Below are 42,625 nucleotides of genomic sequence, written 5' to 3'. Positions count from 1 at the left end.
GTTTATTTTGTTCAGTTTTCAAAGAACTAGGTTGTCGTTTCAGCGACAAGATTTATCTTATCACAGAACCAAACATTAGCGCAAGAGTTTTTTTAAAAAATCTCAAGCAATTAAATTAAATGTGTTATCGCTCATCAGCGACAATTAATAATATATCACAATTTATTATTCTGCGCAATAATTTATTTTGATTTATTTTGATTTATTTTGATGACAGAAGTTCTTTTCAGTTTTACAACTCTACCATAAAAAAAGAGGTAAAACAATTATTTTTCAACTTAAATCTTAATAGATGAAATAGAAAAGAGACCTATCATAAATTTGAACACTTATGAGAGATCTCTGATCTTAATAAGTTATTTTACATTAATACACTGATTTGAACTAGCTTCTTTAACATTGGTCCATTGTTTGTTCGGAAAAGGATTGACTGTTTTGCTGAATTGGCATATTCATTTAATGAAAAGGCACCCTCTGATGTCTCTACTTGTGCATCGATTCGAATCGGAAGCTTACTAAATTCACTTACTAGTTTTCGGGCTAGTTCTTGCGAAAACCGTTGACCCGGTCGAATGATGATATCAATATCACTTGTTGATGTGACTGTTTCTTTTTGGCTCGCTAGTTCAAAGCCACAACTTCCAGCAGGTCCCCACGAAAGAGCAAAGTGATTCATTAGTTGATCAACTCGATCTAGTTGATGAAAAATCTCCCTATTTATTTTTTGCCATCCTTTTTGTCGGGAAAGCATTTCTGGAGTAATACAATTCACGATACGATCCACCGTTAAAAAAGCAGCAAAACGTTCATTTCTCATCGAACCTCGTACACCAACAGCAACATACCCTTTAGGAGCATCCGCTCTCCTTACGACGACAAAAGGAGCTTCAGTTAACGACTTATCTACCCAATGTGGTATAGCGGTATAACTGAACAAAGCAGCCGGGTCATTAATTTCCAATAAATCATGTGGATTTAATTCCATTGTTCATTCAACTTCTCTCTTACTATAACTGATGCTGTGCGCCCACCACTTTTTGCATTGGGAGACGATAATCGTACACTTAAATCTTTGGCATCACTCATACTCACATCGTAAATCGCTCTTTCAATTTCTTCATATATAATAGAACGGTCATTATCTTTTGGGACGTCTGCATTCACATTAGGTACTAATGAATACAACGCACCCAACTTATTAAATGACTCGATATCATAAGCCATTGCTGGTACTTTTTTCGTTGCTGCTTCTAGCTCTTCTAAGCTTCTTTGAGTAATTCGAGCTGCCGATTGTTTTGACATCACATGTACGTTCACTCCTGAATCATGGAGAGCAATCAAGCGGTTGGCCTGCATGCCATGTGATAAAAACGCACCTGAAATTGCATTTCCCGGAATAAATGAAATGACTGGGTGTCCTGCTAACCTTGCTGAAGCATAAGCATCCACAGCTGCGGCACAAGCCTGATGGATTCCCAGCAGTTCTTCGTGATAACCATACGCTTGACTAGGAACATCTACAATCGCAACAATCGCCCGCTTTTCTCCACCTTTGTCCTCTTCAATTGCCTGACGGATATGCTTAGCTATTGACCATCCTTCTTGTAAGCCAAATTCCCCCTTACGCGCCCGTGGGAAACGGTTGTTAGGATCGGGAACAACAGCGATATAACGCACTCGCGTTTCTCCAATGATACTATCAGCGACTCGGACTGAAGGAATATCTCCTATTTCAACCGCGTCATTTCGTAATACGTCAAACCACGTTTGCCCCCTGCCAGTCAATTTATCAGCTGGTATACTTTGATCTTCCTGTTTATCATCAGGCAATTCGTTTTCAGATTGTTTCCACAGCACTCTAACCGCTTCTGGAGATAAGCGCTTCGTTGTATCAACTGGCTGTAAGAACCTCTCATACCTACTAATCTGTTCTGCTCTAGCCGAGGTTACCCCACCATCGATAACCGAGGAAATTGCTATTTTTACAGCTTCAACATCATCCTCAATCAATTGATCTGCAAAGCCAGCTGCAGTACGCTGTTCACCGCCTATTGTACCCCAGATAAGCTGACGATTTTTCGAATCAAACTCACGAATACCCGCTTCTTGTTCAATGACTTCCGGTCCGTTTAACCCGAGTCTTCCTTCACGAGTCATAATCACAGAACTGCAAAGTCCAGCTGTAATCGACATTCCACCAAAAGCACCAACCTTTCCTGGAACAACCGCAATGACGGGTACATACCGGCGAAGGGCAACAAGCGCCGCACTTATTTCTGCGATCGAAAGTAAGCCATAATTCGCTTCTTGTAATCTTACTCCACCTGTATCGTATAATAAAATCGGAGTCGCTTTGATCCCTGCTTCACAATCCTTTAATGTTAATTCCAAGGCTCCGGCAATTTTTGCACCTGATACCTCGCCAATTCCACCACCTTGGAAGTTCCCTTCAATTGAGATCACCACTACTGGTTTTTGATTGATTGTCCCCTTTGCCACAATAACGCCGTCATCACTTTGCGGGACAATTCCCTGCGGCTCTATATGCGGTGATTCCATCCCATCAAATGGTCCAAGTAATTCTCTGTATGTCCCATAATCAAGTAAATTTTGTGCACGTTCACGACCATTGCATTCTACTAAACTATTTTTTAATGCTTTCATCATGACTGCTCACCTCCAATGCTTGTTCAAGGCGGATTGTTACAACGCCTGGTGTCGCTCCAAAGTCATTAATCTTTACATGTGCTGCAATTCCATGCTTTGTAAAAAATCGATGTAAAACAGCTTCCCATGTTTCTTTAAAGCCATTAATTCCTGTGCGAACAATTACTTCCGACTCTAAACAATTACTAGGCTCCATAATGATTTCTAAATCCCCTGATCCAACAACTCCTACATGTACTCTTTTATTAATCGCTTTTCTTGCTGGAAACGTATATGTCAGATTTTCCAACCGAAACACCTCCGCTTATTGGATATATTCAACTTCTTTTTGGAAATCGTTGAGCGTTTTTAACGTTTGTGTTTTATCTAGAAAGATTGTTGCTGCAAGGAGGTCAGCACTGCCTCCAGGTGATATATTTCTTTTCGTGAATTCTTCATCAAGGGTAGTGAGCCAGCCAAGATGACCCTCAGTTAGCATCATTTTTGCCTGGTCTTTAGCAAACATCAATGCTTGTGGTCCACCCCGATGTAAAATGCATGTATCATCTAGATTCAAAATCAATGAAAGCAGGGCATAGAGTTGTGCTTCCGAATCACTTGCTCCATTCATTCTCATTTGATTCAAGGTTGGCAGCGAATACTTCATAATGTGCGGGAAGCCTTGTTGTGCCTCTCCTCTTGCTCCAGGTACACCATATTTTGCGACGACACGTCCGCCATTTGTGACGGTGCTCTCAAAGAATCGGTCTGGAAAACGGGCAATCTCACCAGCTTTCGATACAATTTCTTCTATTAAATATGTTCCCTTTCCCATTGAATATGCTGAGACGAGTAGACCGATTGCCCAAATCGCACCTTTATGGGTATTTACACCACCAGTTGCCTTAAACATCTTTGCCTCTCCACGTCGGCCAATTTCAGCAATTGCTTCTCTAATCGATTGTGAAGGCTTCCGACCATAACTAATAAAAGCAATTTCTGCAAATGTCTCTTTAAGAGATTCTGCTGATTTTTTCATTAATTCAATTGTTAAATCATCATGGGCCCCAGTATTTTCCATATCTACAAGGCCTGGCTTTGGTGTTAACTCCACTTCTTCGATTAACGATGTCACAGCTGTTATTGCTGCAACGCAGCTAAAGGTGTACTTTTCATAAGCCATCTAATCCCTCCACTCTCGATTACCAACTTCTGAATTTTGCAGGTGGCTCATATAGCCCATCTGACCACTCAACAAGCTCCTCAACACTTTTTGCCGCAAGTAACGATCGTTTGGCATCTGTCCTACGAATCTTTAAATCTTCCGGCAGGGCAATTAAGCCTTCACGGCGCAGCTCGTCTGTTTTCTTTGAATCGTGTGTTAAACCTACTGGTGTTACTCCAGCAATTGCCGAGATCGCCTCTCTTCTTTTTTCCATACTGTCTGCTTTATACAAATAAGCAATCCCTTCTTCAGTAACAACATGTGTAACATCATCGCCGTAAATCATCACCGGGGCTGTGGCAAGGCCGGTATCTTTTTTGACATCAATCGCATCAAGTGACTCGACAAATACTGGCTTATTTCCTGCTTGAAACGTTTCCACAACTTGTACCACAAGCTTTTTCCCACGAGCTAACGGATCATCGGAAGTCATCATATTTAACCATGCTGGAGTTGAATGTCGTCTTCCGCCTGGATCATGGCCCATATTCGGTGCACCGCCATAGCCAGCCAGTCTTCCACGTGTAACTGTAGAAGAATTACCATTTTGGTCCATTTGCAGTGTTGACCCGATAAACAAATCAACTGCATATTGTCCAGCCATTTGCGAGAGTGTGCGGTTCGAGCGTAAACTTCCATCGCGACCCGTAAAAAAAACATCACGACGGGCAGCGACGTACTTCTCCATCCCTACTTCGCCTCCAAAACAATGGACACTATCAATCCAACCACTTTCAATTGCTGGTATGAGTGTTGGGTGTGGATTTAAGGCCCAGTGGTTACAAATTTTCCCCCTCAATCCGAGTGATTCCCCGTAAGTCGGGAGTAACAGTTCAATCGCAGCCGTATTATAGCCGATTCCGTGATTTAATGATTTTACTTCATGCTTCTCGTATATACCGCGGATAACCATCATCGCTTGCAAAATTTGAATATCAGTAATATGACGCGGGTCCCTTGTGAAAAGCGGTTCAAGCTCATATGGTTCATCAGCGACAACGACAAAGTCAATCCATGATCCAGGTATATCAACACGCGGCAATTCATCCGTCATTTCATTTACCTGCACAATGACTATCCCATCTCGAAACGCCGCCGCCTCAACTAACGTCGGAGTTTCCTCAGTGTTTGCCCCTGTATATAAATTTCCATATCGGTCAGCTTTATCAGCGGCGACTAAGGCTACAGAAGGAATCAAATCGATAAAGAGTCGCCCATATAACTCAATGTAAGTATGAATTTCACCCATCGTTAATTTTCCGTCTTCAAGCATTTGCGCCATTCTTAAACTTTGTGGCCCTGCATAGGCAAAGTCTACTTTCTTTGCAATCCCACGCTCAAACAAATCAAGATGCTCCGGTCTGGAAATACTAGACATGATCATATGTAAATCATGTAAATTGCTAGGATTCGTTTTTGATAGTGCGTCTGAGAGAAAAGATGCTTGCTTTTGGTTATTCCCTTCTAATACAACTCGATCCCCTGGTCGAATCAGCTTTTCTAAAGCTTCGACAATACGATTCGTCGGTATTATCATTCCATCCGTAATACCTTTGACACTCTCCAATCGCTCCTTCTTTGCGTCAAGACGTGTCGTCCAAGACATTTTTCTATTTTTGACTCCTTGTTTTGTTGCCTCCATATTAAAAACTCCTCTCATTCTTTTATTTGTATGAATTTGCTATGAAATGACAATCATCAAAACCATGGTCTGCAACAGAGTACACTCTAGCATCCGGGAATGCATTGGCAGCTAAACGAGAAAGTACATTTCCTGGCGGCATTTCAATAAAAAGTCTTACCCCTTTCTCATATAAAACAGTTGAGGCATCATGCCATTGAACAGCAGCAGACACACTTTCAGCTAAATCCAGTCGAATGTCGACCGGATCATATAAAAGACGAGCCCGCCGATTCCCTGCATAAGGAATAGAAGGACGATAGATTGGAATATCATGAAGTGCTTCAGCAAGTGCTTCTGACACTGGTGCTAGAAGAGGACAATGTGATGGTGTACTGACGTTTAACAAGGAGGCACAACGGGCACCATTCTGACTGGCATCGTCCAATATCTTTTGTATCCCGGGCAAGGACCCAGAAATTGTAATTTGATCAGGTGCATTTTGGTTTGACATAAAAACAGGGTATGTTTCATCATAGTGGTGGTTGATTAGTGCTTGTAATTTTCTTGGTTCCATACCAAGTACAACACCCATACCATAACCATTTGGATACGCTTGTTCCATTAATTCACCGCGTAAATTAACGACTTTGATTGCATCTTTGAAATCTATCACACCAGCAGCCACCGCTGCGCCAAAGGCACCAATCGAGTGCCCCGCTACAAAGTCAGGAGTGATTCCACTTTCTTCAAATGCTTTATATGTAGCGACTCCGGCTGTCAACAATGATAGTTGTACTGCCCTCGTCGAGGTAAGTGCTTCTTCTGAGTGAAAGGTATAGATGCTCTCATTAAGTGTCTTATTAACTTCAGTTACTACATTTTCTACGACGGTACTTGTCTGTAAGTCATGTAGAAACCCAGGTTTTTGCGAACCTTGGCCTGGAAACAAAAAAGCAAGTTTCACATTAGTCCACCTCCCTTTACTACTGCTCACTTAGATTTAAGCCTTTTTTGAATACTCGCAATTACATCTTCATTATGTTTTAACAATAGGGCTGATAATTCTGTCATGTTTTGTTCTGACAGAAGTTTGATCATCATCGCATGCTCAGCTATTGACTTTTCAATATTTCCTTCACTTTCAAATGAAAGAGTTTGAATTCTGAGTAATGGCCAACCTAGACGTAAATACATATCTTTAATCGTATTGCTTTTACTCATCTCGATGAAGCACATATGGAAAGAATGATTCAACTGTGTATATAAATGGACATTCTCTTCATTCTTCATTTCCTTTAGTAACTTTTTCATTCTTTCTAACAAAGTTAGATCTATCCCATACTTTTTAATACGTTCTAACGCCATTTTTTCTAGCATGTTGCGAATTTCTAGTAAGTCATAGATCTCATTTTCTGTATATTCTTTTACTACAGCCCCTTTCCGTGGAATCCTTTCTACAAGTCCTTCAATCGTTAACAAATAAATCGCCTCACGAACCGGAGCCCTGCTTGTTCCATATTCTTCAGCATATATATGTTCGACTAATTTTTGACCTGGCTCTAATTCTCCAGTAATAATTTGTTCTGTAATATGTTCAGCAATAGAATTTGATAAAGCATTATTTGAAAGTTTCATTGCAGACACGCCTAACCCCCCCTTTAAAAATTACCTATTTGGTCGACTGTCGATATCAGTATACAACTATTTTATCCAATTTTCAATATTTTTAGAAAATTTTAAAAAGTGTTTGCTTTTTTTGTTTTATGCTTGTATGATAATCCATAGAATACAGTCGACTGTATATTCAGAATATTCAGTTGACTAGAACAGGACAACTTAGTGCTTCCTACATAGTAAAAAAAAACAATAAATTGGAGAGGTGAATTGATGGTAATTTTTGGTGTAGCATTACTAGCGATTTGTTTGTTAATTGGTGTAGTTTTAGGAGAGCTCTTAGGCGTTTCCCTTGGAGTAAATGCAAATGTTGGTGGAGTTGGTTTGGCTATGATTATGCTCGTTCTCATTGTCGACTACTTAAAAAAGCGCAACAAACTTAGTAAACCGGCACAAGATGGACTTAGTTTCTGGAGTGCCATGTACATCCCTATTGTTATTGCGATGTCAGCTAATCAAAATGTGGCCGGTGCATTAGATGGCGGCCCGCTTGCGATCGCAGCTGGTGTTGCCGCAGTAATCATCAGTTGGTTGCTTGTACCCGTTTTAAGTAGAGGCGGCGGAAAACAAAATGAAGAGGATGAAGAAGAAAATACAGTTTTAGTAGGAGGCGAGTCAAATGTTAGAAACGTTAACTAGTACCTTTACAAGTAATGGATTGATCGTTTCCTTTGCGGTTGTTGGTATTACAATGTATTTTGCTTACTTTTTATCCGATAAGTTAACACGAGGACGAATTCACGGTTCAGCCATCGCAATTATTCTCGGCCTACTCCTCGCCTATATCGGCGGGGTTGTAACAGGTGGTACAAAAGGATTATCAGACATTAGCCTTTTTGCCGGAATCGGCTTAATGGGAGGCGGAATGCTCCGTGATTTTGCAATTGTTGCAACCGCTTTCGGTGCAAGCTTCTCTGAGATAAAAAAAGCTGGTATTACCGGTATCATTTCTCTCTTTCTCGGTGTTATTGTTTCGTTTATTGTCGGAGTCATGATTGCCCTGGCATTTGGCTACACTGACGCTGTTAGTCTTACTACAATTGGAGCTGGAACGGCTACTTATATTGTAGGTCCAGTAACAGGGGCTGCACTCGGCGCCAGCTCTGAAGTTATTACAATTAGTATCGCCGCTGGTCTTGTTAAATCAATCTTGACGATGATCGGTACCCCATTCATTGCTAAGTACATAGGCCTAAATAACCCTCGCTCAGCAATGGTATATGGTGGTCTAATTGGTTCAACAAGTGGGGTTGCTGGAGGCCTTGCTGCAACAGATCCGAAATTAGTACCATATGGCGCGGTCACAGCTACATTTTATACAGGACTTGGTTGTTTACTAGCACCATCGATCTTATTTTTAATTACAAATGCGATATTTGGATAGATAGCAAATTATATCACTTAAGTAGAAGGCTGACTCATAAGGTAGCATTAAGCTCCCGGTTGAGTCAGTCTTTTTTGTTTAATAGAAAAAACATCTCTCCTTTTATTGAAATGAATTATTATTATAATCTCTTAGTCTACTAGCCAAATTTTCTTTGGATTAGACAAGAGTGGTGTCTGCTTTTATTTCTTTACATAACTTAAAAATAAACGAGTCTTTTATACCAATAAGGAGATGATAAAGTTGCAACATGATTCTATGAATGCTAATGAAGAAATGCTAATTAACGAGATTAAGAAGATTGAGGTAACGAAACCTGAAGAGACAGGTATGCTCATTCAAAATCCAACAGACTTATCCATTATAAAGGAAGAAGAAAAGTTCATTATCGTTGCCATTAATAAAAAGCGATGTGCGATCTATTTTGAGAAAGAAGAAAAAGCCGAACTCGAGTTTGAAGCCCTGAAAATTGGAGCGAAACGAGGAATCACTCCAAAAGCACTTGCAAGAAAAGGAAATTATGTCATTATGAAAACGATTAAAGCACCAACAGTAGCTGAATACCTTGACGAAAATACTATAACAAAAGAGCTAACCGAAAAACTACTACACCTTCTTGATGAGTTCAAAGCTGCTGGATTTACCCGTCTTGATCAAAACCCATCCTATATCTATCTTCTGCCTACCGGAAACTTAAAAACGATCCATGTATACCGCAATACTAAATTGCCTATTAAAGAGTTTCCTAGACGGCTGATCAAAGGGATGGGGCATCAGGTTACTGATTTTCTGAAATATGTAGAAGAATTGAACCCTGACTTGTATGAAACTTGGAGACAACATCCAAAATTTGAATCAACTGTCGAAAAAGCAAAATCAGGCGATAGTAATTAGGAGTTGACACCAATATGAAAGTAGCAATGATCAGTTGGGAATACCCCCCGCAATTTTCTGGTGGATTAGGTGTCCATTGTGAAGGGATTACTCAAGAATTAACAAATATCGGAATAGAGATAGAATTCTACCTCCCTGCATTTAAGAAGTTCGAATTTATTGTCCCTGAAGGTATGACTTTACACCATGTGCAAATGAACAAAAAATTCTCAGATAACTCTTATTTAGGAAGTGTTATATGGGATTTTGTGCTCGATTTTAAGAGCCACCTCGAAGTAGCTTTTCAACCGGATGGGATTGACATTATCCATGCACACGATTGGATGGGGGTTTTTGCTGCATCAGGAATCTCTCAAAAATATAAGATCCCTCTCATCTGGACAGTTCATTCAACTGAATATGATCGAGCTGGAGGAAAATCACTTAACCCTGCAATCTATTCAATTGAACAAGAAGCTTTGGACACGGTAAAACATACAATCGCTGTTTCCAAAAGAACAAAACAAATTCTGATTGACCGCTACCAAGCTAAGCCCGATCGAATTACATCCATTTATAACGGCGTTCACATCTCCCCTTTTGAACAGATGGCAGTCCGTGATTACCAAGTGACAGATGGGCACATCTTATTTCTTGGTCGATTAACCGGACAAAAAGCACCAGATGACTTTTTACAAGCAGCAAGTTACGTTCTTGAAGAGCGTAATGACCTCAAATTTATGCTTGCTGGAGATGGAGACTTACTTAATAAGCTGCGTCTTAAAGCACGCCGGTTAAATATCCAGAACCGTGTAGAATTCACAGGGAGTGTTGTGGGTGAGAAATTACTAGATTGTTATAAAAATGCCTCTATGTTTGTTCTCCCAGCAAGATCAGAGCCATTTGGAATAACTGTACTAGAAGCCATGGCTGCCGGTCTTCCAACAATTATTTCTAATACCACAGGCGTCGGTGAAATTGTCAAGAATGTACTCGTTGTCGAGCCAAACCAACCGAAAGAATTGGCAAAGGCGATCCTTAAGCTCCTAAATGAACCTGCGTTAAGACAAACGTTAGGCCAACAAGGGGCACAAGAAGTACGTAAATTTTCTTGGAAGCAGGTCGCAAATGAAACTCATCAATTGTACCTTAAATCAATGGACACCAAATAAACGTTTAAACTTGCAAGAAAGGAGTTAATAGAATATGGAGAAAAAACAAGCACCATTACCTCCGATAGATACGATCATTTCGGCCTACGAGAGTAGCTCCCAGAATACCCGAAAAGTTATCGATGCTACTCTCGTTTCCTCTACCCCAAAAATCCGGAAAATGATTGTCGAATATCTTGTGAGATATCAAAATCAAGAGGGCGAGCTGAAAGAAGAATCTTTAATTGGAAAAGTATATTCAGATGAAGATAAAGGACTTGCAAGTTACCAATTCTTAAAGTATCTATGGGAAAATGGGTTTGATGTTAATCCCCAGCATACGATCGTTCGCCCGATTACTTATCTAAAGCAATGGAGAATGCTTCTTATGTCTAAGTCACCCGGAAAAACGATGGATGATTGGATCCATGACCCAAACGTGAACAGTAAGCAACTATCTTGTCTTGTTGCTGATTGGTTAACACAACTTCACTCAATCCCTCTTACAACAGTCAGAACAGCAGCACGAACTAGAGCTACTGCCGATATCAATCGTTTTTATGACGATCTAGTAGAGCGATTACCACAAGAGAAAGAAAGATTAATATCACTGTACCTGCAACTTGCTCAACAATCCAAACTGTTAAAAGCGAACGAAACGGTATTGCTCCATGGTGATTTTCATACAAAAAACTTATTCATATCCGGACAGCGGGTTATTGCGATTGATTTTGATCATCATTTTGCAGGTGATCCTGCTTGGGATATCGCATATTTGGCATGTCAGATACAAGTAAGCAGCTTTTTCAAGAAAGGCGATTTCGACTATTTAAAACCAATGGTCAAGTGTTTTATTGAACGGTATCTTGACTCTCACCCTACCTATAAGCGAAAGCACTTTCTTAATCGGCTCGCCATATACAGCGCTCGATCACTTTTTGAAAGCCTCCACTATGAATTATGCGTCTTAAATACAGGCAAATTCAGCATTGTAGATCCTTTTCTAACAAAGTGCGAACTGTATTTGAAAGGAATCGATGTAAATGAGTAATGTTTCCATTCCGATCGCTATTGTTCACCATGCAAATCAATACCTGATCACTAACGGCTACAACAACCGCCCAGGGATTAAGGACATTATCGGTCCTCCTGACGCTTCCACTGGTTTGCGAGCTGTACTTGATCTCCATTCACAATATAATATCCCTTTTCACCTTCACATTAGCGGTACATTTATTGAAGCATGTGCATGGTTTGATCCCCTCTTTCTGGAGGAAATCGTTGAATTGAGGGAATCAGGATTAGTGGAGATCATCGGATCGGCTTATGCCCAAAATATTATGCCGTTGTTTGATAGTGAACACAACCGTTGTCAAATCGAAGAAGAACTTCACCTAATCGAAAAGTGGTTAGGAGGTAATGTTTCTGAGGTTACTGGATTTTGGATTCCTGAACGTGTATGGAATACTAAGAAATTAGCCAATGTTCTTACGGATACAAGTCTAGCAAATGGCGGCTTTCAATATACTCTTTTGGATGATCGATTGTTCCTATCGAAAAATTCCCAGAAAAACTATGACAAAGATCCACGCTTCATGCCAGAATTATTTGAAGCTTATAGAACAAAAGACAGTCGTGAACTTATTGCACTTCCTATATCTACCGAAATGCGCCTTACTATCCCCCAAGAAACAGAGATGCATGAACAACGATTAAATACGCTAATGGCTTATGTGTATCAAGAGATTAAAAAAGGTCGAGATGTAATAGCCATTTATGGTGATGATATGGAGAAGGTTGCCGCAGTTCCACCTTGGAATCCTAAGGCTATACAGTACTATCGCCAGTTTCTTGAATGGCTAACAAATAAACCAAATGTTACACCCGTTCTCCTTCGATCTTGGATTACGAATCACAATATTCATCCTCCTAGAACGGTACAGACTGGTACGTACAGAGAGCTTGAAACTGAGTTCGGAGCCGGGGAAGATTATCTAAACTGGGCTCAATCAAAAGCTTGGGCTCCTTATCAACGTTACCTAATCGACACCTGGGAAAAGGTAAAGACGCTTTCCTCCACACCTGCCAAGCAGTCCCCATTATTTGACCTAGCTCGAAAACATCTGCTTGCTTGTGCTTATGAAACAGCTTGGCACGACGCTCCAAATAGCATTCACACCGATCCCAACAGCGATGCGGGAGAGGCCTTACCCGCTCCTTGGGCACGAGCAGTCGCCAGCCACGCTAGGGCTGCCGCACTCATAATGGAAGCAATTAAATGGGAGAAAGACCACAAGACCGCTGAGTTTGTACATTGTGATGTAACTGACTTAGACAATGACGGGCATAAAGAAATCATATTACGAAACAATACTTTGGCAGCAGTCATTTCACCACGCTTTGGCGGACGTATCGTTTATCTGTTTTCTTATGATGATAAAGGGAAATTGATTATTGGTAATCCAACAGACGACTGGAATTGGTTAGAAGAACTGAACGACTTTATGGACGTTCCTATGAATCACCCCGGCGCATTAGCAGACTATGGCTTTGAGCATGATACGTATGAAATTCTCTCTCTCTCGATCAAAGAGAACCAAGAAATTGAACTCGTACTTGTGAACAAAGAGCCTACCAGCTCTGCCAATGGATTAACAAAACGCTTTGTACTCAAAAAAGGGAGTAATGAGATTCATATTGATTACGAAAATATCCCTTCAAACATCCTGCCACTCTCACTAGATATTGGTTTATCACCAGACTACTTGCAATTGTTACGGAATGGCCGTTCAGAAATTATCCCTTACCAAAATAAAAATAAACGAGGCTTTCAAAATGGAAACATCATTTGCTGGATTGCACCTGTTTCCAATCACCTGATTTGGCGTATGCCACGCACCCCAATTTTCGGACATGGCTTTTGCCTAAGCCTTACAATGACAAAAACTTCGGGTTCTATCGCTCTTGGAGTGGAACAGACTGGATATAAAAAGGAGGATCAATGATCAATGAGCCAGGAACTGCAACCTGTTAAACTGATGGACACGATCTTAAAGGGGTATTCAAAACCTCAGCACGTTCTATTTTCTGATGGTCGTACGTATGTAGTGAAATTCAAAAACAATCCATCTGGAACGAGAATTTTAGTGAACGAATATATTGCTGGGAAATTAGGAGAGCTTCTCTCTTTGCCAGTGATTCCTTTTGAAGTGGTACAAATAGAAGATGATTTTTTAAAAAAGTTGCCAATTTATGCAAAATACAAACTGCAATCTGGTAACCAGTTTGCCAGTTTGTATATCGATAATTGCATCCAACTCCAAAGAGGTTCTAAGAACGAAGACATCAAAGTAAATAATCGTGAGCATCTTGCCGGTATGGTTGTCTTTGATCTTTGGATCGGCAACACAGATCGAAAAGAAAACAACGTTCTGCTCGAACCCGTAGAGAACGGGGAGCATTATCTCCATATGATTGATCATGGGCGTTGTTTTTCGAAAGCAGATTGGACAGTGAAAGCTCTTAAGAAAATGCCGAAAATGACCGTAAATTTAAACGTTCATAAGTGGTCTATTTCTTTAATGCAAAGTCAAGACGAGTTACAGGCAGCCATCGAAAAGACCATGTCCATACCAAAGGAAGCAATCTATGACATTATCAACTCAATCCCTGCCGACTGGGAAGTATCGGAAGCAGAACGAGAGGCACTTGTCACACATCTAGTGCAGGCTCAACAACTATTACCTAAAATAAGCGTAAAATCAAAAAAGAAAAAATAAGAAAGAGGGGGTCACATCTGACATTGTTGAGACCACCTCTTTCTTACTTGCTATAGGTTAATAAGAAGGGAAAAATCCCTAATTTGGAACTGCTCTCACTTTCAGTTTCAATTACAGGGATTTTTATTTTCTTACTTATTCACTCTTCAGGTACTTCTCCTCTTAATTTCATAATGAAATCTGGATAATCTGGATCATTAACCCATCTGTTATACCATTTCGGACTGATTTCTTGGACTATTTGGAGAAATTTTTCTGCATTTTCCCCTAAATCACTGATTAACTTCTCCGCCAAATAGACAGGCTCTGGTTTAATAATATGAACCACATCAATGATTTTCATTTTTTCATTAGGGACAACATAGATGTGTCGTGCGGAATGATCGAAGCGATTATATCCAGCTTCCTCAAAAGAATCCAGTAAATCTACAATTCTTGTTGCTAACTCTTTGTCTAGTGGGTTCTTGTCCAAATATTCAAAAAGTGTCGGATGAGTCATGTAGTCCATGACGATGTAATTTTCACCAGAATAATACACCTTAGGACAAATCCCAACTTTTCCACCTAGTTCCAACGCATGAAGCTCCCTCTCCAAATCAATTTTGCGGCAGTAAATTTTCACACAGCGATTCTCATCGATTTGAAAAACAGCCCCCTGGTGTCCTTTTCCAATCAACTTAAAACTTGTGGGATTAACTACCGCAACACTATTGGATGGTTTGGATATACTAATCTGATCGAGCTTATCTGCAAGCTTCTTTTTCAATTTCACTGTCAGCACTCCTTACTTTCTTCTATAAATCTATTTACTATAGGGTATGCTGATAATAGTCCTCTTGCGATAGACAGCTCTCACGCTGGATACATCAAATTTTATAGTATATTAAGAAAACTACTGAGTATTATGACTCAGTAGTTTCGAATTACAATTACTTCATTTCTTATACACCGGCGTACGACATAAAGCCACCATCAACCGGAATTGTTATACCAGTTACAAAACCAGACATATTTTCATCAGCTAGCCATAATAAAGTACCGAGTAAATCACTTGGCTCACCAAAACGTCTCATTGGTGTATGCGTAATAATCTTTTGAGCGCGATCTGTTAAGGATCCGTCTTCATTTGTTAGAAGTCTTCTATTTTGCTCTGTTAAAAAGAATCCTGGAGCAATCGCATTAACTCTAACACCTGATTCAGCCATATGAACTGCTAACCACTGAGTGAAATTATCAACTGCTGCTTTGGCTCCACTATAGGCAGGAACTTTTGTCATTGGTGATGGTGCACTCATAGATGACATGTTAATCACGATAGCACCCTTTTGGTTAATCATATCTTTTAAAAATACTTGCGTAGGAATAACCGTTCCTAGAATATTCAAATTAAAAACATGTTGAAATCCATTAGGTGTTAAATCAAAGAATGTTGTAACCTCATCATTTGTAAGGTCTTCCTTTTTAAAGATTTCATTTGTTGTAATGCCATCCGGATGGTTACCACCTGCACCGTTAATTAAAATATCACACGTTCCTAGTTCTTTTGTGATAAGCTCTTTTGCCTCTTTCACACTTTCCACATCAAGGACGTCACATGCGATAGCAAGTGCCTTACCACCAGCTGCTACAATCTCTTCCTCAACAAGCTTTCCCTTTTCGGCAGTACGATTTAAAATGGCAACCTTAACACCTTGTCTAGCTAGTTCCTTAGCCATTGCACTACATAGTACACCACTTCCACCTGTGATAACCGCAACTTTACCCTTTAAATTTTCATTGATTGTAAGCATACTATTCCTCCATTAACAACTATTTCTTTGCTCTTTCTAAGGAGTCCCAAATGCCCCATAAATACATAATGCCTAATGCTCTATCATATAATCCGTAGCCCGGTCTACATTTCTCATCCCAAATATGTCTTCCGTGATCTGGTCTTGCATACCCTTCAAAACCATTTTCATGATATGCCTTTACAATATCATAAATATCAACTGAGCCATCACTAGTACGATGTGATGTTTCAATGAAATCACCATTCTCATAAATTTTTACATTGCGAATGTGTGCAAATGGTATTCTATCAGCAAATTCTCTTACCATTTCAGCTACATTATTATTAGGATTAGAACCTAAAGAACCGCTACATAAGGTCAATCCGTTATATGGGCTATCATAAAGATCTAAAAATCTTTTCAGGTTATCTCTATTCGTAATTATTCTTGGTAAGCCAAAGATAGGCCAAGGTGGATCATCAGGATGAATCCCCATTTTAATATCACATTCTTCAGCCACTGGAATGACCTTTTCCAAGAAGTATTGCAGGTTATTCCATAAGTCCTCTTCACTTACATTGCGGTATGCTTCAAAAAGCTTTGTAAGGTGTGCTAAGCGCTCTGGCTCCCAGCCCGGCATCGTTAGATCTGAGTTTTCATTGATTTTATTCACCAGTTCAAAAGGATCGATATTCTCAATTTTTGAACCTTCATAAAATAATGCTGTAGAACCGTCCTCAAGCTCTTTAAAGAGATCTGTACGTAACCAATCAAATACCGGCATAAAGTTGTAACACACAACCTTAACCCCAACCTCTGATAGCTTCCTTAATGTATTTTGATAATTCTTAATGTACTCATCTCTTGTCGGTAAACCAAGCTTAATATCCTCATGTACATTTACACTCTCAACAACATCAATGTTTAAGCCATATGCCTCCGCTTGATTCTTCACCTCTAAAATTCTTTCCATTGGCCACTCATCCCCAGCTGGAATGTCATGTAATGACCATACAATTCCTTCTACACCAGGAATTTGGACAATGTTTTTTAAAGGAATACTGTCGTTACCTTCTCCAAACCATCTAAATACCATTCTCATACTAATCACACTCTCTATCTCTATTATAAATTACTTTTATATCTGCTTTCTGGCATCTCTAACAAGCTTACAGTACTCACTTGCTAGCCTCGTTATCTCTTCATAATCACCAACTAGTGCTGGTTTAGATAAATCACTCCCTACACCAATTGCAACAGCACCATTGCTAATCCATTCACTAACATTTTGAAGGTTTACACCACCAGTAGGCATTATCGATACTTGCGGTAGCGGACCTTTAAATGCCTTGATCATTCCCGGAGAAAAATGATTGCCTGGGAATAGCTTAACAATATCACTTCCATACTCTAAAGCTGTTTTCATTTCAGTTACAGTCATACAGCCTGGCATATAAGGAATTTGATATCTATTGCAAAGCTTTGCTGTTTGTTTATCAAAACTTGGGCTTACGATATACTCTGCTCCTGCTAAAATAGCAATTCTGGCTGTTTCGCTATCTAACACACTGCCTGCACCGATTATTAGATCCTTTAAATTTTCATTATCTTTCAGTGATTTAATAAGATCAGTCGCACCAGGTGAAGTGTATGTTACTTCAATGGCACTAATTCCTCCACTTACAGCAGCCATAGCTGTTTTCTCTGCTACCTCTGCACTTTCAGCCCGAATAACAGCAACGACACCTGAGTCAAGAATTCTATTTAAAATTTCTAGCTTTTGAATCATTTTTCAAAAACCCTCTTTCGTTATTTTTCCTTTTTTATTCTTCAAAGGAGATGACAACTTTTCTAATTTCATTAGGAGATTTTTCAATAAAATCGATTGCCTTTTGAATGTCTTCTAATTTAAATTCATGAGTTACCATTTCTTCAATGTTAATGCTTTTATCATTTAATAATTTAATAACTTCTGGAAATTGATTAGTTTGTAGTCTTGAACCCACTATTGTTACTTCTTTTTTCGTTATTGGGAGTTGAGAGATTTGTGAAGGACGAGTATCAAATCCTAAAACTACTACTCTTCCTGCAGGCGATACAACTTCAACTGCATCTTCAAAAGTCTTTTGAATACAAACGGCATCAATAACAACGTTTGCTCCTTCACCTTCAGTAATCTCAAACACAGCATCTTTAACATCTTTCTCTGAAACATTTACGATATAATCTGCTCCCCATGTTTTAGCAAAATCTAATCGCTCTTGTGATAAATCTGTGATAATACATTTTGCACCTTTAGCTTTTGCGATTTTTAAGCAGCAAAGTCCAATTGGCCCAGCACCCATAATTAAGACCATATCCCCTTCTCTAACATCACCGCGCCAGTTCGCTTGTGCTCCGATTGTAAAAGGCTCGACAAGGACAGCTTCCTTCCAGTCAAGTGAATCATTCACCTTGTGAACGATGTTCTCTGGCATGACAAGGTATTCTTGCATACCACCATCTTTGTGAACGCCGTACACCTCCAGGTTACTACAAACATTTCTTCTTCCAGATTGACAAGCATAGCAGCTTCCACATGACTCGATTGGCTCTACAACAACTTTATCTCCAACCACAACGTTTTTAACATCTTCACCAACTTCTATTACTTCTCCTGTTACTTCATGTCCAATTACCCGTGGCAGTGTAGCTAATGGATTCGTGCCGTGGTAAATATGAATATCCGAACCGCATATACCGACCATTTTTACTTTCACCAAAACTTCATTACCTTTTGAGATACTCGGCTTTTCTTTTTCTATAATCTCTAATTTTTTAGCACCAATTACTTGAACAGCCTTCATCAATTCTCAACTCCAATCATTAATCAAATAAACTTGGTAACCAAAGCGTTAATTCGGGAATAAATGCAACTAATAATAGAACTAAAATACTAGCAGTGATAAAAGGTATAAGAGCTATTGAGGTCTTCCCAATAGAAACTCTACCTATACTTGAGGCAACGAATAAACATACCCCCACCGGTGGAGTAGATAAGCCAATAATTAAACCTAGAACCATAACAACACCAAAATGAACTGGGTCCATTCCAACGCTCGTTGCTACAGGAAGTAAAACTGGGAACAAAATAACAAGAGCTGCGATTGTTTCCATAAATGTCCCAACGAATAACAACAAAACTACGATAAGTAAAATAACAATTACCTTACTATCTGAAATTCCTAAAATAAAGTCGGCAACCATTTGAGGAATTCTTTCACTTACAAGAATCCAACCAAATAAGTTAGCTAAACCTACTAATATCATTATTGAAGCAGTACTTTTCATTGAAGCTAGGAGAATTGAAGGAATTTCTCTTACCTTCAAGCCTCTATATACAAAAAGTCCAATGATTAACGCATAAACCACAGCTACGATCGAAGCTTCAGTTGGAGTGAATAATCCACCTAAAATTCCGTATAAAATAATAACTGTCATAAGTAATGCCCAAAACGCATCAATGAACGATTTTCCAATTTTTGATAAGGATTGTCTCTCCCCTTTAGGGTAGTTTCTTTTTACAGAAATAATATAAGTAACTATCATTAAACTTACACCTAACAGTAAGCCAGGAAGTGCACCAGCTAAAAATAAATCACCTATTGATACACTCGCTAATGTACCAACAATAATAAGTGGTAATGATGGAGGTATAATTGGACCTACTGTCGATGAGGATGATGTTACTGCTGCGGAAAAATCAGCGTCATATCCTTGCTTTTTCATTGCTGGAATTAAGACTGAACCAATACTTGCTGTATCCGCTAAAGCTGTACCTGAAATCCCAGCAAAGCCCATTGATGAACCAACATTGGCAAGACCTAACCCACCACGAATATGTCCAACAACATTATTGGCAAAATCAATAATTTTATCTGTAATTCCACCTGCATTCATTAAATTACCTGCCAAAATAAATCCTGGAATACATAACAATACAAAAGAATTTAAACCGCCAAACATACGCTGCGGTATAATACTTAATCCGATATCAGCTAATAGTAAATAAATGATCGATGAGATACCTAAACTAAATGCAATTGGTACTCCTAAAAAAATTAAAGCGATAAATGATAAGAATAGAACTAATGCTAACATTTGTTATCTCTCCTCCTTTGGAGGCCCTTTAAAGTAGTCAAACACATGAATAATAGCATACAAACAAATAAATACCATTGAAATTCCAATTGATGCGTGAATAACTGACATTTCAATCGCCATTGTTGCTGAAGTTTGTCCACGCCCAATTAACATAAAATGATACCCTTGAAATGCAATGATTGCTGAAACTGCAACAATCAGTAAGTAAACAATCCCCTCGTAAATATGTTTAATTTTATTAGGGATAAATTGCATAATTATATCAACACTTATAAATTCCTTATCCTTTAATGCTAGAGGTGCAGCAAAGCAAATAGCATAAAGGAATAGGAAACGTGTAAGTTCCTCTGTCCATACAGCCGAAACTGGGAGAAAACGTGAAGTTACTTGAAATAACACGACTGCAATAATGCCAATAAAGCAGAGAATAGTTCCAGCCTCTAATGTTCGATCAATAATTTTTGTACCCCTCACTTAACTCATCCCTTTATTAAAAATTAGGGCATATTACTTATCCTAGAATCTATTAAATTATATTCCGAATAAGTAATATGCCTTTAAAAACTATTCTACTTCCAAGATTCTCTCATACATTGCATATTGCTCTTCAGTTAATTGTGATTGAATAGCAGGAAGCATAGCTTCTCTGAACGCATCTTGGTCAACATCACTGTTAAATGTCATACCAGCTTCTGTTAAAAGAGTTCTGTACTCTGCAAAAGCTTCTTCATATAAATCACTGCCGTATACTTGTGCTTCTTCTGCTGCAGCAAATACAGCTTCTTTTAATTCATCAGATAATGCAGCTAACTGCTCGTTACCTACTAAAATATAAATCCAAGAATACACATGCTCTGTTTCGTTTACATAATCTTGAACTTCAGCAAATCCAGCACTGTGGATCAAATCAAGTGGGTTTTCTTGTCCATCAATTACTTTTTGCTGTAAACCTGTAAATACTTCATTAAAGTCCATTACTTGCGGTCTAGCACCTGCAGCTTCCCAAACACTTAAGAATAACGGAACGTTTGGAACACGCATGCTGAATCCACTTAAGTCATCTGGATGACTAATTGGCATATTTGATGTTAAATTACGAGGTGCACGAGTATGATAATAAAGTGGAGTTAACCCTACTTTTTCGACAATTTCCTCTTCAATTTCTTGACCAATATCACCTTCGATAACATTTACTAAGTGAGCTTGATCTCTAAATGCATATGGTACAGCCATTAAAGCTGCTTTTGGTGCCCAGTTTGCCATCGTCTCACCAGAGATTACCATGTCTACTGTTCCCGCTTTAATACTATTAATTGTATCTGTTTCTCCACCTAACTGGTTGTTAGGATAAATTTCAATTTGAATTTGCCCATCTGTTTTTTCACTTAATAATTCACCAAATTTTTCAGCTGTTTGATGCCAAATATGGTCTTCGTTTGCTAGATGGCCAAACTTCCAAGTAATTTTTTCTCCTGAAGCTGCCCCTTCACCATTCGCAGGTTCAGATTTGTCGCCACCGCCTCCACATGCAGTAAGAGCAAGTGTTGCAGCAAGAATCATAGAAAGCATTTTGAATTTTTTCACTTCAATTCCTCCTAAATATGTCAGTTTAATAGATTTATCACTTTTATTTTTTAATCCAATTATTCATTCTTTATAAAACCACCTCCCCTTAAAAATCAGGTATCATTAGTTTGAAACAAGATATTGATAAACAGTGTCTGTTACTGAAACTCCGCTTTTTAATGAAATTTCTTCTTTTAATTGCTCTGGCTCACCAGGTACCATGACCTTGTTAAAGCCGCTAGCTGGTTTAACACGATGAATCTCTTTAATCATTTGGTCCATTTGCTCTAAGAACATGTCTTTATCAGTGAAAGCAGAAGGATTGATCGCACATACATAATGCCCTAACTTACGCGGTTTATTGTAATCTCCGTACATTTTTGTAATATGTGGACCAAAAGCAGCACCCGCTAATAAGCCAGAGAAGATTTCAACAACAAGTCCCATTCCGTAGCCTTTCGGGCCAGCAAATGGAGATAGCGCTTCTACTTTATGAGGATCTGATGTACCTACTCCTTCTTTATCAACACCCCAGTCAGCTGGAATACTTGTCCCACTTTCTCTGGCGTGAAGGATTTTACCTAGTGCAACGTTACTTGTAGCCATATCAAGTATGATTGGTTTACTTTCTTTTGCAGGGAATCCATAAGCTACTGGATTGGTACCTAGGAAGGGCTCTGACCCTCCAAAAGGTACAACGATATTATCCGTATGAGTCATCGCGATCCCAATCAAACCTTTGTTTGCAGCCTGCTCTACAAAGTAGGATAAAGCGCCGCAATGGCTACTGTTCACGCAAGTTACCATTCCAATACCATTTGTTTCAGCTAGACTAATGGCATACTCCATCGCTTCTTTCATTACCACATGTCCCATTCCATCATCACCATCAAAGATAGCTGAACATGGACCTGTACTTTCAACTGAGAAATTGGGATTTAGATTTAATCCACCCTCATTCAGCCTTTTAACATAGTGTTCTGTACGTAGAACACCGTGAGAGCTAACTCCCCGTGCATCCGCATGGACTAAAACATCAGCAACTACCTTTGCATGATTCTCACTTAGTCCTACATTAGTTAATTTGTCTACTACTAAGCCTTTAAGTTCATCATGTTTCACAATCGTATTGGACATATTATCCTTCCTTTTTAATTATTCTAATTTTGTATAATTATTTCTCACTTCTTCATTTATAAGAGGAGACCGTATCAATGGTTTTCTTTAATAATTAATATGGTTAGCGTTCAATAAATTCTTTTTCCCCAAGCTGGACTAATACATCATCTAAATATGGCAGTCCTTCATTATCACCAGATACACTAACCACCATAGAACCTATCGTATTTGCAAAAGTTAGAATTTTTTCAAGAGGCCATTCTTGCATTACGCCATAAATAAATCCAGCATCAAAGCCATCTCCAGCACCAACAGTGTCGACTACCTTTTTTGGTACAACGGGAGCTGCTTCTATAATCTCACCATTATGATAGCCAATTGAACCTTTATCACCTTGCTTAAGAGCAACATACGAAATTCCTAACTCTTCACATTTATTAATAATTTCTTTAGGATCACTTGTACCAAGTAGTAAATCAGCTTCATCTACACCTGTTAAGAAAATATCCACTGAACTTAAAAACTGATTTAATGCTGCTTTGGCTGCTTCTTTATTCCATAATTTCAAGCGAATATTTGGATCAAAGGATATTTTCAGGTTATATTTTTTCGCTAATGCAATCGCTTTTTTTACAATTTCAATATTTTTTGGATCAATTGCTGGAAATACACCAGTAATATGCAATAACTTTGCATTTTTAAAAAGCGATTCGTTTAAGCTATCAGGACTTAATGTTAAAGTAGGAGATTGGTTACGATAATAAAAAGTACGTCCACTTCCATCCTCCATAATTTCTTTAAAGTTTAAAGACGTAGGATAACCAGGCACTAACTTCACCTCTGAAACATCTATTCCTTCCCCACGTACGAAATTATAGATAAAGCGTCCAAACTCATCATCACCAAGACGGCTAATCCAGCTAGTGTTTAAACCTAACCGTGAACTGCCAATTGCAAAATTTAATTCAGCTCCTCCAACCTTCCTTTCAAAAGATTGAACAAATCTCATTGGTCCAGACGATGCTGGATTAAAAGTAATCATCGCATCCCCAATTGTTATGATATCGGTCATTTGCATTTCACTACTTTCCTGCTTAGTTTAGAATTATTGTTGTAATCGGTTTCATTTCTTATAAAAAATTTTATTTACATAAAGTAATCGGGGTATTTTTTCATTAGTTCTTCTCTATCAATCGTAATAAGACTTAAGTGAGCTCTTACAACCTTTTCTGCACGTTCTGTATCCTTACTACGAATCGATTCGACGATCTCATGATGTTGAGATATAAGTAAGTCAATATTCAACTTTTCCGATAAACTAAGTAAACGCACTCGATTAAAGTTGATCTTCATCATATTGTTCATTACTGACCATATTCTTGACTTATTACAACCTTCAAATACGATAGAGTGAAAAGCATCATCTAAGTTGTAAAACTCATTGTAATTCTTATTAGCAATACATTTATTCTGAAGTTCTAAATTCTTTTCTAACTCCAGTAAGTATTCCTCACTTAACATTTCACAGGCTAGCTTTGCAGTAGCCACTTCAAGTTGTTCCCGCATAAATCTCGATTCTTCTAAATGATCTAAGTCAATTAGCGAGACAAAAGATCCTTTTTGTGGATATACGGTAACTAAATCTTCCTGTGAAAGTCTTAAAAATGCTTCTCTCACTGGGGTACGACTAACTTGAAGTCTCTCTGCCGTTTCATTTTCACTAATCGCTAACCCTGGCTTTAAAGTAAGATTACTTATTTCTTCTTTTAAAAATTCATAAACTCTCGTTCGAATCGAGGGATTTCTCGTATTATCAAACGTACTCAATTTCATTATTTGAAAACCTCCAAGTTTCCCAATTACAACCTACCATACTTGTATACTAGTATTAAATTAATTATAGCTTCTTAATCGAAACTACTATACTTGTATACTAGTATTAAATTGATGAAGTGTCAATGTATTTTTTATTGTTAAAATACTCTGACTTCCTCATTGGATATATGACCAACCTAACATATATCTACCTTCAACTGCTTGTATATAAGTTACTGGTATATTAACAGGCTTGCATTCTAAAAATAATATATCCAAAGTAAAAAACGATTCATGAGAATTCATGAATCGTTTTTTATTACCGTTCTTCTTTATCAACAGTTTACCGTTTCCTTGCATTTGCCTAAATAACAAGCTGTCGATACTTTCTCAACAGCCAGTTTTATGTCTAATTGACACCACTTTTTCAAGAAATTTAAATTATTCGTCTTAAAAATTCGGTTTTCTTATCTTTAATAGAATCGATTCCCCCATAAAGGAATACACTTTGTTGTTCTCTGTTTTAATTCGAAATTTATCTAATATTTCTTTTGAAGATCGTAACATAAAATCTGATAATTGCTCTTTCTCTTCTCCTGAGAAATTCATGAGCTTGCACCAATCATCAAAAATAAACGTTTTCGTAAATCGATAAGACTCCTCGATTTCAAAACCATTCTCCTCTAGTATCTTAATCCATTCTGATTTCTTATAAGCACGTTCGTGGCTATAGTCCCTGTCTTTTTCAACCTTATTATAAAATTGATCAAACTCTTCTCTTTCAGGTGAAACATTGTCTATTAATAAAAACGTACCATTTTTCTTTAACGTTCTAAACGATTCTTTGACAAAAGAAGAAATGTTAGAAAAATGATGCGCTGCAATACGACAGGTTATAATGTCAAAGGTTTCATCTGAAAATGGCAGACTTTCTGCATCACCTTTAACAAACTCGACATTGTTATTACCATTTCCCTCAATAAACTTTCTTGCAACATCTATTATTTGATCTGTTATATCCAGGGCAACCACTTTTCTTGATAATGGTGCAAGAGCATTAGCTGTATGACCTCCACCTGTTGCAATGTCCAAGACATATTCTTCACCTGTTAATTCAGCTATCTCTATTAATTTAGCTAAATCTTTACCCTTAGCGTGCCATTTACTAGTAACATAATTTTTAGCGTTTTTACCAAATTGTGATTTAACATTTTCTTTTATTTCTTTATCATCCATATTATTAACCACACCCTTACAATTATTAGTATAATTCACAGTTGTTGTCCTCTTCATTATGCCCATCACATTTTAGTAAATTATATTTTTGTTTATAGCGGTACATACATATCTTTATCATTACAGATAACTTTTTTCTATCCCTCTAATTATACAAAAAACTGTATACTTATTGAAATATTGATATTTGAACCGTCGTAGATCATTTGAAAAATAAAATAGTTTAGGAGATACTAGATTATAATAATTTTTATTTGAGGTGAAAATGTGAAGAATGTAAGTTCAGTTTTCTGGTACGCACTTTTTATTTGTGCGGTCCTTGTCGTTTGGGGGGCAATTGCTCCAGATCATTTACAAGCCGTATCTTCAAATGTAACGATGTATATTTCCGAATCATTTGGATGGTACTACTTATTAATTATCATGATATTCTTGGCTTTTTGTATTTACTTAATTTTTTCCCGGTTTGGTAACATTAAATTGGGGAAAGAAAACGATCATCCAGAGTTTAGTCTACCATCATGGTTTGCCATGTTATTTAGTGCAGGAATGGGGATGGGGTTGGTTTTTTGGACGACTAGTGAACCGATTTCCCACGCATTTAAGAGTCCTCCAGGGGCTGAAGCAGGATCTAATGAGGCCATTAGACAGTCGCTTCAATATTCTTTTTTTCATTGGGGGATTCATGCCTGGGCGGTATATGGGGTCGTGGCGCTCGTTTTAGCTTATTTTAAATTCAGCAAAGGTTATCCTGGATTAATCAGTGCCACCCTCATCCCGATTTTTGGAGAAAAAAGTATGCGAGGAATCGCAGGAAAATTAATTGATACACTGGCTGTCTTTGCAACAGTGGTAGGCGTTGCGTCAACACTAGGCTTTGGGTCTGCACAAATTAACGGTGGCTTAGCTTATCTTTTTAACACACCGAATAACTTCGGAATGCAATTATTGATATTAGCCATTGCCACCGCTTTATTCATTTTCTCAGCATGGTCTGGAATAGGAAAAGGAATTAAATATTTAAGTAATATCAATATGGGATTAGGATTTGTATTGTTACTGCTCCTATTTATCGTTGGGCCTACATTATTTATCTTAAACATGTTTACAGCTACGCTTGGAAGTTACATCGCTAACTTTTTTGATATGAGTTTCCGCATATCTCCATTAAATGAAACAAGTCGTACATGGATTGACAACTGGACAATCTTCTACTGGGCATGGTGGGTCTCCTGGGCTCCATTTGTAGGAATTTTTATCGCTAGAATATCGAAAGGCCGTACAATTAAAGAATTTATGCTAGGTGTGCTTTTTGTTCCGGCATTAGTTTGTTTTATCTTTTTCGCCGTTTTTGGTGTTTCCGCATTAAATATCGAAAAAAATGGAATTGATACAATTTCCAACTACTCTCTTGAAACGACAACGTTTGGTGTCCTTCAGAATTATCCATTAGGTGAATTCATGTCTCTACTAACCATCGTTGTTATTGCAATCTTCTTTATTACCTCAGCAGACTCAGCCACGTTTGTCCTTGGAATGCTAAGTACAGAAGGCTCTATCAATCCTGCTAACTCTGTTAAAATTGTTTGGGGTATTGCCATGTCAGCAATGGCAGCCATCATTGTCTATTTCGGAGGTACACAAGGGCTGCAGAATATGTTAATCATTGCAGCACTGCCATTTTCCATTGTCATATTGTTAATGGGATCCTCCTTTTACAAGGCAGCAAAACAAGATGTTGGAAAAAGAAAATCCCGAAAAGAAGAAGGATACCAACAAATTTCATAACTTAATAGATATGATGATTCCTGGAGCTATACTTATAAACTTACTGCCCTTACAAATACGTAAGGGTAGTTTTTTTGTGCTTCCCTCCGCTTTTCTATAATAAAAATAAAAATCAATCACTGGCCTTCACTGACCGTCACTGACCTTCACTGAGTTAACTAAACTCCACTCATCTCCTCTCACCGAGTTTGAGGAAATTCAACAGGTACTGGTATGATCTTTTTTATTAAATAATCATTTTTATTAAATAATCAATCTTGCAAACAATTAATTGGAGGAATGAACTTTGGCTAAGAACAGAATTCCATTAGTAGATACTGATATACACGAACGCGTTCAATACAAGGATATCCTTGTATATCTGGAGGAACCTTTTAGACACTATATTTCTAATTGTAATTGGATACAAGAAAAACATATGCCTTATACCCAACCCGCCGTTGCAGGTGTTGACCGGGCAGACGCGATTGTTCCAGACGGCCGCCCGGCTGGATCAGATTTAGCATTTATGCAAGAACAACTTTTAGATGACATTGGTCATGAATACGGCATTTTAACGAGCGCCCTAGACCCTTCCCCTTCGTCTATGCATGGCTGGTATGAAATGGCTACAGCTTTAGCAACAGCCTATAATGATTGGCAAATTGAAAATTGGTTAGAAAAAGATAAACGATTATATGGTTCCGTTCATATTGCTGCACAAGATATTGAAGGGGCAGTTAAAGAAATTGAAAGAGTTGGATCGCATCCTAAGATGGTCCAGGTTTTACTGCCGATTGATGACATTATGTGGGGAGATCCGTACTATCATCCAATTTTTGAAGCGGCCCAAAAACATAACTTAATGATCGGCATGCACCACAATGAACCTCCTGTCTATTACGGGAAATGGCCAAGATATTTCATTGAGTGGCACACATTAATTCCAACCGCTCATATGAAGCAAGTGACAAACATGATTTTTAATGGCGTTTTTGATAAATTTCCTAACCTTGGATTGATGATGATTGAGGGCGGATTCACTTGGATTCCGCATTTAATGTGGAAGATGGATCAGCAATACCGGGATTTACGACATGAAGTACCTTGGCTAAAAAGAAAGCCCAGCCAAATTTTTAAAGATCAAATTCGAGTGACAACTCAACCAGCGGAAGAATTAACGAAAAAAGAGTTTATGTCTCTTATTGAACAAATGGGTACCGATGAAATACTATGCTTCTCTACTGACTATCCACATTGGGACTACGATTCACCAACTCGTGCCCTGCCAAATATGGACCCCGAGCTAGAAAAGAAAATTTTCGCAGAGAACGCAAAAGCATTTTATCCGAAATTACCTAATTCATAAGGAGGATTAACCGTGACAGAACAAGTCGTATGTAAAAAGTCAGATCTTGAGCCAGGACAAATGATAGCGACCATTTTTGGAAAACAAAGCGTATTGGTTTGCCGAACATTAGACGGGGAATTTTATGCCTATCTCAACCAATGTACCCATCAGGGTGCTCCTCTCGATAAAGGAATAATTTGTGGGGCCACTACTGATAAGAGTACACCAGGAGATTATCATTACTGCCGGGAAGGCGAAATCGTCCGTTGTCCATGGCATGGCAGGGAATTTGATATTAAAAACGAAGGTAAATTGTTAGCCACTCCTAACAAAAAACTACCTAGCTTCAAAGTAAAAGTAGAAAATGAGGACATCATTGTCTATAAATAAAACCTTTCATTGTTTAAAGGAGGAAAGGGACTATATGGAAATCAAAAAAATGTTCATAAATGGAAAATGGGTTGATGCTATTAGCGGTCAAACACGTGATATTATTAATCCATTCAACCAAGAAGTTATTGCAACTGTTACAGAAGGCAATGCGTCAGATACAAAAGCAGCGATTGCCGCAGCACGAAAAGCATTTGATCAAGGTGATTGGGCAAATGCACCGGCAACGGAACGTGGTGCGATCGTTCGTAGAATTGCTGAACTCATTGAAAGAGACAAAGAAGAATTAGCTAATCTTGAATCATTGGATACTGGTAAAACAGTCGAAGAAAGCCGCGTTGACATGGATGATATTGCTGGGGTTTTTCGATATTATGCAGAATTAGCTGATAAGGATGGCGGGGAAATGATTGATTCCCCTATTCCAAACACTGTAAGTAAGGTTGTTCGTGAGCCTGTTGGTGTTTGCGGACAAATCACACCATGGAATTATCCATTGTTACAAGCTTCATGGAAGTTGGCACCAGCTTTAGCTACTGGTAACACGCTAATTATGAAGCCAAGTGAAATCACACCCCTTACGACAGTGAAAGTTTTTGAATTAATGGAAGAAGCCGGGGTACCTGCTGGAGTAGCTAACCTTGTTCTAGGTGCTGGTCACACAGTCGGTGCAGAACTCTCCGAAAATAAAAATGTGGAACTAATTTCCTTTACTGGTGGAATTGAAACTGGAAAGAAAATTATGCAAGCAGCTAGTGTGAATGTAAAAAAACTTGCCCTTGAGCTCGGCGGAAAAAATCCTAACATAGTCTTCGCTGATGCAGACTTCGAGACCGCCATTGACCAAGCCATGAACGCCGTATTCTTTCATGCAGGTCAAATTTGTTCAGCTGGAACTAGACTTATAATAGAAGAAAAAGTTCATGACAAATTTGTTGCTGCACTAGTTGAACGAGTGAAAAACATTAAACTTGGCAGTGGTTTTGATGAAGACACACAAATGGGGCCACTGATCTCAAGAGAGCATTTAGAAAAAGTTGAAAACTATGTTGAAACAGGTATACGAGAAGGGGCAACGCTTGTTGTTGGTGGTCAACGTCCAGAAGATCCAGCTCTTCAAAACGGATTCTTCTATTTACCTACTATTTTTACGGATTGTACATCCAGTATGAGTATTGTTCAGGATGAAGCATTTGGTCCAGTCATTACAGTTGAAAAGTTCACAACAGAGGAAGAAGCGATTAAACTCGCTAATGATTCCATCTATGGACTTGCTGGTGGTGTATGGACAAACGATATCGCCAAAGCAGAACGTTGTGTCGCTAAAATGCGGATGGGAACCGTTTGGATCAACGATTTCAACCTCTATTTCCCTCACGCACCATGGGGCGGTTTTAAACAGTCGGGTATTGGCCGTGAATTAGGGAAGCTTGGTTTAGAAGAGTACACAGAAACAAAACATATTTTACAAAATTTAAAGCCGGAACCTATTAATTGGTTTTAAAAACAGCTATTATGTAAAGGTCAAAAGCTTTTTCATAATGGATGAGGTTGTCTCATACATCGGATATAATAATGTAGAGACAGCCTTTTTATTATCTAAGGAAGGGATTCGTAATGAACAACAAAAGTAGGAAACTTCAAGACCAACTATCAAACCTTAATCAAAGAAATATCCAAAAAGATGTGATAGCTGGACTCACCATTTTTACCATCCTTGTTCCACAAGGGATGGCATATGCTATGCTGGCAGGTCTTCCTCCTCTTATGGGGTTATATGCTTCAACGGTCCCTCTATTTCTTTATGCTTTGTTTTCTTCTTCAAAGCATTTGTCGATCGGTCCTGTCGCAACGACTTCCTTACTTGTCTTTACAGGGGTTTCGATATATGCAGAACCGAATTCAGCGAATTATATCTCACTTGTATTAACTCTTACAATCATGGTAGGGGGAATCCAGCTTTTATTTGGTCTTTTTAAAGTAGGCTTTATTGTTAAATTTATTCCTCATTCTGTATTAAATGGGTATACGTCAGCTGCTGCTATTGTTATTGGAGCGAGCCAGATTAAGCATCTTCTAGGTGTAGATATTTCGAATCACTTACAAGTTCATCTTCAATTATTTGAATTCATTAAACATATTCATGAAATGAATCTCTATACTACCTTCATTGCAATAGGGAGTATTGTAATACTTCTCGGATTAAAAAGAATAAAAGGGATTCCCGATGCTTTTGTTATTGTTATTGTATCCATGGTACTTGTTTCATTTTTTCGCTTGGATGATAAAGGCGTTCAAATTGTTGGAGAAGTTGCGAGCGGATTTCCATCATTTTTTCTACCCAACCTTAGTCTAGTATCCATTCAGATGTTACTGCCTATGGCCTTTACCATTGCAATTGTTAGCTTTATGGAGTCGCTTGCAATTGCCAAAACGGTGGCACGTAAGGCAAAGTATAAGATTTATCCTAATCAGGAATTAAAGGCCTTAGGGCTTGCTAATATTGCCGGATCTTGTTTCCACTCTCTCCCCGTAAGCGGCAGCTTTTCTAGGACGGCTGTTAATAGGGAGTCTGGTGGTTTTAGCCAATTTACAACAGTAATTACAGGCATTTTTGTCTTGATAACGATCTTTTTCTTTACGTCATTCTTTTATTATTTACCTAATGCTGTACTTGCTGCGATTATCATTGTATCAGTATATAAATTAGTTGATATTAAAGAAATGAAACATCTATTTCAAGTCAATCCATTTGAGGGATGGACTTGGATCACGACTTTTATCATTACGTTATTTATAGGAATTCAGTGGGGCATCCTATTGGGCGCTATTTTTACTCTATTGCTTATCTTAATGAGAAGCACGCATCTCAATATTGTAGAGTTAGGTTATTTAGAAACGAAGAAGGCTTTTCGAAATTTAAATCGCTATCCAGAAGGAAATACGCTGGAAGACGTGTTATTACTTCGAATAGATTCTACCTTACACTTTGCCAATAGCTCAGTTTTAGATGAAAAAATAAAGGGATTTCTTCGACGTAAACCAAAAGCAAAATGGGTTTTAATTGATATGTCAGGGGTTAATGATATAGATACCATATCGGTTGAAACGCTAGGTGAAATCATTGAGTATTACCAGCAGGAAGATAACATCAAGTTCTTATTCGCTAATATGAAAGGGTCAATAAGAGATAAAGTAAATAAAGCTGTATGGAGAAGTAACTATACAGAGTCCATAAACTTATCACTAGAAAAGATGTTAAAAGAAAAAGGATTCAACTATAAGAAGTCACGAAAAATGACATCGGATGTATTAGATTTTCAAATATAATGAAGAGGCATAGAAAAAGAGGCATTTCATAAAAGTTTACTGAACTTTGAACTGCCCCCTGTCAATTAGACAGTGGAAATAATAAAAATGATCTAAGCGGCTTTAGCTCTATATTCCATAGGGCTAAGGCCGTTTAATCGTTTTTGGTATCTATCATGATTATAAAAATCGATATATTCATCTATCGCAAGAGAAAGTTCCTCAAATGTCCTATACTTATGTAAATAATACTTCTCACATTTCAGTGTTCCAAAAAAAGATTCCATTGGTCCATTATCAATACACCGACCAACTCGTGACATACTTTGTGTCATCTTCGCCGCGTCTATCTTTCAGCGCTTCATCTCCGCCATCTTCATACTTCTTAACCCATTGATAGACTTGTTGATAAGAAACATTATAAGTATTAGCTGCTTCTTGATAATCTTTTCCGTTCCCTAAGCAATCAAGTACAATTTGAATTCGTTCTTCCCAGGTCGTTTTTCTTCCCTTAGTCATAGAGCTCGTCCTTCCTTGTGACGTATCTTTTAATTCACTATGACTATTATACTTCTTTATCCACTTTTGGAGGACGGAATGACTTGATATTTCATACTTTCTGACAACCTCAAGTAAAGAGTATTTACCAGACAGATAATCACTAACAGCTAAAAGCTTTATATCCTTCGTGTACTTCTTCCAAGTTGAGGATTTTTTAAGACCTTCAGAACCAAATGTATCAAAACTATATTTCCATTTCCTAATTGTGGGTTCACTAACCTTATACTTTTTAACGATCTCCGCCAAGGTAAATGATCCATCTTCCCATGCCTGTAAAACTTCAATTTTAAAATTCGGAGTAAAAGATCTTTTAGACATAAAAAAATACTCCCCTTTAGTAGTACAGATTTTTATTTTTTAATCTGTCTACCTAAAGGGGAGCATATCACTTATGAGATGCCTCTTTTTTAACTAAAGCGATTCCTTCAACCTTGGTTGCAATCGTTGCAATGACGGCATAAAGGCTTTTCTGTTTTTCGTTCTTTTTAGGACTCTGTCTAAAAATAAAAATAATTTTGCAGAGCTACATGTATCAGATATTTTCAGTAATAGAATATTTAGTTCGTTAATTTTGATGGCTTCACATCGGCAGGAATTGGGCATTCATAAGGAGTACCGTTCAATGTTTCTTGTAATTCCTGTTTTGCATTATCGATGATTTCGTTATTTCCCAACGCTTTTATTGCTGTTAAAGCAAGAACTTTTGAGACTTGAAGCAGCCCTTTATGAGCGATGGATGATGTACCTTGTGCGACCATTTGCCAGCTATGAAGTGCAGTACCTAGTGCACATGTTGTCATCATGCATTGAGCTGTTGGTGTAATCCAGCTGACGTCCCCTACATCGGACGAACCTGGTAAAATCGCATTTGATTCATACTTCGGGTAAATTTCCTCTGTTAAATACTGACCTTCAGAGACCTTAATGTTTTCATTTGCAATTGCGATAAGTTGTCCAGCATTACTTTTTTCATTTTGAGCTAACGTATTCCAAATTTCATTAGCATAATCTTTTTCATCAGCTGAAAACTCTGGCAGACCAACTTCAAGCAGGCTTTCATACATCGTTTTTCCTAACACTTTGTTTGGAATATAATTAGAACATGCTTTATCGAAGACAACCTCTACTTCAGTTTCAGTCATTAAGGCTGCACCTTCTGCAATTTTTATTACCCGCTCATAAACTTCTTTTGTTTCTTCAATTTCCGGAGCACGAATCAGATAAAGTACTTCTGCATTTGCCTGAACAACATTTGGCGATATACCTCCTGTGTTGGTAATTGCATAATGAATACGTGTTTCAGGCTTGACGTGTTCACGTAAATAATTGACGCCCACGTTCATTAATTCAACCGCATCTAACGCACTACGACCTAAGTGAGGTGAAGCTGCGGCATGGGAGCTTTTCCCTTTAAATTTAAAATACGCTTGAATATTTGCTAGAAAGCTAGAAGCAATCACTCCTGTATGCGGACCAGGGTGCCAACATAATGCCATATCTACATCGTCAAATACCCCTTCTCTAGCCATAAACGTTTTACCTGAACCGCCTTCTTCCCCCGGACAGCCATAGAAACGGACGGTTCCTATAAGATCATGTTCTTCCATGTAGTTTTTTAAAGCGATCGCTCCAGCAAGCGTCCCTGTTCCAAGTAAATTATGTCCGCATCCATGACCATTCTCACTATCCTTAACCCGTTCTTTATAAGCGATATTTCCTTTTTGGCTCATATCCGAAAGCGCATCATATTCACCTAAAAAGGCAATGACTGGCTTTCCTTTACCAAACTCTGCTACAAAGGCTGTTTCAATATTGGCAATACATTCTTTAATACGGAATCCCTCTTTTTTAAGTGGTTCTATTAATAATTTAGTAGATTCATATTCTTCAAAACGAGTTTCCGGATGACTCCAAATTTGATCACTAATGCTAATCCAATTATCACGTGTTTTTTCGATAAAATCATTCACCCACTGGTACTGGTTCATGTTGTTCCCCTCCTCTTTTACCAAAAATAAATAGTAAGATAGTAAAAATGGCTAATGTGGCAGTCATGAAAAGTAGTCCAGTTTGAACCCCGTATTCTATGAGAATTCCGAAGTTTATCGGGAAAAGAGCAAAACCTAAGACAGAGTTAAATGAATAACTTAGCGAATAATCGCTGAGGACTGGTGACTTAAATTCTGGGTCAACCATCTTTAGTAACAATAGTCCAGAAATAAAGACTCCAGTACATGTCCCTAAAACGGCTACACTTCTTTCAAACCAATACTCTTTAAAATAAAGCTTACACAAGAAATAAGCTAACATTGCGGTTCCAGCGAGACCAATAACAACCATAGTGACTAACGGTAATAAATAAGTGAAAACTGCTTGTACTGGCAGACTAATAATGGCAGCAACAACCGCAAATTCGGTAAGTGTTCCGGAAATTTTACCTTTTACTTTCGCATCGACTGACCAATCTAATCCTAATTTTTGCATTAGGCCCCAAACCGCATACATCATCAGAATCGCATATGCCCAAGCAGGAATTTGACCTAAAACCGGAACATTCCACACCTTTAAATAATGAACAGCTAGAATGGCTAAACCGCTCACACCAAGGATCAGTGCTAAATGATAAGCCAAGGTATCAACAGAAGAAGATTGCATAGATTCTTTACCCATGGATGCCTGTTTTTCAACATCCTTTTGGAATCCGACTTTCATTTCTTCCGGAATCGAATCAGTAGATTGAATGAAATTTGTATATCCTTTTCTTGCTGCTAAGTTGATGAGGACAATCCCAATTAAGATACCACCAATAATCCCCATTGTTGCAGTTGTAACAGCTACACCTTGTGCTGTTTCCCAATATGGTTGATTCATCCCTTGAAGCATGCTGCCGACGACTCCTGCTGTTCCATGTCCACCTGAAAAACCAGCCTGTAGCTCAGCACCTAGTGTTGCATATCCATTTTCCAACATACCTGTTATTTTGAAGAAATAATTCGTCCCAACACCAATAACATTTTGCGCTGTAGCAATTATGGCCAAAATGATAAACATAACAAACACATTTCTACTTGTATTTCCCTTTTTCGAACCCTTTTTTCCTTTAGCAGATTTCAAGCCAAGCGGTACAGAAGCAACGATTGGAACAATCAATAATCCAGGAAGTAAAGAAGCAATTGCCAGCCAATCTTGCGGGATTGGCAGAACTGCATAATTCCCTAAAACTATTGGTCCTAAAAGCAATCCGATAAAACCACCAATGACGGATGCTGGTAAAAACATTTTTTGAAAAAGAGGCACTTTCGCTCTTAGAAATGTACCTGCAAGAATGAAAAGGCTTAACAAAATGAAAGTCATAAAGATACCATTTAAAGCTTCACTTAAGATGGCTTTCTCCATATTCGTCACACTCCTTAATGTTAGTTTAACTTAGTTGTTTAGTTTCGGACATCTTTTGGACATCGTCTTAAAATGTATTATACAGGAATTTTCTAAAAACTCAATAACTTTTATAAAATAGTATTTTGTTGGACTCGCTCTTTATTTGAAAACTGATTATAGTAAAATAAGTGATAGAAGAATATAAAGGAGCATTTCAATGATTAATATTGGGATTATTACTGCAAAAAATACTATTGATACACTCAAGCCGATCTTTCAGTTGTTTCAGCAAGAGTGTGAATATGAATTTTTACCATATGAAAAGCTTCAAAATATTAAACAGATTTTTTTAAATAACAAACCGCTTTTTGATGGTTTTATCTTCGGAGGTCCATTGCCCTACTTCTATGTGGAAGACGTTATAAAACAATCCAGAAAACCAGTCGTTTATTTGGATATTACTGAAAAAGACTTTTATCAACACTTGTTTAAAGTCTCTCAAAAATATAAAGGGCTTGATTTTTCCAGAGTTTATATCGATTTTTTATGGGGAGAAGATCAGGCTCAAGAATTAGAAACTGTATTAGAAGATGAAAAACCGATGTATACACTTAAGAATGAAATTGATTTTAAAAATGAGCGGCTATATGAAGAATTTTTGGAGAAACATTTAAACTTATGGAGAGAAGGTTTAATTGATTTATCGATTACACGAACAGCTAATATTGTTGAAGTAATGAAAAAAAACAACCTTAACGTATATTACATTAGTATCACCAAAGACACAATTAAAGTGAAAATTGAAGAATTAATTACAAAAGTAAAATATGATCTCTTAAAGGATAATCAAATGGTTGTTGGTTATATCGAAAGTCCCACTGCCAGCAATATTTCAGAAAATGAATTGACCCAAATCTCGATCCATAAAGCCTTGTTGGAGTTTTCCACACAAAATAAACTTCAAATAAACATCCAAAAAAATAATAATATATTTGAAATCATTACGTCATTTGGAGACTTGCAGGAAATAACAAACCATTTTCATTATTGTGGGATGATTGGTTACTTAAAAGAAAATTTATCATTTGATGTCCATATTGGATGGGGAATTGGAATTACTCTGAGCCAAGCGCTTCAGCACGCTAAGCTCGCCTATCGCAAAGCAACATCCTATACGGAATCTTGTGCGTTTGTCATTGATGAAGATGAACGTTCAATGGGACCATTAGGATTTGAAGAACTAAATAATGATGACCATTCATTTAACACTTGGGAAGAAATTGAAGAATTAAGTAAACAAATGAATGTGTCTGCTACTCAACTTCAAAAAATACTAGCCACAATGACTCGTTTAAAAACAAACGAATTAACAAGTAATGATGTAGCGGAAGTATTAGGTTTGTCAGTGAGAAGTGCAAACCGGTTATTAAATCAACTTGTTGAGAAAAATCTTGCCAAAGTGGAGCAAAAAAAACAAAGCAGTGCACAAGGAAGACCATTAAAAGTTTATACAATTAGTCTTCTACCTTTTGAATGTAATTAAGATCAGTACTCGGAGAATCACAGACAAATTTTTTCGGTAGTTATTTATCTTTTTCTTGAAAAATTGCTTAATAAAAGAGATACCATAGTTAGGTGGTTAACATAATGCCCGTAACTACTTAACTATGTTTTTTATGCAGACTAGTTTATAATACTCTTATAATTTACTACGGAGGTTAGGGTTGTGAGTGTAAGTATAAAAGATGTGGCGCAGGCTGCAGGTGTATCCACCGCTTCTGTATCACGTGTATTAAGTGGCAAACCAGGTGTTGGTGAGGAAACAGCAGAACGAATACGTAAAGTGATTGAAGAATTGGGATATAAACCTAATTTAGGTGCTAGAGGTTTAGTTACACGGAAAACAGGTAATATTGCAATTGTAGTTCCTAGAGGTTCCTTTATACTAAACAATCCTTTTTTTTCAACTATCTTGGAAGGTATAGCAAAAGGTATTGATAAAACAGATTACAATATGTTGATGTCGTATACTTCTTTACAACAAAAAAAACTTTTACAAACTCAAGCTGTCGATGGTGTTATTCTTTTTTCACCTCGACATGAGGAACTCAGTCTAGAATGGCTCAAAAGTATTCAATTACCCATTGTTGTAGTTGGAAGTTATTTAGAAGATTCTCCATTTCCTTGTGTACGACCAGATGATGAAGATGGCATAAGACAAGCAATCAATGCTCTTTATGATCTCGGACATCGTGACATAGGGCTCGTTAACGGTCCCATGAGTTCCATGCATAGTGTAAGATGTTTTAATGGATACAAAAATACGATGATAGAACTTGGATTAGATTATTCTGATGAAAAAGTTTTAGAAATAGAGGAATTTGATATCTTTAAAGTGACAAAAGCAACGGATATATTCCTTAATAATCACAAAAAAATTACTGGAGTGGTTTGCGCTTCAGATTTTTTAGCTATAGGTGTTATTAAAGCAGCTACAACGATCGGTTTAACGGTACCTAGAGATTTATCTATAGTCGGGGCAGATGATGTTCCTATTTCCAATTTCTTAACACCTTCTTTATCCACTGTTCATGTCGATTTAGTAGGAATTGGTAAAAGGGCAGTTAAGATACTATTTGATATAATTGAAGGAAAACAAATTAGAAAAAAAGATGTAGTTTTTGAAATGAAATACGTCAATCGAGAAACAACTGCTACAGCAAAGACACATTAATTTTATGATTTTCCATAGCGTTTGTTCTCCACTGATACCAAACATTTTATGAACACTACTTGTCTTACTCTTTCAAATTTGGCAATATTATAAAACCACCTTCTATTAAACTGCACATTCGTATTATGGAGTACAGTATAATGGATGGTGGTTGTGAATTCCCCGTAATAATAAACCTACCCTCTTTTTGAATATTACAAATTCAGCTTTTCTTTATGACGGACTGTCGCTCAATTAGTTGCATCGGAAAAATTCTTTTAGTCTTTCTAAGTGTCTTTCCTTGTATAAGAGAAACAAGCATATCAGAAGCTTGCTTTCCCATTTCGAAAAGGTCCGTATCTATTGATGTTAATCCTGGATTTGAAAATTCAGCCATTACAGTATTACCAAAACCTATGACTGATAGTTTCTCTGGTATCGAAATACCATTCATAGAGGCTGATTTCATTACGCCTAAAGCTAAATTATCTGTAGCACATACAATGGCTGTAGATGAAAAGGACGGATCTGAGAATACTCCGTTCATGGTTTTAAAGCTTGAAGCCATGTCGAATTCTTTTGTTTCTATTATCATCTCGGGTGATACTTCCAATCCTTCTTCGTACATTGCTGTTAAATAGCCTTTTAAACACCTAGGACTTTTTAAAGATAATGAAGGCCCGTTTATTAAGGAAATATCTGTATGCCCATTTTGTATAAGGTGTTTTACTGCTTTGTAAGTTCCTTTTTCATCATCTGGACGTACAAAAGGATAATCTTTGGAGATTTCTTCATCGAGAAAATTTCCAACAACGATCGTTGGAATTTGAGCACTACCAAGCCAATCCAATATGAAATCTCCCTTCCTCGCAGCAAGTAACAAGACTCCATCAACAGAATGTGTCTCTATTAATCGTTTTTGTTGTGAAAGTGTGAAGGAAAATATTATATTATAATCCTCTTTATCTAAAACTTTTGAAACACCATGGAGTATTTGTACATAAAACGGATTGTCTAATACAATATTACTTTGTCGCGGAGAAACAATAGCAATGTTTCCTGTTTGCTTTTTAACAAGTCCTCTTGCCCCTAAATTAGGACGGTAACCCAATTCCATTGCCATTTCCTTAATTCTCTTAGCGGTATCTTCACCTACACCTGGTTTTCCACTGAATACTCGTGATACTGATGCAACAGATACACCTGCTGCACGTGCCACATCTTTTATACTTATACTCACAATCTTCTACCTCCGGAAAGTCATAGTATCTATTAAACTAGACCCACATATATTCTTTTGGGTTTTGGTCAAAAAACCAACAACCAAGAAGGGTAGAGTAAAAACTAAAAGATATTGATAGCGCTTTCGATTTTTACATATTTAAAACAAGTTTCTTGATAATTTCAATCAAAGCAAAAATTGTTAGTCCCAAAGCAAAAATATAACTTATAATCATGCAACTTTGTAAAATTCTTGGCGGTTTATATCCTTGATTGACATCTTTTCGAAACAATAATAAACACATAAAGAAACCGGCTACGGGCGTGGATATTGCTGTTGCTATGTTAGCTACATAGACTAATTGGACTGGCGATCCCCCAAAGCTAAAGCTGGCGATTGCAGAAATCAACAAGACAATTAAAGAACCCCAACGCACACTTTTTTCTTCTAGTCCAGTTGGTTTATCAAAGCCGGCATTTAATAATACAACTGCACGGTGAGTATTTCCTAACAACGAAGAAAATGCAGCTGCTAACAATGCAATCCCCATCATATATTTAGCGGCATTTCCCATAAATGGAACTAACATATCTGCCATTTGGGCAGGTGTATTAATAACTATTTGATTAGGGTGTAAGACAATCGCACCTACTAGGATAATCGCTCCAGTAACAAGTATTACACCAAGGATGTGTGCGATTGAATCAGTAAGCATTGCCCCATTAAAAAGATCTTCTTTTTTCCATTTCTTTTCGCCACTTAAATATGTACCATAAAGGCCTGTACTAATTGAAGCACTAGTACTGATAAATCCTAATGCCAATACCAAGCCTCCAATGGGGAAATACCAATTTGTAAAACCATGAGCCATAGCATTTACGTCAGGTCCACCAGTTTTAATTAATGTCGCATAAAAAGCAAGGATCAATCCTAGAATACAAATCATTGATATTTTTTCGACCTTTGAATAGACACCTTTAGAAAAATAACAATATACCAACACACCTAGCATCAATAGGGACCCTATTTTCCAATCAATACCAAATAACAAATTCATTCCTATACCTGTCCCTGAAATATTCCCTATGGTGAAGAATACACAAGAAAGAAAGGTGGCTACACCTACAACTTTTGCAGCTGAAGAACCATAATAATGTCGAATAGCATGAAGCGATGGCATACCAGTTAAAAGGGTTATTCGATAAGTTGTTAGTAAGAATGATATCCCCATAAAGGCGATCGGAATTAGTATCCATAGTAAAGAATAGCCAAATCCAGAACCTAACAGGGCAGCTGTAGTAATGGCACCAGGACCAATTACTACACCCGTTAAAATAATTCCAGGGCCGATCCGTTTTATTAATTCTTTAAAAGGGAGCTTTCCCGCCTTTCCTGTATTGACTTCTTTGGATATCTCTTTTGTAGCAACACTACTTTGATTCATAAGTTATACCCTTCCTTTCGCTTCGCTTAAGGCACAAAATGTAAAAAAATAGGTTTGTCATAAGCTTTTTTGGTTAACTGAACTAGTGCTTATCAGATATTCATCATACAAGTTAATGGTGAAACATTTAGAGCATATTTTTTATCGTTCTTATATCTTCTACCCTGCAACCCCACCAAAAATTTTAAGAAGGTGGTCGCAAAACACTGCAACCACCAAATAGGTAATTATGCTTTTACGTCTTCCTTAATTAAACCTACACTTAGTAAACCTTGACGAATTTCTTCTTTATCTTCCTTTGATAAAGGTAATACTGGACGTCTTGCTAAAGAACTGCTAATTAATCCACGTTGGTACATTGCTTCTTTCATGCGTAAGTGAGAAGTTGAAGACGGCTCATCCATTTTATAAATCGCATGTTTTAATTCAAAGATTCGGTCATAAACCGCATTCGCTGCGACTAAATCTTGGTTTTTCACACAC

At 37.7% G+C, this 42,625-nt stretch carries 39 protein-coding genes and 1 pseudogene; 14 read left to right on the top strand and 26 right to left on the bottom strand.

The genetic code is table 11. The features are described 5' to 3' along the window. Positions 1-361: 361 nt before the first annotated feature. Genes ACJ2A9_RS22175 through ACJ2A9_RS22145 form a run of 7 tightly spaced genes read right to left on the bottom strand, consistent with a single transcriptional unit; the run spans position 362 to position 7,130 of the window. Positions 362-985 carry a malonate decarboxylase holo-ACP synthase gene (locus tag ACJ2A9_RS22175; RefSeq protein ID WP_441423884.1) on the bottom strand — a complete coding sequence of 208 codons (624 nt, stop codon included), beginning with the start codon at positions 983-985 and terminating at the stop codon, positions 362-364. After that, a complete protein-coding gene (locus ACJ2A9_RS22170) occupies positions 976-2,667 on the bottom strand; it encodes a biotin-independent malonate decarboxylase subunit beta (protein ID WP_441423883.1) in 1,692 nt (563 codons plus the stop codon). Before ACJ2A9_RS22170 ends, ACJ2A9_RS22175 begins: the two co-directional genes overlap by 10 nt. After that, on the bottom strand, positions 2,645-2,956 hold the full coding sequence (locus ACJ2A9_RS22165; protein WP_441423882.1) for a malonate decarboxylase subunit delta: 312 nt from the start codon (positions 2,954-2,956) through the stop codon (positions 2,645-2,647). The genes ACJ2A9_RS22170 and ACJ2A9_RS22165 overlap by 23 nt, the downstream gene beginning before the upstream one ends. 15 nt (positions 2,957-2,971) lie before the next feature. Next, positions 2,972-3,829: a triphosphoribosyl-dephospho-CoA synthase gene (locus tag ACJ2A9_RS22160; RefSeq protein WP_441423881.1), complete on the bottom strand. Its 858-nt coding sequence runs from the start codon at positions 3,827-3,829 to the stop codon at positions 2,972-2,974. Between the two features lie 19 nt (positions 3,830-3,848). After that, positions 3,849-5,513 (bottom strand): malonate decarboxylase subunit alpha, encoded by a 1,665-nt coding sequence (mdcA, locus tag ACJ2A9_RS22155; RefSeq protein ID WP_441423880.1) that lies wholly within the window; start codon positions 5,511-5,513, stop codon positions 3,849-3,851. Between the two features lie 22 nt (positions 5,514-5,535). Next, entirely contained in the window at positions 5,536-6,459 is a 924-nt protein-coding gene (locus ACJ2A9_RS22150) for a malonate decarboxylase subunit epsilon (protein WP_441423879.1), read from the bottom strand. Positions 6,460-6,485: 26 nt separating this feature from the next. After that, positions 6,486-7,130 carry a GntR family transcriptional regulator gene (locus ACJ2A9_RS22145; protein WP_441423887.1) on the bottom strand — a complete coding sequence of 215 codons (645 nt, stop codon included), beginning with the start codon at positions 7,128-7,130 and terminating at the stop codon, positions 6,486-6,488. Between the two features lie 252 nt (positions 7,131-7,382). Between ACJ2A9_RS22145 and madL the strand changes: the two genes are divergently transcribed. The 7 genes from madL to ACJ2A9_RS22110 all read left to right on the top strand — a co-directional run bounded on the left by madL (position 7,383) and on the right by ACJ2A9_RS22110 (position 14,356). Further along, on the top strand, positions 7,383-7,808 hold the full coding sequence (madL, locus tag ACJ2A9_RS22140; protein WP_441423878.1) for a malonate transporter subunit MadL: 426 nt from the start codon (positions 7,383-7,385) through the stop codon (positions 7,806-7,808). After that, positions 7,789-8,553, top strand: coding sequence for a malonate transporter subunit MadM (madM, locus tag ACJ2A9_RS22135; protein ID WP_441423877.1), 765 nt, complete (start codon positions 7,789-7,791; stop codon positions 8,551-8,553). The genes madL and madM overlap by 20 nt, the downstream gene beginning before the upstream one ends. 243 nt (positions 8,554-8,796) lie before the next feature. Then, the gene (locus tag ACJ2A9_RS22130; protein ID WP_441423876.1) at positions 8,797-9,447 is read left to right on the top strand and encodes a hypothetical protein; all 651 of its coding nucleotides are present in this window, start codon (positions 8,797-8,799) and stop codon (positions 9,445-9,447) included. 14 nt (positions 9,448-9,461) lie between these two features. Further along, positions 9,462-10,598, top strand: coding sequence for a glycosyltransferase family 4 protein (locus tag ACJ2A9_RS22125; protein WP_441423875.1), 1,137 nt, complete (start codon positions 9,462-9,464; stop codon positions 10,596-10,598). 34 nt (positions 10,599-10,632) lie between these two features. Further along, on the top strand, positions 10,633-11,628 hold the full coding sequence (locus ACJ2A9_RS22120) for a phosphotransferase family protein (RefSeq protein WP_441423874.1): 996 nt from the start codon (positions 10,633-10,635) through the stop codon (positions 11,626-11,628). Continuing rightward, entirely contained in the window at positions 11,621-13,582 is a 1,962-nt protein-coding gene (locus tag ACJ2A9_RS22115; protein ID WP_441423873.1) for a hypothetical protein, read from the top strand. Before ACJ2A9_RS22120 ends, ACJ2A9_RS22115 begins: the two co-directional genes overlap by 8 nt. A gap of 3 nt (positions 13,583-13,585) precedes the next feature. Further along, a complete protein-coding gene (locus tag ACJ2A9_RS22110) occupies positions 13,586-14,356 on the top strand; it encodes a HipA family kinase (protein WP_441423872.1) in 771 nt (256 codons plus the stop codon). Positions 14,357-14,495: 139 nt separating this feature from the next. Here ACJ2A9_RS22110 and ACJ2A9_RS22105 read toward each other — a convergent pair whose 3' ends face one another. From ACJ2A9_RS22105 to ACJ2A9_RS22050, 12 genes are all read right to left on the bottom strand, one after another. Further along, entirely contained in the window at positions 14,496-15,128 is a 633-nt protein-coding gene (locus tag ACJ2A9_RS22105; RefSeq protein WP_441423871.1) for a hypothetical protein, read from the bottom strand. Positions 15,129-15,297: 169 nt separating this feature from the next. After that, positions 15,298-16,146 (bottom strand): SDR family oxidoreductase, encoded by an 849-nt coding sequence (locus ACJ2A9_RS22100; RefSeq protein ID WP_441423870.1) that lies wholly within the window; start codon positions 16,144-16,146, stop codon positions 15,298-15,300. Positions 16,147-16,165: 19 nt separating this feature from the next. Next, positions 16,166-17,230: a mannonate dehydratase gene (gene uxuA, locus ACJ2A9_RS22095; RefSeq protein WP_441423869.1), complete on the bottom strand. Its 1,065-nt coding sequence runs from the start codon at positions 17,228-17,230 to the stop codon at positions 16,166-16,168. A 36-nt stretch (positions 17,231-17,266) separates the two neighbouring features. Then, the gene (locus tag ACJ2A9_RS22090; RefSeq protein WP_441423868.1) at positions 17,267-17,917 is read right to left on the bottom strand and encodes a bifunctional 4-hydroxy-2-oxoglutarate aldolase/2-dehydro-3-deoxy-phosphogluconate aldolase; all 651 of its coding nucleotides are present in this window, start codon (positions 17,915-17,917) and stop codon (positions 17,267-17,269) included. Positions 17,918-17,951: 34 nt separating this feature from the next. After that, the gene (locus ACJ2A9_RS22085; RefSeq protein WP_441423867.1) at positions 17,952-18,974 is read right to left on the bottom strand and encodes a zinc-binding alcohol dehydrogenase family protein; all 1,023 of its coding nucleotides are present in this window, start codon (positions 18,972-18,974) and stop codon (positions 17,952-17,954) included. Between the two features lie 19 nt (positions 18,975-18,993). Next, the gene (locus tag ACJ2A9_RS22080; RefSeq protein ID WP_441423866.1) at positions 18,994-20,268 is read right to left on the bottom strand and encodes a TRAP transporter large permease; all 1,275 of its coding nucleotides are present in this window, start codon (positions 20,266-20,268) and stop codon (positions 18,994-18,996) included. Between the two features lie 3 nt (positions 20,269-20,271). Then, positions 20,272-20,745 carry a TRAP transporter small permease gene (locus ACJ2A9_RS22075; protein WP_441423865.1) on the bottom strand — a complete coding sequence of 158 codons (474 nt, stop codon included), beginning with the start codon at positions 20,743-20,745 and terminating at the stop codon, positions 20,272-20,274. 90 nt (positions 20,746-20,835) lie between these two features. Continuing rightward, positions 20,836-21,855, bottom strand: coding sequence for a DctP family TRAP transporter solute-binding subunit (locus tag ACJ2A9_RS22070; protein WP_441423864.1), 1,020 nt, complete (start codon positions 21,853-21,855; stop codon positions 20,836-20,838). A gap of 105 nt (positions 21,856-21,960) precedes the next feature. Continuing rightward, positions 21,961-22,974 (bottom strand): ureidoglycolate dehydrogenase, encoded by a 1,014-nt coding sequence (allD, locus tag ACJ2A9_RS22065; protein WP_441423863.1) that lies wholly within the window; start codon positions 22,972-22,974, stop codon positions 21,961-21,963. Positions 22,975-23,077: 103 nt separating this feature from the next. Continuing rightward, entirely contained in the window at positions 23,078-24,028 is a 951-nt protein-coding gene (locus tag ACJ2A9_RS22060; protein WP_441423886.1) for a sugar kinase, read from the bottom strand. Between the two features lie 74 nt (positions 24,029-24,102). After that, complete coding sequence (locus ACJ2A9_RS22055) at positions 24,103-24,789, bottom strand: GntR family transcriptional regulator (RefSeq protein ID WP_441423862.1); 687 nt, start codon at positions 24,787-24,789, stop codon at positions 24,103-24,105. 432 nt (positions 24,790-25,221) lie between these two features. Then, positions 25,222-26,007: a class I SAM-dependent methyltransferase gene (locus tag ACJ2A9_RS22050; RefSeq protein ID WP_441423861.1), complete on the bottom strand. Its 786-nt coding sequence runs from the start codon at positions 26,005-26,007 to the stop codon at positions 25,222-25,224. A gap of 267 nt (positions 26,008-26,274) precedes the next feature. On the opposite strand from ACJ2A9_RS22050, the gene ACJ2A9_RS22045 reads away from it, so the two are divergent. The 5 genes from ACJ2A9_RS22045 (at position 26,275) to ACJ2A9_RS22025 (ending at position 32,845) form a co-directional block, all read left to right on the top strand. After that, entirely contained in the window at positions 26,275-27,795 is a 1,521-nt protein-coding gene (locus ACJ2A9_RS22045; protein WP_441423860.1) for a BCCT family transporter, read from the top strand. Positions 27,796-28,081: 286 nt separating this feature from the next. Further along, the gene (locus tag ACJ2A9_RS22040) at positions 28,082-29,143 is read left to right on the top strand and encodes an amidohydrolase family protein (RefSeq protein WP_441423859.1); all 1,062 of its coding nucleotides are present in this window, start codon (positions 28,082-28,084) and stop codon (positions 29,141-29,143) included. A 12-nt stretch (positions 29,144-29,155) separates the two neighbouring features. Next, positions 29,156-29,515: a Rieske (2Fe-2S) protein gene (locus ACJ2A9_RS22035; RefSeq protein ID WP_441423858.1), complete on the top strand. Its 360-nt coding sequence runs from the start codon at positions 29,156-29,158 to the stop codon at positions 29,513-29,515. Positions 29,516-29,549: 34 nt separating this feature from the next. After that, on the top strand, positions 29,550-31,019 hold the full coding sequence (gene betB, locus ACJ2A9_RS22030; protein ID WP_441423857.1) for a betaine-aldehyde dehydrogenase: 1,470 nt from the start codon (positions 29,550-29,552) through the stop codon (positions 31,017-31,019). A gap of 113 nt (positions 31,020-31,132) precedes the next feature. Further along, entirely contained in the window at positions 31,133-32,845 is a 1,713-nt protein-coding gene (locus ACJ2A9_RS22025; protein WP_441423856.1) for a SulP family inorganic anion transporter, read from the top strand. A 92-nt stretch (positions 32,846-32,937) separates the two neighbouring features. Here ACJ2A9_RS22025 and ACJ2A9_RS22020 read toward each other — a convergent pair whose 3' ends face one another. From ACJ2A9_RS22020 to ACJ2A9_RS22005, 4 genes are all read right to left on the bottom strand, one after another. Beyond that, the gene (locus ACJ2A9_RS22020) at positions 32,938-33,111 is read right to left on the bottom strand and encodes an IS3 family transposase (RefSeq protein WP_441423885.1); all 174 of its coding nucleotides are present in this window, start codon (positions 33,109-33,111) and stop codon (positions 32,938-32,940) included. 10 nt (positions 33,112-33,121) lie between these two features. After that, the gene (locus ACJ2A9_RS22015; RefSeq protein ID WP_441423855.1) at positions 33,122-33,703 is read right to left on the bottom strand and encodes a transposase; all 582 of its coding nucleotides are present in this window, start codon (positions 33,701-33,703) and stop codon (positions 33,122-33,124) included. A 239-nt stretch (positions 33,704-33,942) separates the two neighbouring features. Beyond that, the gene (locus ACJ2A9_RS22010; RefSeq protein WP_441423854.1) at positions 33,943-35,373 is read right to left on the bottom strand and encodes a M20 family metallopeptidase; all 1,431 of its coding nucleotides are present in this window, start codon (positions 35,371-35,373) and stop codon (positions 33,943-33,945) included. After that, on the bottom strand, positions 35,348-36,781 hold the full coding sequence (locus ACJ2A9_RS22005) for a sodium/glutamate symporter (RefSeq protein WP_441423853.1): 1,434 nt from the start codon (positions 36,779-36,781) through the stop codon (positions 35,348-35,350). The genes ACJ2A9_RS22010 and ACJ2A9_RS22005 overlap by 26 nt, the downstream gene beginning before the upstream one ends. A 199-nt stretch (positions 36,782-36,980) precedes the next feature. Between ACJ2A9_RS22005 and ACJ2A9_RS22000 the strand changes: the two genes are divergently transcribed. Next, complete coding sequence (locus tag ACJ2A9_RS22000; protein ID WP_441423852.1) at positions 36,981-38,306, top strand: hypothetical protein; 1,326 nt, start codon at positions 36,981-36,983, stop codon at positions 38,304-38,306. Positions 38,307-38,489: 183 nt separating this feature from the next. Continuing rightward, on the top strand, positions 38,490-39,497 hold the full coding sequence (locus tag ACJ2A9_RS21995; protein ID WP_441423851.1) for a LacI family DNA-binding transcriptional regulator: 1,008 nt from the start codon (positions 38,490-38,492) through the stop codon (positions 39,495-39,497). A gap of 202 nt (positions 39,498-39,699) precedes the next feature. Here the strand turns inward: ACJ2A9_RS21995 and ACJ2A9_RS21990 are convergent, their stop codons facing one another. From ACJ2A9_RS21990 to ACJ2A9_RS21980, 3 genes and pseudogenes are all read right to left on the bottom strand, one after another. After that, positions 39,700-40,716 carry a LacI family DNA-binding transcriptional regulator gene (locus tag ACJ2A9_RS21990; RefSeq protein ID WP_441423850.1) on the bottom strand — a complete coding sequence of 339 codons (1,017 nt, stop codon included), beginning with the start codon at positions 40,714-40,716 and terminating at the stop codon, positions 39,700-39,702. 133 nt (positions 40,717-40,849) lie between these two features. Next, a complete protein-coding gene (locus ACJ2A9_RS21985) occupies positions 40,850-42,142 on the bottom strand; it encodes an Nramp family divalent metal transporter (protein ID WP_441423849.1) in 1,293 nt (430 codons plus the stop codon). A 227-nt stretch (positions 42,143-42,369) separates the two neighbouring features. Continuing rightward, positions 42,370-42,625, bottom strand: a pseudogene (locus tag ACJ2A9_RS21980) (dihydrodipicolinate synthase family protein); the annotation flags it as partial.

Source organism: Anaerobacillus sp. MEB173, assembly GCF_052119505.1.
In the GTDB taxonomy this organism is placed as follows: domain Bacteria; phylum Bacillota; class Bacilli; order Bacillales; family JBJMAU01; genus JBJMAU01.
Note: the sequence above shows the minus strand (reverse complement) of the source record. Positions and strands in the feature narration are given on the sequence as shown.

Bases quoted from the DNA above. Each gene is read 5' to 3' on its own strand.
- ACJ2A9_RS22175 (WP_441423884.1), bottom strand. From the start codon at position 985: ATGGAATTAAATCCACATGATTTATTGGAAATTAATGACCCGGCTGCT.
- ACJ2A9_RS22170 (WP_441423883.1), bottom strand. From the start codon at position 2,667: ATGATGAAAGCATTAAAAAATAGTTTAGTAGAATGCAATGGTCGTGAA.
- ACJ2A9_RS22160 (WP_441423881.1), bottom strand. From the start codon at position 3,829: ATGGCTTATGAAAAGTACACCTTTAGCTGCGTTGCAGCAATAACAGCT.
- mdcA (WP_441423880.1), bottom strand. From the start codon at position 5,513: ATGGAGGCAACAAAACAAGGAGTCAAAAATAGAAAAATGTCTTGGACG.
- ACJ2A9_RS22145 (WP_441423887.1), bottom strand. From the start codon at position 7,130: ATGAAACTTTCAAATAATGCTTTATCAAATTCTATTGCTGAACATATT.
- madL (WP_441423878.1), top strand. From the start codon at position 7,383: ATGGTAATTTTTGGTGTAGCATTACTAGCGATTTGTTTGTTAATTGGT.
- madM (WP_441423877.1), top strand. From the start codon at position 7,789: ATGTTAGAAACGTTAACTAGTACCTTTACAAGTAATGGATTGATCGTT.
- ACJ2A9_RS22125 (WP_441423875.1), top strand. From the start codon at position 9,462: ATGAAAGTAGCAATGATCAGTTGGGAATACCCCCCGCAATTTTCTGGT.
- ACJ2A9_RS22120 (WP_441423874.1), top strand. From the start codon at position 10,633: ATGGAGAAAAAACAAGCACCATTACCTCCGATAGATACGATCATTTCG.
- ACJ2A9_RS22115 (WP_441423873.1), top strand. From the start codon at position 11,621: ATGAGTAATGTTTCCATTCCGATCGCTATTGTTCACCATGCAAATCAA.
- ACJ2A9_RS22110 (WP_441423872.1), top strand. From the start codon at position 13,586: ATGAGCCAGGAACTGCAACCTGTTAAACTGATGGACACGATCTTAAAG.
- ACJ2A9_RS22100 (WP_441423870.1), bottom strand. From the start codon at position 16,146: ATGCTTACAATCAATGAAAATTTAAAGGGTAAAGTTGCGGTTATCACA.
- uxuA (WP_441423869.1), bottom strand. From the start codon at position 17,230: ATGAGAATGGTATTTAGATGGTTTGGAGAAGGTAACGACAGTATTCCT.
- ACJ2A9_RS22090 (WP_441423868.1), bottom strand. From the start codon at position 17,917: ATGATTCAAAAGCTAGAAATTTTAAATAGAATTCTTGACTCAGGTGTC.
- ACJ2A9_RS22085 (WP_441423867.1), bottom strand. From the start codon at position 18,974: ATGAAGGCTGTTCAAGTAATTGGTGCTAAAAAATTAGAGATTATAGAA.
- ACJ2A9_RS22080 (WP_441423866.1), bottom strand. From the start codon at position 20,268: ATGTTAGCATTAGTTCTATTCTTATCATTTATCGCTTTAATTTTTTTA.
- allD (WP_441423863.1), bottom strand. From the start codon at position 22,974: ATGTCCAATACGATTGTGAAACATGATGAACTTAAAGGCTTAGTAGTA.
- ACJ2A9_RS22060 (WP_441423886.1), bottom strand. From the start codon at position 24,028: ATGACCGATATCATAACAATTGGGGATGCGATGATTACTTTTAATCCA.
- ACJ2A9_RS22055 (WP_441423862.1), bottom strand. From the start codon at position 24,789: ATGAAATTGAGTACGTTTGATAATACGAGAAATCCCTCGATTCGAACG.
- ACJ2A9_RS22050 (WP_441423861.1), bottom strand. From the start codon at position 26,007: ATGGATGATAAAGAAATAAAAGAAAATGTTAAATCACAATTTGGTAAA.
- betB (WP_441423857.1), top strand. From the start codon at position 29,550: ATGGAAATCAAAAAAATGTTCATAAATGGAAAATGGGTTGATGCTATT.
- ACJ2A9_RS22025 (WP_441423856.1), top strand. From the start codon at position 31,133: ATGAACAACAAAAGTAGGAAACTTCAAGACCAACTATCAAACCTTAAT.
- ACJ2A9_RS22020 (WP_441423885.1), bottom strand. From the start codon at position 33,111: ATGGAATCTTTTTTTGGAACACTGAAATGTGAGAAGTATTATTTACAT.
- ACJ2A9_RS22015 (WP_441423855.1), bottom strand. From the start codon at position 33,703: ATGTCTAAAAGATCTTTTACTCCGAATTTTAAAATTGAAGTTTTACAG.
- ACJ2A9_RS22010 (WP_441423854.1), bottom strand. From the start codon at position 35,373: ATGAACCAGTACCAGTGGGTGAATGATTTTATCGAAAAAACACGTGAT.
- ACJ2A9_RS22005 (WP_441423853.1), bottom strand. From the start codon at position 36,781: ATGGAGAAAGCCATCTTAAGTGAAGCTTTAAATGGTATCTTTATGACT.
- ACJ2A9_RS22000 (WP_441423852.1), top strand. From the start codon at position 36,981: ATGATTAATATTGGGATTATTACTGCAAAAAATACTATTGATACACTC.
- ACJ2A9_RS21985 (WP_441423849.1), bottom strand. From the start codon at position 42,142: ATGAATCAAAGTAGTGTTGCTACAAAAGAGATATCCAAAGAAGTCAAT.